The 52,453-nt window shown below is 53.6% G+C and carries 41 protein-coding genes, 1 tRNA gene, 1 other RNA gene, 1 pseudogene and 1 riboswitch; of the genes and pseudogenes, 17 read left to right on the plus strand and 27 right to left on the minus strand.

What is annotated here, in order from left to right; genetic code table 11:
* On the plus strand, positions 1 to 223 hold a 223-nt coding region (locus HRQ63_RS25775; protein ID WP_216674083.1), incomplete at its 5' end, for a hypothetical protein.
* A gap of 222 nt (positions 224 to 445) precedes the next feature.
* On the opposite strand, the gene recR is transcribed toward HRQ63_RS25775, so the two are convergent.
* From recR to HRQ63_RS25450, 13 genes are all read right to left on the minus strand, one after another.
* Positions 446 to 1,042, minus strand: coding sequence for a recombination mediator RecR (gene recR, locus HRQ63_RS25390; protein ID WP_172247902.1), 597 nt, complete (start codon positions 1,040 to 1,042; stop codon positions 446 to 448).
* Between the two features lie 26 nt (positions 1,043 to 1,068).
* Positions 1,069 to 1,383 (minus strand): YbaB/EbfC family nucleoid-associated protein, encoded by a 315-nt coding sequence (locus HRQ63_RS25395; RefSeq protein ID WP_037285869.1) that lies wholly within the window; start codon positions 1,381 to 1,383, stop codon positions 1,069 to 1,071.
* Between the two features lie 68 nt (positions 1,384 to 1,451).
* The gene (gene dnaX / locus HRQ63_RS25400; protein WP_172247903.1) at positions 1,452 to 3,188 is read right to left on the minus strand and encodes a DNA polymerase III subunit gamma/tau; all 1,737 of its coding nucleotides are present in this window, start codon (positions 3,186 to 3,188) and stop codon (positions 1,452 to 1,454) included.
* A 156-nt stretch (positions 3,189 to 3,344) separates the two neighbouring features.
* Positions 3,345 to 3,612, minus strand: an RNA gene (ffs, locus tag HRQ63_RS25405) — signal recognition particle sRNA large type.
* Positions 3,613 to 4,056: 444 nt separating this feature from the next.
* Positions 4,057 to 5,334 carry a radical SAM family protein gene (locus HRQ63_RS25410; RefSeq protein ID WP_172247904.1) on the minus strand — a complete coding sequence of 426 codons (1,278 nt, stop codon included), beginning with the start codon at positions 5,332 to 5,334 and terminating at the stop codon, positions 4,057 to 4,059.
* Positions 5,335 to 5,367: 33 nt separating this feature from the next.
* Positions 5,368 to 6,729: a transcription termination factor Rho gene (gene rho / locus HRQ63_RS25415; RefSeq protein WP_172247905.1), complete on the minus strand. Its 1,362-nt coding sequence runs from the start codon at positions 6,727 to 6,729 to the stop codon at positions 5,368 to 5,370.
* 429 nt (positions 6,730 to 7,158) lie between these two features.
* The gene (locus HRQ63_RS25420; RefSeq protein WP_037285881.1) at positions 7,159 to 8,412 is read right to left on the minus strand and encodes a UDP-N-acetylglucosamine 1-carboxyvinyltransferase; all 1,254 of its coding nucleotides are present in this window, start codon (positions 8,410 to 8,412) and stop codon (positions 7,159 to 7,161) included.
* Between the two features lie 194 nt (positions 8,413 to 8,606).
* Positions 8,607 to 9,461, minus strand: a complete 855-nt coding sequence (fba, locus tag HRQ63_RS25425) for a class II fructose-1,6-bisphosphate aldolase (RefSeq protein WP_172247906.1) — start codon at positions 9,459 to 9,461, stop codon at positions 8,607 to 8,609.
* Between the two features lie 598 nt (positions 9,462 to 10,059).
* Positions 10,060 to 10,428: a response regulator gene (locus HRQ63_RS25430; protein ID WP_037285886.1), complete on the minus strand. Its 369-nt coding sequence runs from the start codon at positions 10,426 to 10,428 to the stop codon at positions 10,060 to 10,062.
* A 251-nt stretch (positions 10,429 to 10,679) separates the two neighbouring features.
* Positions 10,680 to 12,284: a CTP synthase gene (locus tag HRQ63_RS25435; protein ID WP_172247907.1), complete on the minus strand. Its 1,605-nt coding sequence runs from the start codon at positions 12,282 to 12,284 to the stop codon at positions 10,680 to 10,682.
* Between the two features lie 398 nt (positions 12,285 to 12,682).
* Positions 12,683 to 13,282, minus strand: a complete 600-nt coding sequence (gene rpoE, locus HRQ63_RS25440; protein WP_172247908.1) for a DNA-directed RNA polymerase subunit delta — start codon at positions 13,280 to 13,282, stop codon at positions 12,683 to 12,685.
* Between the two features lie 133 nt (positions 13,283 to 13,415).
* Positions 13,416 to 15,095: an arginine--tRNA ligase gene (gene argS, locus HRQ63_RS25445; protein WP_172247909.1), complete on the minus strand. Its 1,680-nt coding sequence runs from the start codon at positions 15,093 to 15,095 to the stop codon at positions 13,416 to 13,418.
* Complete coding sequence (locus HRQ63_RS25450; RefSeq protein WP_172247910.1) at positions 15,085 to 15,516, minus strand: YwiB family protein; 432 nt, start codon at positions 15,514 to 15,516, stop codon at positions 15,085 to 15,087. The genes argS and HRQ63_RS25450 overlap by 11 nt, the downstream gene beginning before the upstream one ends.
* Before the next feature lie 221 nt (positions 15,517 to 15,737).
* Between HRQ63_RS25450 and HRQ63_RS25455 the strand changes: the two genes are divergently transcribed.
* Positions 15,738 to 16,433, plus strand: coding sequence for a DNA-3-methyladenine glycosylase (locus HRQ63_RS25455; protein WP_172247911.1), 696 nt, complete (start codon positions 15,738 to 15,740; stop codon positions 16,431 to 16,433).
* A gap of 100 nt (positions 16,434 to 16,533) precedes the next feature.
* On the opposite strand, the gene HRQ63_RS25460 is transcribed toward HRQ63_RS25455, so the two are convergent.
* Complete coding sequence (locus HRQ63_RS25460) at positions 16,534 to 17,046, minus strand: YwhD family protein (RefSeq protein ID WP_172247912.1); 513 nt, start codon at positions 17,044 to 17,046, stop codon at positions 16,534 to 16,536.
* A gap of 449 nt (positions 17,047 to 17,495) precedes the next feature.
* Positions 17,496 to 17,634: riboswitch (cyclic di-AMP (ydaO/yuaA leader) on the plus strand.
* 7 nt (positions 17,635 to 17,641) lie between these two features.
* On the opposite strand from HRQ63_RS25460, the gene HRQ63_RS25465 reads away from it, so the two are divergent.
* Together HRQ63_RS25465 and HRQ63_RS25470 are read left to right on the plus strand one after the other, a co-directional pair.
* Positions 17,642 to 18,079, plus strand: coding sequence for a C40 family peptidase (locus HRQ63_RS25465; RefSeq protein ID WP_037292606.1), 438 nt, complete (start codon positions 17,642 to 17,644; stop codon positions 18,077 to 18,079).
* A gap of 209 nt (positions 18,080 to 18,288) precedes the next feature.
* Positions 18,289 to 18,774, plus strand: coding sequence for a GNAT family N-acetyltransferase (locus HRQ63_RS25470; protein WP_172247913.1), 486 nt, complete (start codon positions 18,289 to 18,291; stop codon positions 18,772 to 18,774).
* Between the two features lie 21 nt (positions 18,775 to 18,795).
* Here HRQ63_RS25470 and HRQ63_RS25475 read toward each other — a convergent pair whose 3' ends face one another.
* Positions 18,796 to 19,089, minus strand: coding sequence for a hypothetical protein (locus HRQ63_RS25475; RefSeq protein WP_172247914.1), 294 nt, complete (start codon positions 19,087 to 19,089; stop codon positions 18,796 to 18,798).
* A 345-nt stretch (positions 19,090 to 19,434) separates the two neighbouring features.
* Here HRQ63_RS25475 and motA point away from each other — a divergent pair, with 345 nt between their 5' ends.
* The 3 genes and pseudogenes from motA to tadA form a co-directional block, all read left to right on the plus strand.
* Positions 19,435 to 20,235: a flagellar motor stator protein MotA gene (gene motA, locus HRQ63_RS25480; RefSeq protein ID WP_172247915.1), complete on the plus strand. Its 801-nt coding sequence runs from the start codon at positions 19,435 to 19,437 to the stop codon at positions 20,233 to 20,235.
* Entirely contained in the window at positions 20,219 to 21,064 is an 846-nt protein-coding gene (locus tag HRQ63_RS25485) for a flagellar motor protein MotB (protein WP_172247916.1), read from the plus strand. The genes motA and HRQ63_RS25485 overlap by 17 nt, the downstream gene beginning before the upstream one ends.
* 166 nt (positions 21,065 to 21,230) lie before the next feature.
* Positions 21,231 to 21,764: pseudogene (gene tadA / locus HRQ63_RS25490) on the plus strand (tRNA adenosine(34) deaminase TadA); the annotation flags it as partial.
* 224 nt (positions 21,765 to 21,988) lie between these two features.
* Here the strand turns inward: tadA and HRQ63_RS25495 are convergent.
* The 9 genes from HRQ63_RS25495 to guaB form a co-directional block, all read right to left on the minus strand.
* A complete protein-coding gene (locus HRQ63_RS25495) occupies positions 21,989 to 23,083 on the minus strand; it encodes a hypothetical protein (protein WP_172247918.1) in 1,095 nt (364 codons plus the stop codon).
* Between the two features lie 253 nt (positions 23,084 to 23,336).
* The gene (locus HRQ63_RS25500; RefSeq protein WP_037285922.1) at positions 23,337 to 24,245 is read right to left on the minus strand and encodes a YitT family protein; all 909 of its coding nucleotides are present in this window, start codon (positions 24,243 to 24,245) and stop codon (positions 23,337 to 23,339) included.
* A gap of 189 nt (positions 24,246 to 24,434) precedes the next feature.
* Positions 24,435 to 25,172, minus strand: a complete 738-nt coding sequence (locus tag HRQ63_RS25505) for an NERD domain-containing protein (protein WP_172247919.1) — start codon at positions 25,170 to 25,172, stop codon at positions 24,435 to 24,437.
* A 129-nt stretch (positions 25,173 to 25,301) separates the two neighbouring features.
* Positions 25,302 to 25,390: transfer RNA gene (locus HRQ63_RS25510), tRNA-Ser, on the minus strand.
* Between the two features lie 143 nt (positions 25,391 to 25,533).
* Positions 25,534 to 26,817 (minus strand): serine--tRNA ligase, encoded by a 1,284-nt coding sequence (serS, locus tag HRQ63_RS25515; protein ID WP_172247920.1) that lies wholly within the window; start codon positions 26,815 to 26,817, stop codon positions 25,534 to 25,536.
* Positions 26,818 to 26,824: 7 nt separating this feature from the next.
* The gene (pdxT, locus tag HRQ63_RS25520) at positions 26,825 to 27,430 is read right to left on the minus strand and encodes a pyridoxal 5'-phosphate synthase glutaminase subunit PdxT (protein WP_172247921.1); all 606 of its coding nucleotides are present in this window, start codon (positions 27,428 to 27,430) and stop codon (positions 26,825 to 26,827) included.
* A gap of 7 nt (positions 27,431 to 27,437) precedes the next feature.
* Complete coding sequence (pdxS, locus tag HRQ63_RS25525) at positions 27,438 to 28,319, minus strand: pyridoxal 5'-phosphate synthase lyase subunit PdxS (RefSeq protein ID WP_037285930.1); 882 nt, start codon at positions 28,317 to 28,319, stop codon at positions 27,438 to 27,440.
* 93 nt (positions 28,320 to 28,412) lie between these two features.
* Complete coding sequence (locus HRQ63_RS25530; protein ID WP_172247935.1) at positions 28,413 to 29,837, minus strand: D-alanyl-D-alanine carboxypeptidase family protein; 1,425 nt, start codon at positions 29,835 to 29,837, stop codon at positions 28,413 to 28,415.
* Positions 29,838 to 30,284: 447 nt separating this feature from the next.
* Complete coding sequence (gene guaB, locus HRQ63_RS25535; RefSeq protein WP_172247922.1) at positions 30,285 to 31,742, minus strand: IMP dehydrogenase; 1,458 nt, start codon at positions 31,740 to 31,742, stop codon at positions 30,285 to 30,287.
* 482 nt (positions 31,743 to 32,224) lie between these two features.
* On the opposite strand from guaB, the gene HRQ63_RS25540 reads away from it, so the two are divergent.
* From HRQ63_RS25540 to HRQ63_RS25560, 5 genes are read left to right on the plus strand one after another with little or no spacing between them, the layout of a single operon-like run.
* Positions 32,225 to 33,337, plus strand: coding sequence for an amidohydrolase/deacetylase family metallohydrolase (locus tag HRQ63_RS25540; RefSeq protein ID WP_172247923.1), 1,113 nt, complete (start codon positions 32,225 to 32,227; stop codon positions 33,335 to 33,337).
* Positions 33,303 to 34,415, plus strand: a complete 1,113-nt coding sequence (locus HRQ63_RS25545) for a DgaE family pyridoxal phosphate-dependent ammonia lyase (RefSeq protein ID WP_172247924.1) — start codon at positions 33,303 to 33,305, stop codon at positions 34,413 to 34,415. Before HRQ63_RS25540 ends, HRQ63_RS25545 begins: the two co-directional genes overlap by 35 nt.
* 3 nt (positions 34,416 to 34,418) lie before the next feature.
* Positions 34,419 to 35,198 carry a 2-dehydro-3-deoxy-phosphogluconate aldolase gene (gene dagF / locus HRQ63_RS25550; protein ID WP_172247925.1) on the plus strand — a complete coding sequence of 260 codons (780 nt, stop codon included), beginning with the start codon at positions 34,419 to 34,421 and terminating at the stop codon, positions 35,196 to 35,198.
* Complete coding sequence (locus HRQ63_RS25555; RefSeq protein WP_172247926.1) at positions 35,191 to 36,207, plus strand: sugar kinase; 1,017 nt, start codon at positions 35,191 to 35,193, stop codon at positions 36,205 to 36,207. Before dagF ends, HRQ63_RS25555 begins: the two co-directional genes overlap by 8 nt.
* An 8-nt stretch (positions 36,208 to 36,215) precedes the next feature.
* Positions 36,216 to 36,929 (plus strand): GntR family transcriptional regulator, encoded by a 714-nt coding sequence (locus tag HRQ63_RS25560; RefSeq protein WP_172247927.1) that lies wholly within the window; start codon positions 36,216 to 36,218, stop codon positions 36,927 to 36,929.
* Positions 36,930 to 37,628: 699 nt separating this feature from the next.
* Here HRQ63_RS25560 and HRQ63_RS25565 read toward each other — a convergent pair.
* Both HRQ63_RS25565 and HRQ63_RS25570 read right to left on the minus strand, forming a co-directional pair.
* Complete coding sequence (locus HRQ63_RS25565; RefSeq protein ID WP_172247928.1) at positions 37,629 to 38,921, minus strand: glycoside hydrolase family 125 protein; 1,293 nt, start codon at positions 38,919 to 38,921, stop codon at positions 37,629 to 37,631.
* A 198-nt stretch (positions 38,922 to 39,119) separates the two neighbouring features.
* On the minus strand, positions 39,120 to 41,963 hold the full coding sequence (locus tag HRQ63_RS25570) for an alpha-mannosidase (protein ID WP_172247929.1): 2,844 nt from the start codon (positions 41,961 to 41,963) through the stop codon (positions 39,120 to 39,122).
* A 378-nt stretch (positions 41,964 to 42,341) separates the two neighbouring features.
* Between HRQ63_RS25570 and HRQ63_RS25575 the strand changes: the two genes are divergently transcribed.
* The 5 genes from HRQ63_RS25575 to HRQ63_RS25595 all read left to right on the plus strand — a co-directional run bounded on the left by HRQ63_RS25575 (position 42,342) and on the right by HRQ63_RS25595 (position 49,479).
* On the plus strand, positions 42,342 to 43,295 hold the full coding sequence (locus HRQ63_RS25575) for an ABC transporter permease (protein WP_172247930.1): 954 nt from the start codon (positions 42,342 to 42,344) through the stop codon (positions 43,293 to 43,295).
* A gap of 12 nt (positions 43,296 to 43,307) precedes the next feature.
* Positions 43,308 to 44,219, plus strand: coding sequence for a carbohydrate ABC transporter permease (locus HRQ63_RS25580; protein WP_172247931.1), 912 nt, complete (start codon positions 43,308 to 43,310; stop codon positions 44,217 to 44,219).
* 37 nt (positions 44,220 to 44,256) lie between these two features.
* Positions 44,257 to 45,861 (plus strand): extracellular solute-binding protein, encoded by a 1,605-nt coding sequence (locus HRQ63_RS25585; RefSeq protein WP_172247932.1) that lies wholly within the window; start codon positions 44,257 to 44,259, stop codon positions 45,859 to 45,861.
* A 153-nt stretch (positions 45,862 to 46,014) separates the two neighbouring features.
* Positions 46,015 to 48,402 (plus strand): glycoside hydrolase family 3 N-terminal domain-containing protein, encoded by a 2,388-nt coding sequence (locus tag HRQ63_RS25590; protein ID WP_172247933.1) that lies wholly within the window; start codon positions 46,015 to 46,017, stop codon positions 48,400 to 48,402.
* A 51-nt stretch (positions 48,403 to 48,453) separates the two neighbouring features.
* Positions 48,454 to 49,479, plus strand: coding sequence for a glycoside hydrolase family 130 protein (locus HRQ63_RS25595; protein ID WP_172247934.1), 1,026 nt, complete (start codon positions 48,454 to 48,456; stop codon positions 49,477 to 49,479).
* A 36-nt stretch (positions 49,480 to 49,515) separates the two neighbouring features.
* Here the strand turns inward: HRQ63_RS25595 and HRQ63_RS25600 are convergent, their stop codons facing one another.
* Positions 49,516 to 51,834: a helix-turn-helix domain-containing protein gene (locus HRQ63_RS25600; protein ID WP_229714352.1), complete on the minus strand. Its 2,319-nt coding sequence runs from the start codon at positions 51,832 to 51,834 to the stop codon at positions 49,516 to 49,518.
* Positions 51,835 to 52,453 lie beyond the last annotated feature (619 nt).

Consider the following 52,453-nt stretch of genomic DNA (forward strand, 5'->3'; position numbering starts at 1 on the left):
TCTCACGATGATCTTCATCATCGCGACTCACTTACTGTTCAGTTTTCAAGGAGCAAACCGTGTTGATTTGTTTCTTTCGTTCAACGCCGTGTGTCTCAGCGGCGACTTTTATATCCTATCACAGTCCCAAGCAGTTCGTCAAGCACTTTTTTTAAATTCTTTTTCAGTGCTGATGTTGCTGTTTGAATTTGTGAGGCCTTCGTTTGGAAGAGCCGTTTATTAATGTAGCACGCGAGTATATAGCGAGTCAACACTTTGTTTGCAAATAACCTGATATTTATGCACTTTGTATTAGAAATGAGCTTTAATCACGGCTACAATACATGGATTATACATTGAAAGCGCTATTCTGTCAGCTATATTAAGCAAAATCGGTATAAAAAAAGCACCCCCGATATCTAAAATCGTAGGTGCTTTTTCTACAGTCCATTGGTATAGGAACAAATTAAAGCTCTCGACGTCCCTCTAAAGCTTTGGACAACGTTACTTCATCCGCATATTCCAAATCGCCGCCTACCGGAAGACCATGTGCAATTCTCGTCACCTTGATCTCGAACGGACGAACAAGACGCGAAATGTACATCGCTGTCGCTTCGCCCTCGATATTCGGATTGGTTGCCAGGATCAACTCCTGCACCCGTTCGTCGCTAAGCCGATTCAGCAGCTCTTTCAAACGGATATCATCAGGACCGATTCCTTCCATAGGAGAGATCGCGCCATGCAGCACATGATAATAACCGTCGAACTCTTTGGTCCGTTCCATAGCTACCAGATCTTTCGGATCTTGAACGACGCAAATGACGGACGCGTCACGAGTCTTGTCCTGGCAGATTTTGCAGGGATCGGTATCGGTGATATTGCCGCATACGGAACAGTAATGCAGATTGCGTTTGACGCTGACCAACGCTTTGGCAAAGTCGATCACGTCGTCTTCCTTCATACTTAATACATGAAAGGCCAGCCTCGCAGCCGTCTTCGGCCCGATTCCGGGCAGTCTGGAGAACGCTTCTATCAACTTGGCAATCGGCTCCGGATAATACAAGGCCACACTTCCCTTTTACAAATAGTTTAGAACAGACCCGGGATCTTCATACCGTTCGTGAATTTGCCCATATCTTTGTTTGCCAGTTCTTCCGCTTTGGTCAATGCATCGTTAACTGCGGTCAGAATCAGGTCTTGCAGCATTTCAACGTCATCCGGATCTACCGCTTCAGGTTTGATGTTGATCGCGATTACTTTTTTATGACCGTTGACTTCCACATTCACGACGCCGCCGCCGGAAGTGCCTTCTACTTTCTTCGTGCCGAGTTCTTCTTGAGCTTTCATCATTTGCTCTTGCATCTTTTTAACCTGTTTCATCATTTGGTTCATGTTGTTATTCATCGCAATCTCTCCTTAATAGTGGACCTCGGCTTGCCTGCGCGTATCGAATACGGCGAGCCGGGCGGGATTTATTCTTTGATGACAACCAGATTTTCCCCGAATAGGTTTAACGCTTCGTCTACCCAAGGTTCTTTGCTGCCGGCTTCCTCTTCCTGTTCGAGTTCCAGCACTTCCGATTTCGAAGCGCCCGCAGACTCGGTCGATTCGTTCCAATCTTTTTGCATGATCGTGAGCAGCTGCCATTGGCCGCCCAGGAAATCGGACAGAACCTGCTCGACGACTTGGCGATTGGCCTGTTTTTCGATCGTTTCGCGGTGGATGTCATTTTTAAAAGCAACCAGCACGGAGTCATCCAATGCGGATACCGGCTCGCCGTTGGTGAACCAAGCGTGTACGGTGACTTTCTCTTCTTTTACCCGCTGCAAGACTTGATTCCACTTGCCGCGAATATCCTTGAACGAGTCGTCGTCTTTGCGCGCCAGATATTGATCCATATGCGGCGGCAGCTTGGCCATGCGAGAGACGCGCGGCGCACTCTGGCGAGTTGCCGGACGATTTCCGCCCGACTCCGCTCCGCCGGAAGCCGATACGCCACCGCGCATGGCCTGCTCCAGCTTTTTCTCCAGATCGGCAATCCGGCCTTCGAGACGCTTCACGGCCTGAGAATCTGCGGAAGGCGAACTTGCGACAGCACCATCCTGCACCGAAGCTTCGGCACGATCACCCAGACTCACCAGGTTCAGCAGCGCCACTTCGAACAGCATCTGCGGATTAGCCGCATACTTCATCTCATTCTGGTACCGGCTCAACGTATCAATAATACGGAATAACTGCTCTTTGGCAAAACGCTCCGCCACTTCATGAAAAGACGCGGCATCGAGTACTCGCTCAGTCATATGCTCGGCGTTCGGTACCATTTTGATCATCAGCAGGTCGCGGAAGTAGAATAGAAGGTTCTCCATGCACTTGTCCGCGCTTTTGCCTTCCTGCATCCAACTCTCGACCGTTTGCAGTACGCCTCCGGCGTCTTTCGCAGAAAGGGAATCAGCCAAAGCGGAAAATTGCTCGGAAGCGATTCCGCCGGTCATGCCCAGCACTTGCTCGTATGTGACTTTGCCCTCGGTGAATGCGGAAATCTGATCGAGCACGCTCAGCGCATCACGCATTCCGCCGTCGGATAACCGCGCAATGTACTGCAGCGCGCTTTCCTCGGCGTCGATCTGTTCTTCGCGGCAAATCTCGCTTAAACGACCCGTTTGCTCTTCAAGCGACACGCGCCGGAAGTCAAAACGCTGACAGCGCGAAATGATCGTCGCCGGCAGCTTGTGCGGTTCCGTCGTGGCCAAAATAAACATTGCATGCTCCGGCGGTTCTTCCAACGTCTTCAACAGAGCGTTAAACGCTTCCGTCGTGAGCATATGAACTTCGTCGATAATATAAACTTTACGCCGAACTTCGGTCGGAGCATATTTGATCTTGTCGCGCAGGTCCCGAATCTCTTCCACGCCCCGGTTGGAGGCGGCATCGATCTCGAGTACGTCCATCACCGCTCCGGCCGCGATCCGTTTGCACGTCTCGCATTCGTTGCACGGTTCCGGAGAGGGTCCTTTTTCACAGTTAACGGCTTTGGCCAAAATCTTCGCGGCACTCGTCTTGCCCGTTCCCCGCGGTCCGCTGAACAAGTAGGCATGGGATACCCGCTGTTCACGGATGGCATTCTGCAGCGTGCGGATAATATGCTGTTGCCCCACCATGTCCCCGAAGGACTGAGGCCGCCAAGCCCGGTAAAGCGCAATATGTTCCATTAGCGGCTCCTTCTTTTTTGGACTATCGTCTTCCCTTAATTATACTATATTTCCGGCCCGATAAAAACGACGCTCAAGCCTTTTCCCCCGATAAAAAAAGAAAAACACCTCTGCCTGCGGCAAAGATGTCGGTGGTCTGAATGTTAAAAAGTTAAACCGTGCACCTACCTTCGATACGATGCCATCCAAGCGGCACCTCTACACAACAACTCGGGCTAGGCCACCCTCCGGCACAAAAGCTTGTCTGCTTATGGCTGCTTCCTTCCGGACCTGACCAGGTTCACAGGTGCTCATTGCGGAGGACCCAACCGTCAACATTATGTGTAAAGACCAAACCTTACAGGGCAAGACCTCGAGTAGGAATTCAACCTCGCTATAGCGGATTGCGAGTTACAGGGCACCGCTACCTCCCCATCTAGCACGGCATTCCATATTATACGGGATAAAAAGAGAAAACGCAAACAGGCCGGCATAGTCGCTGCCGGCCGCGGCGCAGGTCCGGTTTCGATCGGCGCTTCCCTTGGTTTCCGGCCCGGAGATCCAGTTATCTCCGGGTAAAAGGAAATCCAAAAGTCGCTTCGATTCGAAACCGGACCCGCGCCGCCGTTTCCGGCCCCCTCTTTTTATTGAGGGGGCGGAAACATGGACGAAGAAGGCGCGCGGTTATCTTCCCCGCGGCTTCTTCGTCTTGCTTTGAATGCGCAGCTTCATATAGAGGTTCTCGAATAGGAATCGATTCGACAACCTGCCAGCGGGCTTGATTCTGCACGGGAGCGACTTCGGCTTTGCTTCACCCAACCTTGAGACGGATTTGTCTCAAGGTTGTGAAGCGAAACGAGCGGAGTGACCGGGTAGAATCAAGCGAGCCTTATGCGAGCCCGCCGACCCGGGGCTTCGCCCGACGTTGATCCATCGGAGGCACATGGGTGTAGGAGCCGATCACGACGTTCGGCAGTTCTTCGCGGAAGATCTCCAGCATTTGCTTCATGCCGAGCAATTCGCTGCGGGCTGGCGGGATCAGTTCCATATAGCTTTCCGGGTCGATGTTCAAGTTGCGCATCTGGATCAGCTTCAGATCCGTGCGGCGCGCGAATTCGATCATGGCTTCGATCTCTTCTTCGCGGTCGGTGACCCCCGGGAAGATCAGATAATTGATCGACGTATAGACGCCCTGCTGCGCGGCATAGATCATCGATTTTTCGACGTTTTTGAGATTGTAGGCACGCGGCTTGTAGTACGCGTTATAGTGATCGTCGAGCGCGCTAATGGTACTGACGCGCATCAAATCGAGACCCGCGTCGACAATGCCTCGGATATGGTCGGTCAGACCTGCGTTCGTATTGATGTTGATATACCCCATATCGGTACGCGAACGGACTTCGCGCATCGCTTCGATGATGATCTTGGCTTGGGTGGAAGGTTCGCCTTCGCAGCCTTGGCCGAAGCTGATGATCGATTCCGGCGTCGTCAGGTGCTCCATCATGATCTGCACGATTTCGTCCGTCCGCGGACGGAAGTTCATGCGGGTCTGAGGCGCGACGAAGCCGCTGTCGTCAGGCTGTTCGGAAATACAGCCGAAACAACCCGCGTTGCAAGAATACGATACCGGCACTCCGCCTTCCCAACGTCCGAGGAACGTATTGGAAGACGTCAGGCATTCGTAGCCGAGCGCGCAATTCGACAAATGCTCGTACAGACGGTTGTCCGGATATTTTTCGACGAAGTCATGGACTTTTTTGTTGAGTTCTTTTTTGTCGCAATTGTCCGGATTCCATTTCTCTGGATCATCGCATTGTTCGGCCGTTACATGGAAACCTCCGTCTTTCCAGACGACGGCGGAGTAGCCGAACAGCGGCAATTTATATTCTTTATCCGTCTTCACGTAGCCTGGCAATGCCAAACGAGTAAAGCCCTGCGGAAGCAAAGCGCCGACGGCTTGCATCCCGTCCAGTGCAACCATCTCACCGGTATCAGGGTCAAGAGCGACCGGCTTGGTGCTTGGAAGGCTGACCAAAGTCGCGCCTTCAGGCAGCGGGATCAGTTCATCGTCCATAATTTCTATAATCATATCGGCGCTGCGTGCCAGCGACAGCAGCTCGGGGTGATCGTATACGTTGCCGTTCTCATCGGCGTAAACCAAGTGCATGGGTGAGGTCTCCTTTTAGCGGGCTTGCGATATTTATTTGGTTGTTACGGGAGCGGAAGCGGTCCGCGCCGGGCGTCTTGTCACGCCGGAAGACGAGTTCCCGCTGCTCTTCGACGAGGACGCGGAAGACGACTTCGTGTTACTTTTTTCTTCGGCTGTATCTAACGCTGCGATGAATTCTGCATTGTCTTTCGCATTTTTCATCTTTTTAAGGAAGCCTTCGATAAAGTCGAACGAGTCGTTCATATTTTTACGTACATGCCAAACGGCATCCAGCTCTTCTTTGGTCAGCAGCATTTCTTCGCGGCGCGTACCGGAACGACGAATATCGATCGCCGGGAAGATCCGACGCTCCGCCAATTTCCGGTCCAAATGAAGCTCCATGTTGCCGGTTCCTTTAAATTCTTCATAGATAATATCGTCCATTCTGGACCCCGTGTCAATCAGGGCCGTAGCCAGAATGGTCAAGCTGCCGCCTTCTTCAACGTTGCGGGCAGCACCGAAGAATCGTTTGGGACGATGGAAGGCAGCCGGATCGATACCGCCGCTGAGCGTACGACCGGACGGCGGAATGACCAGGTTGTAGGCACGGGCAAGCCGCGTGATGCTGTCGAGCAAAATGACAACGTCCTTCTTATGTTCAACCATGCGCAGGGCACGTTCCAATACCAGTTCGGCGACCTTGATATGATTCTCCGGCAATTCGTCGAAAGTCGATGCCACCACTTCGCCTTTGACGGAGCGCTGCATATCGGTTACTTCCTCCGGGCGTTCGTCGATCAATAGGACGAACAGCTCGATATCCGGGTTATTGTCGGAAATGCTGTTGGCGATCTCTTTCAGCAGCTGCGTTTTACCCGCTTTCGGCGGCGCTACGATCAATCCGCGCTGGCCCAGACCCACAGGAGCAATCAAATCAACGATTCGAGCAGATAAGCGATTTTGCGTTGTTTCAAGCGGTAATTTCTTCTCGGGATACAATGCGGTAAGCGCAGGGAAATGCAAGCGTTCCGCGGCCGTAGCCGGATCGAGCCCGTTGACGGCATTCACTTGCAGCAAACCGAAGTAACGCTCGTTTTCTTTTGGCGCACGGCATTTTCCGGACACAAGGTCGCCGCTGCGAAGATCAAACTTACGAATTTGGGAAGCCGAGATATAGATGTCTTCCGTACTTGGCAGGTAATTGATCGGGCGAAGGAATCCGTATCCTTCGGGCAGTACTTCCAGTACGCCCTGCATAAACATCAAGCCGCTTTTTTCAGCTTGCGCACGTAAAATGGCGAATACCAATTCTTTTTTCTTCATCTGGCTGTAGTACGTAATCTGATGCTGTTTGGCCAGCTTGTAAAGATCAGTCAATTTCATAACTTCCAAATCGGAAAGTTGCAAATCCATGTAAGATAACCACCTATTCAATTTTATATTGGAAAGCTCCGCGCCACTCTTGTCAGAGTTCTAGCCGGATGCCAAATAGTCAGAAGTCAATGTATAAAGGAAGATACGATCCTGAAATGAACATATCAATTCATTAGTCAAAGAAGCTATCTATAATTGAACGAAGAAATGCATTCTCTCGTTACTTTCATCCGAAAAACACATGGTCTTGGGCTGGTTGGTGAGTTGCGCGAATCGCTTGGATAAACGTTATCAATCGAATTTGGGTTCGGACCGGTTCCGAACGAATGGGAGTAAGATGTCTGGAAATGAGGGAAACGGAGATTAGACTTCCATTTAAGATAAGCATTACCCAATTCGGAAAAAATTGATTCGAAAACGTCCGAAAAAGGTACGGACGCGGCCGTTTGGCCGCGCCTGTATCAAATATCAGGTTGTCTGGCGCCAAACGTCAGCACCCAGACTACGAAGATTCGTCACCAGGTTGTCGTAACCCCGATCAATATACTCGACGCCTTCAATCTCGGTCACGCCATTTTCAACAGTTAATCCGGCAATCACCAGAGCGGCACCGGCACGCAAATCGGCAGCCTGAACTTTGGCTGCATTTAGTTTGCCGCCTTCAATAACCGCAGAGCGGCCTTCAACACGAATTTTTGCACCCATACGAACCAATTCCGGTACATGCTTAAAGCGATTGCTGTAAACAAAGTCGCTAAGTACGCTTGCACCGTTTGCCTGCGTGAGCAGACTGGTCATCGGAGATTGCAGATCGGTCGGAAAACCCGGGTAAACCAAAGCTTTGACATCGACATGCTGATAATCCGGACCTCCGATAATACGGATGCTTTCGTCCATTTCTTCAACCGTGACGCCCATTTCTTGCAGCTTGGCCGTAAGTGCCTCCAGATGCTTCGGAATCACGCTATCAATCAATACATTGCCCCGCGTGGCAGCGGCGGCAATCATATAAGTACCGGCCTGAATACGGTCGGGAATAATCGAATGTCGGCAGCCGTGCAGTTCCTGAACGCCTTCGATACGGATGGTCTCCGTACCCGCGCCTTTGATGCTGGCTCCCATGGAGTTGAGTAATGTCGCTACGTCTATGATTTCAGGCTCTTTCGCCGCGTTTTCGATAATTGTGGAGCCTTTGGCTTTGGCAGCCGCCAGCATGATGTTGATTGTCGCGCCTACGCTTGCGACGTCCAGATAGATTTTTGTGCCGCGAAGACCTTCCGAATGCAGATGGATCGCCCCATGCTCATTAACAGCAGTCGCGCCCAGTGCCTCGAAGCCTTTGATATGCTGGTCAATCGGACGAGGCTCGAAGTTGCAGCCGCCCGGAAGCCCGATTAGCGCTTCGCCAAACTTGCCGAGCAGAGCACCCATCATATAATAGGAAGCTCGCAGTTTTTTAACAGGTCCGTTAGGCATAGGAATCGATTTGACTTTTGACGGATCGATTCGCATCTGGCTGCCTTCCCAGGATACGCGTGCGCCAAGTCCTTCAAGGATCTCGGCATACACCGCTACGTCGCTGAGCAGCGGGAGATTGTCCAATATCACTTCGGAATCTGCAAGCAGCGCTGCTGGAATAAGCGCAATCGCACTGTTTTTCGCACCGCTGATCGTAACCGTTCCTTGGAGCGGACGACCGCCGGTGATCATTAATTTCTCCATAAGTTCAAAGGTCCCCCTACTTGATGTGCAGCCATTCGAAGAAGACTGAAAATTGTGATGACACGGAATTTAAAACAAAATGGAAAGACACCGCTTGAAACGGTGACCTTTCCATAATGAATGAGTGCTTCGGATTTTGCAATAAAAATCGACATTACGCGCAAAAAGTGCGTGATATCGTCCTAAGCGGATGCTTAGGCTTTGTTGCTGGAACCGAATTCTTTGATTTTGCCGATTACCGTAGCTTTGATTGCATCGCGGCCCGGTACGATGAACGAACGCGGGTCGTAAGCGTCAGGCTTAGCAGCCAGAACTTCGCGAACGACTTTAGCGAATGCGATTTGGTTTTCCGTGTTTACGTTGATTTTCGACGTACCCAGGGAGATCGATTTTTGAATGTCGTGAGTCGGGATGCCTGTTCCGCCGTGCAGAACCAGCGGAAGGTTAACCGCGTCGCGGATTTCTTCCATCTCTTTGAAGCCCAGGTTTGGTTCGCCATGGTAAGGACCATGTACGGAACCGAGTGCAGGAGCCAGCGTGTCGATGCCGGTTTCCTTCACGATGCGTACGCATTCGTTCAGGTCCGCATACTGGATGCCGCCGATTACGTCGTCTTCTTGTCCGCCGACCGTGCCAACTTCAGCTTCTACCGAAGCGCCTTTAGCATGTGCGTACTCAACGACTTGTTTCGTCATTTCGATGTTTTCGTCGATCGGGTGGTGCGAACCGTCGATCATAACGGAAGTGAAACCAGCGTCGAGAGCTGCTTTACACTTTTCGAAGCTCGAACCGTGGTCAAGGTGGATCGCAACAGGAACAGTGATGTTCATGTCGATCAGCAGACCTTCAACCATTTTCACGACTGTATTGAAACCGCCCATGTGACGAGCCGCGCCTTCGGATACACCGAGGATTACCGGAGATTTTTCTTCTTCGGCTGCGCCCAGGATGGCTTGTGTCCATTCCAGGTTGTTGATGTTGAACTGACCTACCGCGTATTTTTCCTCGAGAGCTTTGTTCAACATGTCTTTCATCGAAACTAATGGCATGATGGTTCCTCCTAAATTAAATGTTGGATTTCTTTCTAGTGCCGACATCCATACTTGTTCATTATAGCACTCTCGGTTGAAATACTAAACAGGCAGGTTATAAAGTTAAAAGTATTTTGAGTGTCGGGGGAATGTGCGTTGGGGAAGCGGGGGCGCTGCGGGGGAAATTGCCAGCATATGCTTCCGAAGTGCATTTCTTCGAAATGCTTTAGGACGCTGTCTCACCCGGAAAGTGGATTGGATTTAACTAAGGAATCTTTCCGGGTTCAAAGGCCAACACGCATCATGTGTTACCGCAGGCTTTCTTCGAAAACCTGTATTTCACTGAATTTCCCCCTCCGCTTGGTGCTTCGCCAAAGCACCAGATTATATGATAGATAATTTAAAAAAAGAACGCCGGAATTGGCGTTCTTGGAGTGTCGAGCAAGTCCAACGTGGCTGGAAGCGAGAAGACGGAGAGAGAAATTCAGTGAAAGACGCCTTTGAACTTGGAAAACAACCACTTAAATTTAAATCCAGTTTTCCAAGTGAGACAGCGGATTGAACGAATTTCTCTCGGAGTCTTCTCGCTTCCCCCCGCCACCGTGACTTTCCCGAATCACTCGCCGCGCAAATAGCGGCCCACGGCCAAGCGCATTTCGTCGATGTCGAAAGGCTTGGTGAAGTGCATCAGGGCGCCTTGGTCTTTGGCTTCTTTGATCATGTCGAGTTCGCCGTAGGCGGTCATCATGATGACCTTGATATCGGGATCTTGGGCTTTGATATGGCGAAGAATCTCCAGGCCGTCCATGCCCGGGATTTTCATGTCCAGCAGGACAAGGTCGGGGCGGTCGGTTTGGAGCAAGGCCAGCGCTTCTTTGCCGTTGGCGGCTTGGTAGGTTTTGTAGCCTTCGCTCCCGAACACTTCGGTTAGCAGCATGCGGATTCCGTTTTGGTCGTCGACGATTAAAATTTTATGTTCGCTCATTTTGGCTAATCCTCCCCCGGTTTCTTTCTGCGATGGGCCCGATGTTCGGGCGTTAAGCACTCTTTATATGCGCAGGAACTAAAGCTCGCTGTCGTTTTTGGACTTCAAAGAATGAATTCGACTTTTAATGGCGGTTTCCTGCTACTTCCAGCATGAAGACCGAATATTTTCCAATATCGGACGAATACAGTGCGAATAACGCAAAAAGAAAGACCCGGCAGATGCCGAGCCTTTCTTGCAATATGAAGATATTAGTCAATCGTATACGTGATCGCCGCTTTGACGAATTCGCGGAACAGCGGTTGCGGACGGTTCGGTCTCGAAGTGAATTCCGGGTGGAATTGCACGGCCAGGAACCACGGGTGATTCGGCAGTTCGACGATTTCGACCAGACGGCCGTCCGGCGAAGTACCGGAGATCACGAGGCCCGCCGCTTCGATCTGTTCGCGGTAAGCGTTGTTGAACTCGTACCGGTGACGGTGTCTTTCGTAAACCAGCTCGTCGTTGTAGCATTCCATGGCCAGCGAACCTTCAGCGATTTTGCAAGGGTAGAGGCCCAGACGCATCGTTCCGCCCAGATCTTCGATGTCTTTTTGTTCCGGCAGCAGGTCAATTACAGGGAATGCCGTAGTCGGATCGATCTCCGAGCTGTTCGCGCCTTCCATGTTAGCCAAAGCGCGCGCATATTCGATAACCGACACTTGCATGCCGAGGCAAATACCGAAGAACGGTACGTTGTTCTCGCGCGCATAACGGATCGCCGTAATTTTACCTTCGATGCCGCGATCGCCGAAGCCGCCCGGCACGAGGATGCCGCCGAGTCCGCCGAGCATTTCTTCAACGTTCTCGTCCGTGATCTCTTCCGCGTCCACCCAACGGATTTTCACGTCCGCGTTGGCGTCGAAACCGGCGTGCGACAGCGATTCAACCACGCTCAAATAAGCATCGTGCAGCGCGACGTATTTACCGACAATCGCGATTTCAACCGTTTTTTCCAGCTTGCCGATCCGTTCGACCAGCGCTTCCCACTCGGTCATGTCCGGCTGCGGAGTATCCAGCTTCAGATGTTTCACGACGATCTCGTCCAGACCTTCGGCGCGCAGGTTCAGCGGCACTTCGTACAGGGTCGACGCGTCGCGGCATTCCACGACGGCATCTTTGTCCAGGTCGCAGAACAATCCGATCTTCGCCTTCGTGTCTTCGGACAGTTCATGCTCGGTCCGGCAAACGATCACGTTCGGCTGAATTCCGATACTGCGCAGTTCTTTTACGCTGTGCTGGGTCGGTTTTGTTTTGATCTCGCCGGCAGCTTTGATGTAAGGAATCAGCGTCACGTGAATGTACATCACGTTATCGCGGCCCACGTCGCTGCGAAGCTGACGAATCGACTCCAGGAACGGCAAGCTCTCGATGTCGCCTACCGTACCACCGATTTCGGTGATGACGACGTCGGAACCGGACTCGCGTCCGGCACGCATGATGCGTTCTTTGATTTCGTTCGTGATATGCGGGATAACCTGCACCGTTCCGCCCAGGTATTCCCCGCGGCGCTCTTTGCTGATGACCGACGAGTACACTTTACCCGTGGTTACGTTGCTGTTCTTCGACAAGTTGATATCGATGAAACGCTCGTAGTGTCCAAGGTCAAGGTCCGTTTCCGCGCCGTCGTCCGTTACGAATACTTCACCGTGTTGATACGGGCTCATCGTCCCCGGGTCAACGTTAATGTAAGGATCGAACTTCTGGATCGTCACTTTCAGGCCTCTGTTTTTCAAAAGTCTGCCGAGTGATGCCGCCGTGATGCCTTTGCCGAGCGACGACACGACACCGCCCGTTACGAAGATATACTTAGTCACTGTAAAAAACCCCCTGTACGATGATTATGGATGAATCTTTAAACGTTCCGACGCTCATTTTACCGATCGGGATGGCATTACTGCCTCGTCAACGCTAAAGGTATGTTGATGTTTGCCTGAATCACACCTAAAACGCGCATGTTTCAGGCGAAAATCAACCCCTGATTAAGAGTCGACAAGGCATTACGTATGGAAATACCCCTATAAAAAACAAAAAAAGTGACACCCGTGTCCACGGGGCACTTTTTATCGTCTTTCCAATATAAATCCGTACTTAAATCAAAAGCCCAAGCAATAGTTTACCTTCTCGCTCGGGGGCTGTCAAGCAGGGAAAGCAGGCATTTTCAGCTTGTTTTCCCGCTTGATCGAAAGCCGAACGGGAAGAGAAAAAGAACGCCTTAGCGCTCGTTTTCTTCCCCGCCCTCGAACTCTTCTTCCTCTTCTTCTTCCTCGTCGAGATCTTCGTCATCCATCTCTTCGCCTTCGATCTCTTCTTCTTCGTCTTCGATCTCGTCATCCACGATGACGTCTTCGTCCGAATCGTCTTCGTCGGCATCGAACAGATCGTCGTCTTCGTCGTTCGCTTCGTCATCCGGTTCGGAGTTGAAAGAAGTATCTTCTTCCAGATCGTCGTCGTCCTCATCGTTGATAATACGCGGACGCTTCGCGCTGACGACCGGATCTTCGGATTTCTCCAGCGGGTACCACCGTTTCAAGCCCCACAGGTTCGTGCCTACGCAAGCAAAACGGCCATCAATGTTGATCTCCGTATACAATTGAGCGATCATGTTTTGCGCTTCTTCGTCAGTCATGCCGCGTTGGCGGCCGACTTCCTTCATCAGATCCGGATAGTAGTAAGGTTCGTTGGCTTTTTTCAAAATCAAAAAGGCCAGATCGACCATAGGCATTTCGCGGATTTTTTCATCGTCAAGTGATAGTTCAATCGGTGCAGGTGTCAATTGGACACGTCCTCTCAAAACGTATTGCAATTCGGTCATACAGAAAAAGTCAACCTAAGTAAAACGCATCCGCGCGCAAATTGCAAGAAGCGGAGACGATTTTCCGGCATAATTCCAATCTTCCGAATGCTCTGAAGCGGCGACCCGCTCCAAAAGCTTTCGGGTCTTGCTCTTACATCCGCTCCGGCGCGGAAACGCCGATCAGACGAAGCACGTTGGCAATAACGGTACGAACCGCGCCGAGCAGAGCAAGACGGGCTTGCGTGACTGCGGCATCTTCGGTGATGAAACGTTCCGCTTTATAGTAACTATGCAGCATCGCCGACACTTCGTATACATAACGAGTCAAACGGTGCGGCGCATAGCCTTCGGCAGCGATCCGGATTTCTTCCGGCAGTTCGCCCAATTTACGAAGCAGATCGTATTCGTGGTTAGCGGTCAGCTTGCTCAAATCGACCTGGTCGAGCGGCAGCACGGTCACGTTTTGCTCGTCGGCTTGGCGGAAAATGCTGCAAATGCGCGCATGCGCATATTGAACGTAGAACGCAGGGTTCTCGTTCGACGTCGAAACGGCAAGATCCATATCGAAGTCCAGATGCGAGTCCATGCTGCGCATCGTGAAGAAGTAACGCATCGGATCGACGCCTACTTCATCCATCAAGTCTTCCATCGTCACGGCTTTGCCGGTACGCTTGGACATTTTGACCTTCTCGCCGCCTTGGAACAGACTGACCATCTGCGCGATCAACACGATCAACTTCTCGGGATCGTTGCCCAACGCTTGCATGGCGGCCTTCATCCGCGGAATGTAACCGTGGTGGTCGGCGCCCCAGATGTTCATGACTTTGTCGAACCCGCGCGCATACTTGTCGCGGTGATACGCGATGTCCGGCGTCAGATACGTGTACGTACCGTCGTTTTTGATCAGCACGCGGTCTTTGTCGTCGCCGTACTTGGTCGTTTTCAGCCAAGTCGCGCCGCCTTCTTCGAACACTTCGCCCCGCGAACGCAGCTCGTCGAGCGCGTCCAGCACTTGTCCGTTTTCATAGAGCGACGTTTCGCTGAAGAAGACGTCGAAATGCACGCGGAAACGATCCAGGTCGCGGCGGATTTTCTGCATTTCTTTTTCCAGTCCGTACGTGCGCAGATACTCCATCAACTCGCCCTGACTCAAGGACAGCAGGCGCTCGCCTTCGCGCTCGACCAATTCTTTCGCGAAGCCTTTGATGTCTTCGCCGAAATAACCGTCTTCCGGCATCTCGGCTCCCTGTCCCAATTCCTGCTTGTAACGCGCTGCGAGCGACAGGCACAGATTCGTCACCTGGTTGCCGGCATCGTTGATGTAGTATTCGCGCGTTACTTCGTAACCGGCGAAATCAAGCAGATTGCACAGCGCATCGCCGACGGCCGCGCCGCGGGCATGGCCCAGGTGCAAGCTTCCGGTCGGGTTGGCGCTGACGAATTCCATTTGCACGCGTTTGCCTTTTCCGTCTTCGATGCGTCCGTAGTTCTCGCCCTGCGCGTGAACCGTGCCGACGACCGGGTACAGATAGCTTTTGTTCAACGTGAAGTTGATGAAGCCGGGGCCCGCGATCTCGGCTTGCACGATACCTGCGGCTTCGCGGTCCAGGTTTTCCAGGATGGCTTCCGCAATCATACGCGGGTTTTTCTTCGCAATCCGCGTAAGCTGCATCGCGGCATTAGTGGACAGGTCGCCGTGCGTCTTGTCCTTCGGCACTTCCAGTCCGATCTCCGGAATATCGGTTTCGGCTACGAGGCCGGCTTTGGCGATCGCCTGGGCGACAGCCGTTTTTACAGTGTTCTCAAGCTGTTCAAGCGGGTTAATCGTCATGTGGGTTGACTTCCTCCTGTATGGTTAAGCTGACGGCAAAATGACCCGAGAGGACGTCGTGGACTTCCAACTCGTACTCCCAGTGAATTTCTCCCGTGGGGCCCTGCATGCGCACGCTCAGTTCCCGGGTATGGGTAACCATGTCGAAACGCGTGTAAGGCGAACGGTAAAAACCGGGCAGACTGTCCCCTTTGCGGAAGGACTGCTCCGATTCCACCTCGCCGTGGCGGGTAACTTTCAATTCGTCTTGCGTGACCTTGACCAGCGTACGCACGCTGTCCGCGCCGCTTGCTCCAGGCTCTTCGTAACGGATGTACAGCGACTTGTCTTTTTGAAAAACCTGTCCGGCGAGCGTCTGCTCGACCTTCTCTTCGTCCTGCCGACTGTTGATCGTAATGAGGACGCGGCTCATGCCTTGCATAGCGCTTCCGCTCCAATCCGTTTTGATGAAGATTTCTTCTATAATACTATAGCATATTCCGGGATTCGGACCTAGGGCGTATTAGGAAGTAATCCGGCGCATAAGCTGATGTTTTCAGGGAAGTTATGCAGGACAAGCGCTTGGTGCGATTTGCGGCAGGATTGCCGGAAGCGGGTATGATACCATAGACAGAAATCATGTATCAAACAGGAGGTCTTGCGATGCCGAGCGAATCACGTTCTCCATCACAGTCATCACTCGCCCCACACTCCGGTTTCCGACCGCTTCCGGCATCTTTGTTTGCTGCCAAAGCTCTTGATGCTTCTCCGAGACTGTTGGGTCAAACGTTGGTGCGCCGAAGCGAGATCGGCGTAATCCGCAGCCGGATTATCGAAACGGAGAGCTACGGCGGAATCGAGGACAAAGGCAGCCACGCTTACGGAGGGCGACGCACCAATCGTACGGAGATCATGTTCGGCGCGGGAGGAACGGCCTACGTTTATCTGATCTATGGCATGTATCATTGCCTGAACGTCGTGACGGGCGAACCGGACGACCCGCAAGCCGTGCTGATCCGCGCCGTCGAGCCTTTGACCGAAGAAGACGAACGCCGGATGCGGATGCTTCGGAAAATCAAATCGAAAAAGCCGGCAGATCTGTCGGGCGGACCGGGCAAGCTGTGCCGGGCGCTCGATATCGACAAGTCGTTTAACGGCTGCCGCTTAAACGTGCCGACATCGTCGCTGTACCTGGAGGCAGGCGATGACGTTGACGGGCTGGATATCGTCTGCGGGCCGCGGATCAATATCGACTACGCCGAGGAGTACGCGGCCAAGCCGTGGCGTTTTTTCCTCAAGGATCATCCTTGCGTCTCCGTCAACGACAAAGCCAATCCGCCGCAGCCTTTTTATAGGTAAACCGGCAAGCAAGAACGTTGCGAACGGCCAAAAAAAGCGCCGGCTTCCAGCAAGGAAGCGGCGCTTTTTTGTGTTGACTCGTCATTTAACGACAGAACGGTTAACCGCCGAGTTCGTTCTTCAATTCTTCCGGCGAACGTTCCCACCATTCCGCGTTGTGAGTCGTCAGCAGCTTTTTCAACGCCGCCTTCGCCTCTTCGTCCATCTCGTTTAGGATGATTTTGCGCTTGATCGCATAGTCCAGCTTGTTCACGTGGTCAGCCAGAATCTTGAACCCGCGCTTGGTCTCGCTGTTAATCCACATCTCGCAAGCAGTCGCTCCCGCATAGCTGCCGCCTTCTTCGGTCTTGTCCACGGCCACCCAGACCAACCAAACCAGACGTCCGCCTTCCGCGTCCTGGCGTTCCGCCGTAAAGCGAATGCCGCGCTCCACTTTACTTTTGGCATGCATCGCTCCGACGTCGATTCGGGCCTCGCCCTCATCGATGATGATCGGAGATACGTTATTCAAATTAATGGCTCCTGTGCCGAAACCTTTGTGTTTGCTGCTTTTTTGGCTGCTGCTGATAATGTTCAGACCGAGCTGTTTTTTACCTGTCTGTTTTTCTTCCATAACGGGAATTTACGCCCCTTTCGGCCAATGAGTGCAATCCAAATTCTTGCAAAAAGTTAACCTTTTTTCAGTAAACTCTTCATCTTTCTCTATTCTATCCGATAAAAAGACGAAAGCAAAACAAAAAACCTGGAGTTTATCCGGTTTTCTTGTCGAAAACCGCCTACTCACTTGCTTGATCCATAAGAATATATTCGTAAATTTATGTGAACGTCACCTTTTTTAACTTCCATAAAACCTTGTAACGGCGCGGCTTTGAGAGCCTTGGTGGAAGGTCCGTGTTAAACACGCATCAAGAAAGCGCTAAATAAAGGTTTGCCAACGGCTAAGTCCTTTGCTACAATGTGTTTTGTGAGTAGTAACAACTTTGTAAACTTTGATTGAAGCCATATAGATCAAGACGCAAACAAGACAACGACGACACGACAAACGAAGCTTTTCGGTGCAAACCAAGATCTAAGCCGAATTCCGGCACCGGGAAGCGGGGGAACCAGTTATGGGTGAATTGACTTCGCAACGAAGGAGTCATAGGGGGACCTTCTCAACCGAATCCTTAAGCTAACCTCGCAGGCAAAACGGAAGGGGTACAATGTCTTTGAAGAAGAAGCTGACAGCCGCAGTAATGGGTCTCGCCATCGCGTTCAGCGTGGTGACTACAGGAAACGCTCATGCAGACTCCAAATTGGACAACGTAATCGACTCTGCACTCGGAACACCATACCGCACTGCGGGAACTACGCTCAACGGATTTGATTGCTCGGGCTTTACAAGCTATGTGTTCGACAAACTCGGAATCGACCTGCCTCGTCAATCTTCCGCTCAATACGGAGCCGGAAGCAAAGTGGACAAGAGCGATCTGCGTGCAGGAGACTTGGTATTCTTTAATACAAATGGCCGCGGCATCTCGCATGTGGGCATTTACGTAGGAAACAACAAATTCGCCCACTCATCGTCTTCGAACGGAGTTCGTTACGACAGCCTGGGCTCAAGTTACTATGCGGAACGTTATGTAGGCGCGGCTCGCGTAATGTAAGCAGCTGTACTTATAACGCGTTTGCAGGAGTTAATCTTTTTCTACCTGATCATAAACTGTTTTTCATAGAGCCGCATTCGGATGAACTTTCATCTTAATGCGGTTTTTTCATGAATTTTTTCAACCTAGTATTGATTACCCGCCTGAAAATCGGTCAAACGTATTTTTCCCATTTTAATGGTTTTATTTGAAAAGGAGTCGAAACCGCGATGCAAACTGATTCATTCCAGATCCGGACCATGACAGAAGAAGAAGCCGAACTCGTCTGCGGTTGGCGCTATGAGGCGCCTTACGATGTGTACGGTTGGATGCCGTGGGACGAAATGAAAAAGCTCGGGATCGAATTCGGCGATCCCGAGCTGCGCGAACAACAATACGTGACGGTCTATCGGAACAATGTGCTGCATGGGTTCGCTCAACTTTTTCCGCTCGGCGGAACGACCCGGCTCGGAATCGGCATGCACCCTGACTTATGCGGAAAAGGGATGGGCACGGAATTTGTCCAAGCGGTAGCGGAAGAAGCCCTGAAGCGCATCCCCGGTCAAGAGATTGACTTGGAGGTGTTGACGTGGAATCAACGGGCAATCAAGGCTTATCGGAAAGCCGGCTTCACGATAACAGACCTATACGAACGCATGACGCCCGAAGGAATGAAGCCTTTTTACTGCATGGTCTACCAAACACCGGCAGAATAGAGACGACGGACATCCGCTTCCTCAGATCAGTGCCACGAAGGTCATTTGTTGATCCCCGATCAGGACGTTGATCCGATGCAGCGTACTGTCATGAATCACCACTGCACTGCCGACATCAATGGACGGTTGCGTGCCCAGCGCATAAAATAGATCTTCGGCCAAGGCCTCATGTACCTCCAACCGATCTTCAGGCCCCAGACGCTCCCAGTCTTCCGAATCCATTTCGAAAAACAGATAACTATCCGAAATCAATGAGACCGCTTTCGTTAAATCCTGCAAAATTTCCCCGTAATCTCGACCATGTTTGACTCCCATTTGCGCTGCTCCTTTTTTGTCCATTATTTTAAACCTGCTGTCTTATTTTCATTATAGCGCAATTTGTCTCTTAAAAAAAAAGCTCCCCCTGTCGATAAAAAACATAGGAGTCGTAGGGTGTTTTTAAAAGAAAAGGCCAGCAAAAACTCGTTTCGTCGATTTGCGCGCTTGTGCTCCTGTTTGCTTGCACGAATCGGGTACAACCTGTATCCGGATATGCACAAGCCCGCGCTTGGGAAAGGTTGCACGTAGTAGCAAGTAGGCTCGTTTTCTGTAGTTCGCACAGGCCAGGGATGGCCCACTGTGCTTATGCAAGTTTTATATTCTCATGGATGAGGTGCTTACATGGAATTATCGTCTCTTATCGGTCTGGTCCTAGCTCTGGTTTCCATCTTTGTCGGCATGATTTTAAAAGGAGCTCCGCTCGGTTCCCTGATGGTGCCCGCGGCGTATCTTATCATTATCGGAGGTACTGCCTCAACGATCTTCGTCGGATTCCCGATGAGCGACTTGAAGAACTTTCCGAAGCTGATCAAAATCTTTTTGTTTAAGCCGAAATCGATCGATAAGGCTGAGCTGGTCGGCATGTTCATGGAATGGGCATCGATCACCCGCCGCGAAGGTCTGCTTGCATTGGAATCGAAAGTCGACGAAATCGACGACGACTTCCTGCGTAACGGCATGCGGATGATTATCGACGGCAACGACCAGGAATTCGTCAGCGATGTATTAATGGAAGATATACATGCCATGGAAGAACGCCACCGGGTCGGAGCGCAGATCTTCTCCCAGGCAGGCATGTACGCGCCGACGCTCGGCGTACTGGGCGCCGTGGTCGGCCTGATTGCCGCGCTCGGCGAGCTTGAGGACATGAACAAACTGGCGCATGCCATCGCGGCTGCGTTTATCGCCACGCTGCTCGGTATCTTTGTCGGTTACGTGCTGGCTCACCCGATCTCCAACAAACTCAAACGCGTGTCGAAAAAAGAAGTGGAAGTGCGCATGATGATGGTCGAAGGTCTGCTCTCGATTCAATCGGGCGTATCGACCATCGCGATCAATCAAAAGCTGGCTGTATTCCTGACTCCTACGGAACGCAAGAAGTTAGAAGAAAAGGGAGGCGGTTCGAGTGGCCAAGAAGGCTAGACCGGAACACCACGAAGAACATGCCGACGAAAGCTGGTTGCTTCCCTATTCCGACTTAATGACTCTTTTGCTCGCTCTGTTCATCGTATTGTATGCCATGAGTTCGGCCAACGTCAGCAAGTTTGAGGCGATGGCCGAGGCTTTCGATTCCGTGTTCAACGGCGGAAAAAGTATCATGGACCACACGTCCGCGACCGATGAAAGCAAAACGCAGGACGGATCAAAGTCCGAAGAGACCCAATCCGTCGAACAAATGGTTCAACAGGCCAAGGATTCCAAAAAAGATACGGCTGACGAAACGTTGGCCAAGCTGAAAAAGAAAGAACAAGAAGACCTGACCAAGCTCAAAAAGCAGCTGGATAGTTACATCGCAAGCAACGGGCTGAGCAATCAGCTGGAAACGAACCTTAACCAGTCTCAGCTCCAAATCACGATCAGCGATAAGGCGCTATTCGCTTCCGGCGAAGCGACGGTCAAGCCGACATCGCGTAAGCTGGGCGCGTCGATCGCGAACATCCTGAAGAATTTCCCGGGCTACAACATTCAGGTTATCGGTCATACCGACAACGTTCCGATCTTTAATAACAACTTCAAATCCAACTGGGATCTCAGCTCCGGTCGGGCGAATAACTTCCTTCAGGTTTTATTGCAAAATAAAAATCTGGACCCGCAGCGATTTACGGCTATCGCCGCAGGCGAGTACCAACCCATTGCTTCGAACGCAACGGCTTCGGGCCGCGCTCAAAACCGTCGGGTAGAAGTATCTATTATCCGGAATTATCAGGACTCCGCGAACACCATCAGTACAAGCAATACGACTTCGCCGTAAGTGTAGATATTGGATGCCCCCGTTCCTCGGAATGGGGGTTTTATTTATCCACAGGCAATTCACAAATCCACAATTGTAATGTAGAATATGTGCATAACACTGTGGACTACTCGCTAGTTATCCACAATTTTGTACACACCATGTTAACAACACGAATGTTTGTTCGATGGATATCCTCTTTAGCGAACGAAAGGAGCTTTATCGTTTGGAAGCCTTTGACACGGAAAAAGATCATGAATTTTGGATGCGATTAGCCATAGAAGAAGCACGAAAAGCCGAAGCCATCGGAGAGGTTCCGATCGGTGCTGTCATCGTTCGTCACGGTGAAGTGATCGGCCGGGGTTATAACTTGCGCGAAACCACGCACGACGCGACGGCTCATGCTGAAATGATTGCGATTCGTGAAGCCAGCGAGAGAATCGGTGCCTGGAGGCTGCTCGATTGTACATTATATGTCACGCTGGAGCCTTGTCCGATGTGTGCGGGCGCCATTGTGCAAGGCCGGGTACCGCTGGTCGTGTACGGAACTCCCGATCCCAAAGCCGGTTGCGCGGGAACATTGATGAATTTACTGCAAGAGCCTCGTTTCAACCATCGCACGGAGTTGATCGAGGGCGTGCTGCAAAACGAATGTGCCGAACTGCTCTCCGACTTTTTCCGGGGCCTGCGCGTTCGGATGAAGGAGCGTAAAGCGCTGCGTCAAGCCGAGCAAGCGAAAACCGAAGATGCCGCGGCTTTATCTTCGGCCGGCAGCACTTCCAATCCCGGAAAAGATCCCGACCTTTCCGATCAATAAGCCGTTTTCGCTATTGAACGAGTATCATTCCTTTTTGAGGATCGAATGAACGCCATATGCTTATCTTTATGCAATAAAAAAAGGCGACCCGCCATGGGCCGCCTTTTTGCTTTTTCGAAACATGCCGATTAGTAGTTCATGTTCTCCAGCTCGTCGAGCGTAATCGTATCTGTCGGGATGCCGACTTCAAACGTTTGCGCTTCGTTGACTTTGCTGTAAGTCGACGAACCCGTCAGGGACACTTTACCCGATGTTTCGGATTCCGGATCTTGGAAGTTGACGTCTACCGTCATTTTTTGGTGAACCGGGAATTTATCTTTGTTCAGCGCTGTGTCCAGTTGGAACGTGTTGACCGTCAGATAGTTTTTCAGTTCGTCCAGATCTTGGCTCATTTGCTCATTGTCCGTCGTGCTCAGCTCGGATTTCGCGTCTTGCAGGTCCTGTTCAGTCAGGCCGAGCATTTCGCGGTATTCCGGCGTATCCAGCGTTTCGATTACTTTAGGAAGCGCTACGTTAACCAGCGTCGTGATTGCGTCTTTCACGTTGTCGTTCGTTACTTCGAAACGTACAACGTCTTCAGCCGTCACGCCTTCAGGCAGACCCGCGTCGCCTGCGGCTACTTTTTTGAAGTATGTGCCTTCGTCGAAGCTGTCCAGTACCGCCGCACTCAGATCCGCGCTGAGTTTTTGCGAGTTTTTCGGATCAAGCATCGCGTCATTGAATTCCGCTCCTTGCTCGGCAGCCAGTTCTTGCAGGTCGAATTCGATGAATTTGCCTACGATGTTTTCCGGAAGCGGCAGCAATGCGATGTTCGGTACTTTGATGTACATTTTTTCTTTGGTCATGACCATCGGAAGCTTGATCGTCATTTCCATGTCGCCTTTCAGCTTCACTTCAAGGTTCATTTCCGTTTGCATCGGATCGCCTTGGTATACGGTCTTCACGTTGAATTCCGCGCCCTTCAACATGCTCACCACTTGGTTCACGCTTGTCGTATCCATGCTTGTCGGAGGAACGGTAATCGTCAGCTCGTTGATCGTGAAGTTGCTGTCCATCGAGTACGAAGTCGCGCCCATTGCGCTGTTAACCGATTCTTTCAGCAGGGCTTTAGGCGATTGTTCTACCGCGGCAGCCGGACTTGCCGCGTTGTTGCCGCAACCGGACAGTACAAGCGCGCCGGTCATGACCAAAGCGCCGAAGCTTCCGAATAATTTTTTGTTCATGTTTTTGTTCTCCCCTATTCATTCTGTATAATTTTTTTAAAAATTCCTAATACCCACTTACCCGTTCAACCAATCGATGAAACTTCGTCAGATCGACACATCAAACGTTTCGGACATGCCTAAGTATACGTGAACATTTTTCGAAAAGTTTCAAAATTCTAAAATTGGACACTCCGGCTCACAAAAAATACAGGACCTAAGAACTAAAACATTTCCCAGGTCCTGTATAAATTATCTGTTATTCCGTTATGGGTTAGTGAATATCTTTTTTCTTGAATCGACCGCCTTTGACGTCATGAATGTTGCCGATCGCCAGAAAAGCGTTATCGTCAAACTGATTCACGATCTCTTTGAGTTTGGCTTCTTCAAGGCGCGTAATGACGCAAAAGATCACTTTTTTCGGATCTCCGGTAAATCCGCCCTCGCCTGCCAAGTAAGTCACGCCGCGTCCGAGACGATCCAGAATCGCATTGCCGATATCGTCGATCTGATCGCTGATAATCCACACCGACTTCGATTCGTTCATGCCTTCGATCGTCATGTCGATCATCTTGTAAGCGATGTAGTAGGCAAGAATCGAAAATAACGCTCGGTCCCAACCAAAGACGAAACCTGCGCCCGACAAAATGAACAGATTGACGAACATGACGATCTCGCCGACCGAGAAAGGCGTTTTGCGCGAAACCAAAATTGCGATAATCTCCGTGCCGTCAAGCGAACCGCCGTTGCGGATGACGATACCCGTGCCGACACCGAGAAAAATACCGCCGAATACGAAGGCCAGCAATGTATCCGTGACAAAAGCCTGAACCGGATGCAGCAGTACGGTTCCGATCGAGAGCACGGTAATGCCGAGAAGCGTGGATAACGCAAAAGTCTTGCCGATTTGTTTGTAGCCGATAATCAGGAAAGGGAGGTTTAAAACAAACAGGAAAATACCTAGCTTCCAACCGGTGAGGAAAGAGGCCATAACCGATATGCCGGTGATGCCGCCATCGGTAATTTTATTGGGGACAAGGAACAATTCCAAAGCCACGGCAACGAGGATTGCGCCGAGGATAATAAAGATTGTTCGGATTATAATTTGCCTAACCGTCTTCTTCCCGTGCGCTCTGGGCGCAGAAGGTTTACGGGCAGGGGACGGGACTACGGATTCAGTCATTATTCACGTTCCTTCCGAATGATTTGGTTCTTGCTATAGGGTCCTCTCCTTTGCCGATAAGCTGCACAGTATACGACTGCATACATTTACGTATATTCTAATTATGCCATACTCTTGAGCAAATATGTATAATCTTATAGGCATTTTGCATAAACAAAAAACCGCCCTTCCTTATATAAGGAAAGGCGGTTATGCTTTCGTGTAACGGCATTTCGGAAAACTGCTGCACCCTATAAAAGGCCCGTTCTTGCCTTGCCGCTCGACCAGTTTGCTTTTGCATCTCGGACATATTCCTGCATTTACAAGAGATTCTTTCTCCTCTAGGTTCCGTTTGATGTCGGATACATGCTTTTTGCGTTCTTTAAAGGTATGAATTTTGGGGGACGACAAGGCTTTTTGAACTTGCCGTACCTGTTCATCGGATAATACGGCATCTTTGTACTTCCGAATCGTTGCGGCCAAGTCGGTTGCGTAAACCACGTCCGTCGTCATTTCCTTAAGCTTTAATTCGGCCCTTGCCGTGAACGCGATGATCGAAACGAACGGAATTGTGCCGTCTTGCAAATGTTCTTCAAGCGCCTTGATATGTCCGTAATTCTGTCGAATCGGGCTGTAAAGCCTTTCTTTGCGCCGATAAAGGACTTGCGTCCAATACTCCGACTTCTCGCTGCCCATAATCCAGCCCTTATAGTTCTTTGTCTCGATAACGAATACCCCGTATCTTGAGATTACCACGTGATCAATCTGCGATGTCCTGCCGTTTGCCCGCCGGATCATCAGATCATGCAGCACTTTATATTCTTCGGAATCGAGTTTGCGCAGCTTGCGACGAACGTCGGACTCCCCGATCTTCCCTTTCATTTTGGGAGACTTCAAGACCCGAATCGAAATCAAAATCAGTATAAATGCAACCAGTAAATAGATCATCGCTCAAAAAAACCTCTTTTCCCATATAAATACAATCATTCTCAAAAAAAACGCACCGTACCGTTATAAACGATAAGTGCGTTTCGGTTAAACTCGCCGCAAACACATGCAGCAAGGAAGTTTTAAAACTGGCGGAGAGGATGGGATTCGAACCCATGTGGAGTTGCCCCCTAACGGTTTTCAAGACCGCCCCGTTATGACCGCTTCGGTACCTCTCCAGAGGTATGATACATCTTAAAAGTGCAACATGTATTATTCTACTTCATTATTCGGCTTCATGCAAGACAGAAGTCCGCTCTGCGCGCTTTGAGGCGTCGAGAACGGACTTTATCTTTTTCTTTCTATAATGAAGATATGACGATTACGCTTGCGGCGCGATCACTTTCACTCCGCGCATGTACGGTTGAAGCACTTCGGGAATCACGACGCTGCCGTCTTCCTGTTGGTAGTTTTCCAGAATCGCGGCTACGGTGCGGCCTACGGCCAGACCCGAACCGTTCAGGGTGTGAACGAATTCCGGTTTGCCTTTCGTCTCGCGACGGAAACGGATACCTGCGCGGCGTGCTTGGAAATCTTCGACGTTGGAACACGAGGAGATTTCGCGGTACATGCCGCTCTCCGGCAGCCAGACTTCGAGATCGTATGTTTTCGCCGCGGTGAAGCCCATATCGGCGGTGCACAGCACGATGACGCGGTAAGGCAGGCCGAGCAGTTCCAGCACGCGCTCCGCGTTCGCCGTCATTTGCTCCAGCTCGTCGTAGGAATGATCCGGATGCACGATCTTGATCATTTCGACTTTGTTGAATTGGTGCTGACGGATCAGGCCGCGCGTATCGCGCCCTGCCGAACCCGCTTCGGAACGGAAACAAGCGCTGTACGCGATGTATTTTTTCGGCAAAACGTCGGCTTCGAGAATCTCGTCGCGATGATAGTTCGTAACCGGAACCTCGGCGGTCGGGATCAGATAATACTCCGTATCCTTCAGTTTGAACAGGTCTTCTTCGAACTTCGGCAGTTGACCCGTTCCGTACAAACTATCCTGATTGACGATATACGGAGGCAGCATTTCCTCGTAACCGTGCTCTTCGCTGTGCAGGTCCATCATAAAGTTGATCAAAGCGCGTTCCAGACGGGCTCCGAGTCCTTTATAGAAGGTAAAGCGCGAACCCGTTACTTTGGCAGCCGCTTCAAAATCGAGAATGCCGAGGTTCTGCGCCGTTTCCCAATGGGCTTTCGGCGTAAAATCGAATTCTCGAGGCTCGCCCACGCGGCGAATTTCCACGTTATCGTCTTCCGATGCGCCGACCGGCACTTCGTCATTCGGAATATTCGGAATCGCCATCGTGATCGCGTCGATTTCCGTTTCCAAGCCGCGCACCTCTTCGTCCAATTCCTTGATGCGATCGGATACTTGACGCATTTCGGCGATCAGGTCATCGGCGTTCTCGCGGTTCTTTTTCAACTTTGCGACTTCGCCGGACACGGTGTTCCGACGGTTTTTGAGAATTTCAACTTCCTGAAGCTTCTCGCGGCGTGCGCCGTCGAGGCTCGGGAAATTAGCGATCAGATCTTCGGATTTACCACGGTTCGCAAGCGCCTGCTTGACCCGATCGTAGTCGTTTCTAAGTATTTTCACATCCAGCACGGGAGCTTCATCCTTTCGATTCTCCGGTCTTGGACTGACGCACCATCTGTGTGAAATATTCGTGCAGTCGGTAGTCGTCGGTCAATTCCGGATGAAATGACGACACGAGAAGATGCCCTTCCCGAGCCGTTACCATTTCTCCATTATAAACCGCCAGCACTTCGACGTCTGCACCGATTTCGCGAATTAACGGCGCACGTATAAAAACAGCTCGAACCGGCTGCTCGATTCCGGTGATCGGCAGGTCGATTTCGAAACTTTCACGTTGGCGTCCGAACGCGTTGCGAGCCACCGTCATGTCCATCAGGCCCAGATGCGGCTCTTCCTGTCCTTCGATGTTTTTCGCAAGCACGATCAGTCCGGCGCATGTGCCGAAGATCGGCTTGCCCGCATCCGAAAATTCCCGAACACGTTCGATAAAGCCGTATTTTCGCATTAACTTGCCGATCGTCGTGCTTTCGCCGCCGGGAATCACCAGACCGTCCAATTCGTCGAGCTGCTCCGTTTTTTTCACCGCAACCGCTTCGGCACCCGCCTGTTCCAAACTACGAATATGTTCGGAAACGGCGCCCTGGAGAGCCAGGACGCCGATTTTGAGAGATTGAGTTGTCATATTCCGTTTACCAGCCGCGATCCTGCATGCGTTCCGACGGAGCGAGCTGCTTGATATCGATGCCTTTCATCGGCGCGCCCAGATCTTTCGACACTTCGGCAATCAGGCGATAGTCGTCGTAATGCGTCGTCGCTTCCACGATGGCACGCGCAAACTTTTCCGGATTATCCGATTTGAAAATGCCCGAGCCGACAAACACGCCGTCCGCGCCGAGGTGCATCATCAGTGCCGCGTCGGCCGGAGTCGCTACGCCGCCCGCCGCGAAGTTCACGACCGGAAGTTTGCCTGTCTCATGGATGCCCAGCAGGATTTCGTAAGAAACGCCCAGGTTTTTCGCTTCGGCGTACAGTTCGTCTTTCGACAGATTGCGCACTTTGCGAATTTGTCCGTTGATCAGACGCATATGACGAACGGCTTCGACGATATTTCCGGTTCCCGGCTCGCCTTTGGTCCGAAGCATGGAAGCTCCTTCGCCGATCCGGCGCAGCGCTTCTCCCAGATCTTTGGCTCCGCAGACAAAAGGAATGGTGAATTCATGCTTGTCGATATGATACACTTCGTCGGCCGGCGTCAGCACTTCGCTCTCATCGATATAATCCACGCCGAGCGACTCCAGCACTTTGGCTTCCACGTAATGCCCGATCCGCGCTTTGGCCATGACCGGAATCGAAACGACTTTCATGACTTCTTCGACGATCGTCGGATCGGCCATGCGGGCCACGCCGCCTGCTGCCCGAATATCGGACGGAACGCGCTCAAGCGCCATCACGGCCGTCGCGCCCGCCGCTTCGGCGATTTTGGCCTGTTCAGCGTTCATGACGTCCATAATGACGCCGCCTTTTTGCATTTCCGCCATTCCTCTTTTGACGCGCGATGTTCCTGCTTCCATGGTCATAGCCCCCTGTGTTCTCCGAATTTTCGGAACTTCTTAAGGCCTGATTCTATAGAAGCAGGTACCGTTTTACAATGGATTTACCGTAACTTAGAACAGGTTTTTGATGCCTTCGAACAGGTCGGAGAAGAATCCGCCGATCGCTCTCATCAATTGCTTGAACCAACCTGCTTTTTCGACATCCGCGGAAGCAATCAAATCGACCGTTTTCGTCTGTGCTTCAGCCATGCCTGCGGCTTGGTAGGTATACGTGGCCGTACCGACTTTATCTCCTTTGGCAATCGGAGCTTCCAGTCCGGCTTCGAGGCTGCTTTGCATTTTCAGACCGCTCGCATCCGCGCCTTTAGGCACGACGAAGCTGATCGCTCCCGCCGTCTCGTAAGCTACGGACTCTTCTTTGCCTTTGGCTACCGCTACGGGCTCTTCGCCTTCGACGGCTTTATTGGCTGCGACCATTTCTTTGATCTCGAAGTTGTTGAAGCCGTAATCCAGCACTTTTCGGGTCTCGACGAAGCGCGAACCTTGGTCGTTGACGTCCGTGCCCATCACGACGCTGATCAGGCGCATGCCGTCGCGAACGGCCGTACCGGTAAAGTTGTTGCCCGCCGCGTTGGTGTGACCCGTTTTCAAACCGTCCAGTCCTTCATAAGCGTAGGCTTTGAAGTTCGGCACCGATGCGTTGGCCTCGAGCATCCAGTCGAGATTTTCGATTCTGCCGCTGTCGCCCGGACGGAACTGATACGATTGCAGCGTGGTGAACTCGTTGAAATCCGGATGATCCGTCACGATGTATTTCGCCAGAATCGCGGCGTCCATGGCGGACATCACGGTTTCTTTGCCGTCGGCAGGTTGAGTACCTTGCGGCATATCGGCAATATCCAGACCTGTCGAGTTGGCAAAATGAGCGGTGGTCATGCCCATGCGCTTCGCCTCGCTGTTCATCATCTTGACGAATTCCATCTCGGTCGGCGCGACGGTTTCGGCCAAAGCGACGGTCGCGTCGTTGGCGGAGCCGATCGCCATCGCGATATACAGATCCTTAACGGTATGTTGGTCGCCTTGGGCCAAGAATACGCGCGAGCCCACTTGGGCAGCGGCATTCGCGCTGGTCGTGACGACGTCGTCCCAATTCAGTTTCCCTTGCTTGACCTGCTCGGCGACGATATATTCGGTCATCATCTTGGTCATGCTCGCCGGAGGCAATGCCGTCTCGGCATCCAGGGACAGAATGACCTCGCCCGTGGTCGGCTCAAGCAGTACAGCCGACTTTACGGCGAGATTGAGGCTTTCGACGGTCGGAATGGCTTTTGGAGCGGTTGCGGCCGGAGTCGCGGCGTCTTTGGTTTCGGTCGTTGTCGTTTGAGTGGTTGGTTCTGCTGCCGCGCTGGCCAGGTTGGCCGGAACGACGGACAGGCAGAGCATATGGATAAGCAGAACGGAAGCGGCGCTTCGTTTCAGGAATTTCGGCTGAGCGAACCGGTTCTTTTCGACTTTGCTTTTATAAGTAGAGGTCATGCGTTTCAATGGATAAGTACTCCCCTCGTGCTGAGTTTCTGGCATACTCCCTTAGTCTACCACAGGGTGATGTGGCGTGTCTTCCTGTGCGGCGGCTGAACTGTTACTTGTATTCGATGGTGAGGCGGCTGCGGGGGAAATTCGTTTCGGTCGCGTGTTGCATTTGGGAAGCTGGATTGGATTTCTATAAGGGCGCTTCCCAAATGCAAAGGCGAACGCTAACGCTCCTACACTGAATTTCCCCCTCCGCCTAGGCTCGACGCTCGGGAGAGCTTTTTGGGAAAAGGGCGGCGCGGCTATTTGGCCGGGTCGCTGAGCTGGATTCATCTCGTTCAAGGTTCAAGAACCAAAAAAACGCGGGAGCGGAGAGTTTCCGCGCGCCGCGTTCGAATTGCATTAAAAAGATGAATATCCCTGCATAAATCCCGAGAGCGAGAAAGTAAAAGCTTACACCGAATAGTTCGGGGCTTCTTTGGTGATTTGGACGTCGTGGGGGTGGCTTTCGCGCAAGCCTGCGCCGGTGATGCGGACGAATTGGGTATCGTTGCGCAGCACGTCGAGGTCCGAAGCTCCGCAGTAGCCCATGCCCGAGCGGAGACCGCCGACGAGTTGGTTGATGGTGTCGGACAAAGCGCCTTTGTAAGCGACGCGGCCTTCGATGCCTTCCGGTACCAGCTTTTTGTCGTCGTCCTGGAAGTAACGGTCTTTGCTGCCCTGCTTCATGGCCGCGATCGAGCCCATGCCGCGGTAGACTTTGAAACGGCGGCCTTGGTAGATCTCCGATTCGCCCGGGCTTTCTTCGGTTCCCGCGAACATGCTGCCCAGCATGACGGCGTGCGCGCCGGCCGCGATCGCTTTGGTGATTTCGCCGGAATATTTGATGCCGCCGTCGGCGATGATCGGAATGCCGTATTCGCGAGCGACGGTTGCGCAATCGTAGATTGCCGTGATTTGCGGCACGCCGATACCGGCGATAACGCGGGTGGTACAGATGGAGCCCGGACCGATGCCGACTTTAACGACCGAAGCGCCGGCTTCGATCAGGTCGCGGGTCGCTTCGCCTGTCGCGACGTTGCCCGCGATGATGGTCAGTTCCGGATAACGGGCGCGGATGTTGCGAACCGCGTCGATGATGTTGATATGGTGACCGTGCGCCGAGTCGACTACGATGACGTCAACGCCCGCAGTCACCAGCGCATCGATACGCTCGATCGCATCGCTGGATACGCCGACGGCCGCGCCGACGAGCAAACGCCCTTGCGAATCTTTCGCCGCGTTCGGGAATTGGATCGCTTTTTCGATGTCTTTAATGGTAATCAGACCTTTGAGAACGTTGTTCTCGTCGACCAACGGCAGCTTCTCGATCTTGTGCTGCTGCAGGAGGCCTTCCGCTTCGCGCAGCGTCGTGCCGACAGGAGCCGTCACGAGACTTTCCTGCGTCATGACTTCTTTGATCGCGATGCTGTAATCATGAACGAAACGCAGGTCGCGGTTCGTCAGGATGCCGACCAGCTTCTCGTCTTCGTCGACGATCGGAACGCCGGATATCCGATACTTGCCCATAAGGACCTCTGCATCGGAGACAAGATGATCGGGGCTCAAGAAGAACGGATTGGTAATAACGCCGTTTTCGGAACGCTTTACGCGGTTGACTTCGTCCGCCTGCTTCTCGACCGACATATTTTTATGAATGATACCGATGCCGCCTTCGCGCGCGATGGCGATCGCCAATACCGCTTCGGTTACCGTATCCATGCCGGCACTGATCAACGGAATGTTCAACTGTACCTTTTCGCTCAATTTCGTGGACACGCTGACTTCCTTTGGCAGAACTTCCGACTTTCTCGGAACCAGCAGCACGTCGTCGAACGTCAGACCTTCTTTTTCAAACTTGCTATTCCACACCCGATTTTGCCTCCTTTTTTATCTTGTCCTAACCGCCGTTTTTTCCTTATATGGAAAGCTGAAAGGGCTTTTCTGAAAATATATTATTGCAATCTTAGCAAAGGGGGTATGGGCTGTCAAGGTGAAAAAACAGGCGTTCTTCCGCGATTTCCAACCGGATGGAAGAGCAGGAACACTGTCCGCTCAGCATGGACAATCGATCCTGTTTTGAAACGTTCTCTTCATTAATAAGCATACGCGAATTGATCCGAGCGCACCCTTATTCAGAAACACGGCTAGTACTTTGTCAAAGCTAAAAGTAAGGGTACTACCGTCATTGATTAAGGCTTAACGCGAAGGATCTTTTTTCAAAAAGTAATCACTGCCCGAAATCCCCGCAAATTTTCATCCTCTACACTATTAAACATTATAACGTTATATTGTTTTTTCGAAAAAGCGATGGTATCTTGAAATGGAGACTCCTACCAGAAAGCAGGTGCGCCATGAAGCAAGATTTTGTGCTGCGGCATGTTCGGTTCCCGGACGATCGGATCGCAGACCTGAGGATTCAGAACGGCCGGATTGCGAGTCTGCATGATCCGGGCACGGCAAGCGGCGGAGACGCCCTCGATTGCGAAGGCTTGTACGTATCCAGCGGTTGGATCGACATGCATGTGCATGCGTTCCCCGAGTTTGAGCCGTACGGCGATTCCGTCGACGCGATCGGCGTGGATTGCGGCTGCACGACCATCGTCGACGCGGGAAGCTGCGGTGCGGATCGGATCGGCGAACTTGCAGCAAGTCGCGCGAACAGCCTCACCCGATTATTCGCTTTCCTTAATGTATCGCGTATCGGCCTCCAACGAACCGACGAGCTGTCACGGCTGGAATGGATACATCGGGAAGCGCTGCTTCGAGCCGTCCGCGAGCATTCCGACTTTATCGTAGGGTTAAAAGCAAGAATCAGCAGCAGCGTCGTAGGGGGCAACGGCATAGAGCCTTTACGGCTTGCCGTAGATTTGAGCGAGGAAACCGGACTGCCCATCATGACGCATATCGGTTCCGCTCCGCCTGCCATCGAAGACGTGATCGCCCTGCTGCGAAAAGGCGATATCGTCACGCATTACCTGAACGGCAAAGCCAACAACCTGTTCGATCATGAAGGTTCTCCCCTGCCTGTGCTGACGGACGCGATCAAGCGCGGAGTTAAGCTGGACGTCGGCCACGGCACCGCCAGTTTTGCTTTTCGAACAGCCGATCAAGCGCAGGGCGCGGGAATCGCGTTCGACACCATCAGCACCGATATTTATCGCGGCAACCGTCTGAACGGGCCCGTTTACGGGATGGCGAACGTATTGACCAAATTCCTTACGCTCGGCTACCCGCTGTCAGAGGTCATCGACGCGGTTACCTCCCGCCCTGCCGCTTGGCTGAAGCGCCCCGAACTCGGTCGGATTCAGGCGGGCGATCCCGCCAACTTAACTTTGTTTTCCATTAAAAATACGCCGTCTGTCCTCACCGATTCGCAAGGCTTCACCCGCACATCGACACAAACTATCCAAGCTGAAGGAGTGGTTATCCATGGCAAGTACCTTGCATGCCAAATACGGGCTTAAACGCGTTATCAACGCCAGCGGAAGAATGAGTATTCTCGGCGTGTCCGCACCAAGCGATACCGTGATGGACGCAATGCGCATCGGCGGTCAAAGCTATGTCGAGATCGCGGATCTTGTCGGCAAAGCAGGCGATCGGATCGCAAACCAAATCGGCTTCGAATCGGCGCTTGTCGTCAACTCGGCATCCAGCGGCATCGCTCTCTCCGTCGCGGGCATCGTGACGGAAGGCGATCGCGGCCGCAGCGTGCGCCTTCACCAATCCCCTATTCTCAAAAACGAGATCGTAATACTCAAAGGACATAATGTTCAATACGGCGCTCCGGTCGAAACGATGGTCTATCTCGGCGGCGGCCGGATCGTCGAAGCCGGTTACGCCAACGAAGGCACCGTCCGCCAGATCGAAGAAGCCGTTACCGAGCGCACCGCCGCCCTTTTATACGTCAAATCCCATCACGCCGTGCAAAAAAACATGGCTTCCGTCGAAGAAACGTGGGCGCTGGCGCAAAAACTACTTCTTCCCCTAATCGTCGACGCGGCGGCCGAGGAGGATTTGCAGCGGTATGCGTCGTGCTCCGACCTTGTCATTTTCAGCGGCTCGAAAGCGATCGAAGGCCCGACCTCCGGTATCGTAGCGGGCAAACGAACACTTATCGAGCAGGTCAAAGTCCAACTGCACGGCATCGGGCGCAGCATGAAGGTCGGCAAAGAAACAACATTCGGTCTGCTGCAAGCGTTGGATGAATATCTGGATAAAAAAGACACCAGCGAGCAGGAACGCGAAGCGCTGAACGCACTGCTGCCGCTCGGCGAACTGGACGGCGTAACGGTGAGCATCGTGCAGGACGAAGCCGGACGCGCCATTTACCGGGCTCGCATCAAGATCGATCCGATGCTCGCCGGAACCGACGCGGTGCAAACGGTAGACGGTCTGCAAAACGGCGAAATCGCCGTATACACGCGGGACTACGGGGCGCGGCAAGGCTATTTCGATATCGATCCGAGACCGCTGCTGGGCGACGATATGCAGGTGATCGAACGCAGACTGCGCGAACTTTTGCTTTTAAAAGGAGGAAATTAAACCATGACCACTCATATCCAAACTACCGAAGCTCCGATCCTTAAACGCCTCTATAACGGCCGCGCGGCGCTCAATGTATTGGCGGGCAGCGTGCAAAACGCAAAAGACGTATTCGAAGCGGCCGAAGGCCATGTGCTGGTCGGCGTACTGTCCAAAGCGTACGACACGGTACCCGAAGCGGTCGACGCGATGCGCGAATACGGACGCGGAATCGAAGACGCCGTATCGATCGGGCTCGGCGCGGGCGACAACCGTCAAGCGCAGGTGGTGGCCGAGATCGCGCGTCACTACGCAGGCAGCCATATCAATCAGGTGTTTCCGTCGGTCGGCGCGACCTCTGCGAATCTGGAAGGAACGCCGGGCTGGATCAACGCGCTCGTCTCTCCTTCCGGCAAGCCGGGCTACGTGAACCTGTCCACCGGACCGTTCAGCGCGGCGGCATCGGATCATGCGGTCGTTCCCGTCAAAGCCGCGATCGCGCTCGTTCGGGACATGGGCGGCAGCGCGCTGAAATATTTCCCGATGAAAGGACTGTCGCTCGAAGCCGAGTATCGTGCGGTTGCGGAAGCGTGCGGCGAAGAAAACTTCGCGCTCGAACCGACCGGCGGCATCGACAAAAAAAACTTCGGTCCGATCCTGCAAATCGCGCTCGAAGCCGGCGTGCCGCAGGTCATCCCCCACGTCTACTCCTCGATCATCGATTCGGCAAGCGGCGATACGATCGTGACCGACGTGAGCGAACTGCTGGAGGTCATGAAAAAGCTGGTCGATCGCCATGCCTAAAACGGTAGCGGCGTTCGGCGAGGTGATGATGCGGCTGGAGGCTCCCGGTCTTCGGCTGTTGTCGCAAACGGATACGCTGCAAGTCTCGTATTCCGGCAGCGGCGTCAACGTGCTGTCGGCGCTGTCTCGGTTCGGCCACCGGGTACTGCCCGTGACGACGCTGCCGGACAACCCGATCGGCGACGCGGCGGAAGCCAATCTGCGCAAGCTGGGGCTGCTGCCCGATTTCGTTCGCAGGGACGGCTTGCATCTGGGCATGTATTTTCTCGAAGCGGGGTTCGGGGCGCGTCCCAGCCGGGTCACTTACTCCAACCGTCCGCAAAGCAGCTTCAATACCGCCGCCGAAGGCATCTATCCGTTTGCCGATATCGCAAGTTCGGTCGACGCCGTACATTTTTGCGGCATCTCGCTTGCCATGAACGACACGGTGCGGCGCAATGCGCTGGCTTTCGCGGAAGCGGTGAAGGCAGCGGGAAAAACCGTCATCTTCGATTGCAACTACCGTCCTGCGCTCTGGGGCGAAGACGGATATGCGATTGCGCGTCCGTGGTATGAAAAAATGCTGCATTTGGCCGATATCGTGTGCATGAACGAAAACGACGCCATTCATGTTCTCGGACTGCCGGCTTCTTCGACGGAGCGGCTGCATCAGCTTCAAGAGTTGATTCCTTCCGTGGCCAAGACGTATAATATCGCGACAATCGCCGGAACCCATCGTCACATCGAAGCGGACGGTCGGCACTCTCTGCTGGGCTATCTGCATACCGGAGACGCGTTTTATTTTTCCGATCCGTTGACGTTTCCCGTATACGACCGAATCGGCGCGGGCGACGCGTATGCGAGCGGGATTATCCACGGGCAGCTATCGGAGTTCGCTCCGGAGCAGACGGTCCGGTTCGCGTCCGCCGCTTCCATGCTGGCGCATACGATCGCGGGCGATACGCCGTTTTCGTCGGAGGCGCAAATTTTCCGGGCCATGATGGAAGGAATCGGCGATATAGAAAGGTAGGAAACCTTATGGCGACAAGCCGCACCAAACAACCGCTGTACCTCAAAATTCACGGCATTCTCAAAGATCGCATTTTACACGGCCAATATCCGCTCGACTCGTATTTGCCGCCGGAGCCGAAGTTGGAAGAAGAATTCGCGGTCAGCAAGATTACGGTTCGCAATGCGGTCAAGTTGCTCGTTCAGGAAGGGTATTTGGAGACGAGCAGCGGAAAAGGCACGCGCGTCGTCCGCAATACCTCAACCTCCAAACTCTCTACCTGGAAACGATTCACGGAGATTCTGGTCGAGGAAGGCCATCGGATCGGCAAACAGCTGCTGCATGCGGAAATCATTCGTACCGGCGCGGAAGGCCGGCTGCGGGAGTTGTTCGGCGAATCGTGTTTGCGAATCGAACGGCTTTATACGCTGGACGACGTGCCGTATATCCATTACACGCATTATTTGCCTGCACGCGCGGAGGACCCGACGGAGTCGGGGCTTCAAGGACAATCGCTGTACGGCTGGCTGGAGGAGCAGGGAATCGCGATCGCGCGGATGCGCGACGAATTTTCGGTCGGATCGCCGGACGTCGGGATCGCCGATTCGCTCGGGATTCCGCCGGGGACGCCTCTGCTTAAAAGGTTGCGATTTGCTTACGATGAGCAGGGTCGGGCCGCGGAGTGCAGCGAAGGGTATTATCGGGCGGGGATGCATCCGTATGTCGTGAATTATGAAGTGTGAGGGTGGAGCGCATGGGAGACGCCGCGAGCCGGTTTCGACCTGCGCTTCGTTGTCCTTTCAAGGGCAAAGGCGCTTCGGTTCGAAACCGGCTCGCGGCTGGGCCATGCGCGGGGAGGTAGGTAAGGGAAAAGAGAAAAAAGCAAAGCAAAAGAGAAAGGACTAAGGTTTGTTGGAGTTGGTTTAAGGGATTAGAGCGGGCTGGGATTTGGCAGGTGTGGAGATTGCTTTTTTGTCAATGTAGCTTCGGGATTAGGGTGTCGGAAGGTTGTAGGTTGCTTTTTAGGACATGTAAGGTGTGGATGTTCGATGTATAGTTGCAGATTATACAAGATTTTCGGTTCAAAAAGGCTCGTAAGCTTGTTGGAGTTGTAGAGAATGCAACATTATGGGGTACTATTGTGCTTTTGAAACGATAAATGGAGTGGAATGTTGTAGATTTTGCAATTTGGACGGGTAAGATTGGCTTTTTGGAGCAGTAATCTTGCAAAAAGTACAACTTGGCGGCTCGACTGCGTGAAGCGAGGTAGCTATTTTTCGAAAACGATGCTTGATGGAGTCCGTCGTGCGTCTTTTTGGATCGAACTCGGCGAATTAAAGGGGCTGCTCCACGCAGAGATTGTCGATCAGGCCGCATATCTCGGAAAAAGAAAACCACGACTTCCCTTGATGCGGGAAGCGTGGTTTTTTAGTTTGCTCGAATCAGACCAAGCCTTTCTCCATCGCTTTCACGACCAACGTCGCGAACAGGCTGTTGGACCAGGCGAACCATTCGCGGGAGAAGTCGCTCGGGTCGTCGGGGTGGAAGCCTTCGTGCATGTAGCCCGTTCCGGCGTCGGTGGCGAGCAGGGTTTCGATCAGGTCTTTGATTTCCTGGTCGTCTTCGGATGTCAGGCCCTGCATGGACAGCGCCATATGCCAGACGTAGCCGCCCGGGGTATGCGGGCTGCCGATGCCTTTGGCATGCTTGCCTTCGAAATAGAACGGGTTATCGAAGCTCAGCGCGAAACGGCGGGTGTTTTGGTAGATTGGATCGTCGGTGCCGACGTAGCCGATGTACGGAATCGACAGCAAACCCGGCGTTCCGGCGTCGTCCATCAGCGAGAAGTTGCCGTAGCCGTCGGTTTCGAACGCATAGATTTTGCCGTGCTTCGGATGGTCGACGATGCCGTAGCGCTGGATGCCGAAGTTGATTTCTTTGATCAGTTTCGCGGCGCGTCCGGCCAGCTCCACATCTTGGTAGATGTCGGATGCGATCCGTTCGATATGGCCGAGGATCACGACCGCGAACATGTTGGCCGGGATGTTGTAGCCGAATTCGCATGCGTCGTCGCTGGAGCGGAAGCCGGACCAACTCATGCCGGTGTAGTTGGTCGGCATGCCACGTCCGTCATTGTACAGCGTCTCGGTGTCCTGTTTCGTATCGCGGCGGAAGAAATACGGCGATTTCTCGTCATGCCGCTGCTCGGTGGCGATCACGCGCACGACGCTGCTGAGCGCCCGGTAACAATCGTCGTCGAACATGGAGGTACGGCCCGTTTCCTGCCAGTATTGCGCCAGCAGCTGTACCGGGAAGCACAACGAATCCAGCTCATACTTGCGTTCCCACATCCAAGGACTTAATTCGCAATCGTCGGAATCGCGGTAATGCCGTCCGTTTGCCGTTTCGTTGAACGCGTTCGTGTACGGATCGATATTGATGTAAAAAAGCTGCCGCGCGATCAGTCCTTCGATGATGCGCTGCAAGTCGGCATCATCTTTGGCTAGCGGGATATAATGGCGTACCTGCTCGACCGAGTCTCTCAGCCACATGGCCGGAATATCGCCGGTATAGACGAAGGTCGTGCCGTCATCCAGCAGTTTGGTCGTCGTTTCCAGCGTATTCGGGAAACAGTTGCGGAAAACTTGCTGAAGCTTGGGATGATGCGCGAGTCTCTTGTCGGTTTCTTCGAGGTAACGCTCGACCGCGGCAGGTAGAGTTTTTGTCGTGTTCATGGATAACGCCTCCTGTTGGAACGTAGTAAAAAATATCGGATCGCTTGCGTACGGTCCGCTCGCCCACTCTTCTTTCGATCGACATGAAACGAATGAACAAAAGCGAGTTGGACGAACGTTCGCGTTGAACATGCTTTTTATAGAAAGAAAATTCAGTAGTGATCGAAAGCGATCAAGCAGACGATTGCGATTCGCTTTTTAAGCGTTCGGCGTTGTGTCCGGCTGAACCGCCAGCGCGAACGTCACGATTTTGGCCGGGCTGACGGGTACCCGTATAGCTTGCTGTTCTTGTCGCCGGATAGTTTCCGTTACCGCACCGCGCCGTTCCAAAATATCGCTCTCGTATACGGCATCCGCCGCAAACTTCGGCTCGAACGCAAGCTGCGCGTCTTCTCCAGACAGATTATACCAACGCACGATCACGTCGCCTTTTTCTTCCGATTGCTTAAACGCGGACAGTGCCAGCTTTTCGCCGCTCCATGTCAACGCTCGGTATTCCGCGGGAAGCGTGCCGGACTGCATCTTGAGCGGTTGGCTGAACCACGGCGTCTGATACTGATAAGCTTGAGCGAACGCGCCGGAATCGATCGCATTGCCGGCATGCGGATACACGGCGTATTCCAGCGTATGCTCGCCGATGCACTGCGCTTCCGGCGTCGGGAATACGCCCCAGTCGCCCATCTCCGATACGCTGCGCAGCAGCGTGACCGCGATCGTGCCGCAGCCGTCTTGCAGCACCTCGTATTCGTTCAAGCCTTTGTTGGCGACGGTCAGCCCATGCGTACCGTCGGACAGACTGACGAAAGCCTGCTGATGCTGGGCGTTGCTCGGGTTGATCCATTCCGGTGCCGGAACGATATTGCGCTCGGCGGCTTCGAAGATCGAATCGGCCAGCACGGTCTGCGTCTGCAAGCCGGTCGGCAGCAGCACCCGCAGCCGATGATCGCGCGCTTGGTTGTTGAGCGTCACGGACACTTGAACGCCTTTTCCCGATGCTTCCAGCGAAACGCGGGTGGTCAGCTTCAGCGTCACCGTATCCGTCGAACGGCCGGATCGGCGTTTAAGGAACGGCACGAGACGCCGCTTTTCGTCTTCGAACAAATCTTCGGCCGATGCCGGGATCTCCCACTCGTGCACGATCTCGTAGGTGACCCGGTACGGTTGGTCTTCGACAAGCGTAATGGCAGCGCTCAGCCCGCGCGTCGTCAGCATTTCGTCGCCCTCAGGCTGGCGGAATACGTACTCGTTGCCGATATCCCCGCAGTCGTCATACACGCCGAGCCCTTCGAAGGTACGCCCTGTTGTTTTGTCCGTGAGGGAGTAGGAACCGTCGTCCGCGAAGCGGACGGCGAGAACTTGATTTTCCATGCCATAAGGCGTGGAGACGACTTCTTCGATCGAAGACGATTTTTCAAGTTGATCCGCCTGTTCTTGAAGCGCTTTTTCGCCGTTTCGAGAAACAGCCGCTTCATAATCCGTTCCTCTTCCTTCTTCCTCCGGCACCCACGCATACAGCTTGTATCCCAACGCCGGCACGTTTTGCGCTTCGAACGTCAGTCGGAACGTCCGCGCCATATACGGCACGCGGAAACCGTCGTCCGGCAGATCGTAGCCGAACTGCGCGCCCAGGTCCTCGATCTTGGCCGGAATCTGTCGCCCTTCCGTATCGATCACCCGGCCCGGACCGATCTTCAGCGCATCCAGCTTGTCCGCGATGCCTTGCGGCGACGGCCCTTCTTTGAAGTTGATCCGTACCGCCTGCACGTCGACAGTTACGACGCCGCCGCGATCCCAACCCGTCGTATTGAAAAAGGCTGCGGGACGCGCGTTTTCCGGCCATGCCGCGATATCGTCCGTGCCGATCCGCGAACCGATCGCCGACAAGCTTTCCGCGATCAGCGCTTCGGCCATATGGCGGCTTTTATCGAACCGTCCGATCATCTCGCGATGGATCTCGTCGACGCCGCATCCGCAGATGCTGTCGTGCGGATGGTTTTGCATCAGCGTTTTCCAAGCGTAGGCCAGAGGTTCGTGCGGATACTTGTGCCCGGCCGTCAGGTTCGCGATCGCGGCCAACGGCTCGGCTCCTTTTTCCAGCAGCGTCTGTCCGACCTGGTTCATCTGCTTCAGGTAAACCCGCGCCGATGCCGTATTGACCAGCGTCCCCCAACCGTCCGTCCGCGTGCTGCGCAGTTCGCCGTGCACGGTCACCCAATCGTCCGACGGATGTTTCCCGAGCGCTGCCAGGTAACTGTCGAACGTCGCATGCACGAAGTCCACGTCCGGGTACAGCGTCTTCGCCGTCTCGATCGCGTCGCCCAGATCTTTTTGAATCGGCTGATGGTCGCATCCGTTCATGTACAGCAGCTCCGGGGTCGACGCGTACTTTTCCGCATCGGCCAGCTTTTTGTCCCAATACCTTTTCGCTTCCTCCGGGTCGACCGGAATTTCGTTGCCGTTGCTGTACCAGTTGGCGAACAGCACCCCGACCACGCTCGATCCGTCCGGCGATTCCCAGACCATCTCCGAATACGGGGATTCGTATTCGCCCGGCGCGTCGACGACCACGTTGTCGAAGCCGGTCGGCTTGACGCCGCGTCCGAACACCGCCGCTTCGATGCCCGCCTGCTTCAGCATCTGCGGCGCCTGCCCCATATTGCCGAAAGAGTCCGGGAAATAGCCCAGCTTCGATACCGGACCCCAACGCGCGGCTTCTTGATGACCGATCAGCAGGTTGCGCACGTTCGCTTCCGAGCTGGTCAAAAATTCGTCCTGCAGCACGTACCACGGACCGACGATGATTTTGCCCTGCTCGATCAGTCTCGCCAATCGTTCTTTTCCGTCCGGATAAACTTGCAGATAGTCGTCGATCATGATCGTCTGCCCGTCGAGGTGAAAATATCGGTAACGCTCGTCCTGTTCCAGCGTATCCATCAGTTCGTTCATCAAGCTCGTCAGACGCAAATGATGCGATTCGTAAGGCAGATACCATTCCCGGTCCCAGTGGGTGTGGGAGATGATATGCGCGGTTTTCCGTTTCATGCCCAATGTCCTCCTTCGCCTTGCTCAGGTTCGGAATCATGTTGGCATACCTGCGGCGTAAGCGCAATATGTGGAATTTCCGCCGTTTTTTCAAGCACATATTCCACATAGTTCCGGCAAAAGAAAAGCTGACATACCGATTGTCTTTGCTTGCTGCAAACCGCTCTGCTGCGCCATTTGTCAGGTTTTTAAGAATGACAATGCGCAATCGACATATTTACGGCGTCAGTCAGGCTTCGTTAAGATTCGAATTGTAAGCGCTGCGCATTTTGGATAAACAAGTCGAGCGCGACGCGTGTGTTTACACTTGAGGCTCTCCGGCAAAACGGCAGAAAAGCCTTACGTTTAAACACGCGCCTATAGAAGGGAGGAAACGAAATGAAGGCGTCCAAGTCATCCGCAACCGCCGAGCTGCCGCTCCTGAAAAAAAGCTCGAAGCGGGCGAAAATTTTAGCGAACTGGGAACTGTACCTCTTTATGCTCCCGGCGCTCCTGTACTTTTTGATCTTTCATTATTTCCCGATGTACGGCATTCAGATCGCTTTCAAAAACTTCGTTCCGTCCATGGGCGTTACCGGAAGTCCCTGGGTCGGATTCGACCATTTCGAACGTTTCTTCAATTCTTATTACTTCTGGGATCTGCTGTGGAACACGTTCAGCATCAGTTTCTACGAGCTGGCGATCGGCTTCCCGCTTCCGATTATTTTAGCTCTCGCGTTTAACGAAATTCGAAGCGGCAAGTTCAAAAAGACGGTGCAGACGGTCACCTACGCGCCGCACTTTATCTCCGTCGTCGTCATGGCCGGCATGATCATCACCTTCCTGTCGCCGAGCAACGGCATGATCGTCATGCTGATCGAGGCGCTGGGCTTCAACGCTCCGCAATTCCTGACCGATCCGGCCTGGTTCAAAACGATGTACGTCCTGTCCGGCGTGTGGCAAAGTACCGGCTGGGGCACGATCATCTACCTCGCCGCGCTGTCGGGCGTCGATCCGCAGCTGCACGAAGCCGCGATCGTCGACGGAGCAAGCCGCTTCAAGCGCGTGCTGCATATCAATCTGCCGACCATTTTGCCGACGATCACGATCATGCTCATCTTGAACATGGGCAATATCCTGACCGTCGGGTACGAAAAAATCCTGCTGCTGCAAAACTCGCTCAACCTGGAAGCGTCCGACGTCATCTCCACCTACGTCTACCGCGCCGGTCTGGTCGATGCCCAGTACAGCTTCTCGACCGCGGTCGGTTTGTTCAACTCGGTCATCAACGTCATCCTGCTGGTTCTGGTCAATTGGATTGCCAGACGTACCAGCTCAAACAGTCTGTGGTAAGGAGGGGTTGTCATGGTTAAATCGATGCAAGAATCGAAAGGCGACAAAATGTTCCTGCTCGGCACGTACGTTTACCTGTGCATGGCCCTGGTCGTCGTGCTGTATCCGCTCATCTATATCCTCAGCGCGTCGATCAGCAGTCCGCAGGCGGTCAACTCCGGGCAGATGTGGCTGTTCCCGAAAGACATCACCTGGGCCGGGTACGAGCTGGTGTTCAACAATCCGAAGATCTGGAACGGTTATCTGAACACGATCATCTACACGGTGGTCGGCACTCTGCTCAACCTGGCCGTCACGCTGCCCGCCGCGTATGCGCTCAGCCGTTCCGACTTCGTCGGCCGCAACTGGTTCATGGGCTTTATCCTGCTGACGATGTTTTTCAGCGGCGGCCTCGTTCCGACGTATCTGGTGGTCAAAAACCTCGGCCTGATCGATACGATGGGCGCGCTGATCCTTCCGGTCGCCGCTTCCGTCTGGAATATCGTGGTGGCGCGTACCTTTTTCCAATCGACGATTCCGAAAGAACTTCAGGAAGCCGCGCATATCGACGGCTGCACGAATATCAAGCTGTTCTGGAAAATCGTGCTGCCGCTGTCGGCGCCGATCATCGCGGTCATGGCTTTGTTTTACGGCGTCGGGCATTGGAACAGTTATTTCTCCTCGCTGATCTACCTGAACAGCGAATCCAAATATCCGCTGCAAATGGTGCTGCGTCAAATTCTCGTGCTTCAGGAAATGTCGGCGGAAATGAACGGAGCGGGCGTCAGCGGAGAAGTCGCCCAGGCAATGAACTCCAAAGCCGAAACGGCTTCCCTGATCAAATACGGCGTCATCGTCGTCTCCACGCTTCCGATCATCGCCGTGTATCCGTTCCTGCAGCGTTATTTCGTACAGGGGGTGATGATCGGTTCGGTCAAAGGGTAAGCTTACGGTACTTACTTAAAACAGAGGGGGATTTACCATGAATATTCGAAGCAAAGCCTGGAAGCTGCTGATGGTGGGAGGGCTCGGCGCATCGCTGCTCGCAGGCTGCGGCGGCGGAGAAGAAGCATCGAACAGCGCGGAAAGCGTAACGGTAAGCAAAGAAGGTTTCCCGATTGTCGAACAACCGATCACCCTGACGATGATGGCGCCGGACGTCGGCATTCAGAACTGGGAGGACATGGTCGTTCTTCAGGAAATGGAGAAGATGTCCAACATCAAGTTCGAATACAAAAACGCGCCGAAAGACAGCTTCGAAACGAAAAAGAACCTGGTCTTCGCCAGCGAAGATTACCCGGACGTGTTCTATGCGGCCGGCCTGACGGCTTCCGAGCAGCTCAAGTACGGCGAGCAGGGCGTTCTGGTTCCGCTGGAAGACATGATCGACGAGTACGCGCCGAACTTCAAAGCGCTGCTCGACGAATACCCGGACGTCCGCAAGTCGATCACGGCGCCGGACGGCCATATCTACTCGCTGCCGGTCGTGGAGTTCAGCCAGCACTGGTACCGCAACCCGATGTGGTATAACGGCGAGTTCTTGGAAAAGCTCGGCGTCGACAAGCTGCCGGAAACGACCGAAGAGTTGTACGATTACCTGAAACGCGTCAAAGAAGAAGATCCGAACGGCAACGGCGAAGCCGACGAGATTCCGATCTCTTCCGTAACCACGCCCGCGGCGAATATCCGCGATATCCGCACCTGGCTGCTGGGCGCGTTCGGCGCTTACGAAGAAGAAATCTACGTGGACGACAGCGACGTCGTGCATTACACCCCGATGGACGAGAGTTTCAAGCACTATCTGGAATACATGAACCGCCTATGGGCCGACGGCCTGCTTGACCCGGAAAGCTTCTCGCAAACGGCCGAGCAGAAAAAAGCCAAAGGCCAAAACAACCAGCTCGCCCTGTTCTCGGACTGGAACGCCTACATGACCAAAGGCGGCGAGCCTTCGACCGAAGATCCGATGTTCCTGCCCGTGCGCAGCGAGTACGTCGAAAAAGCGGCGATCGCGAAAAACCGCGGCATCACGACGGGCGCTTTCGCGATCACGAAAACGAACCCGCATCCGGAAGCTTCGCTGCGTTGGGTCGACTACCTGTATTCGTACGAAGGCGCCCTGCTGTTCAACAAAGGACCGGAAGGCACGCTGTGGGAATACGAGAACGAAGCGGACCGCACCAAAAAGTACCTGCCGGTACCGGACGGCCAAGACCGCGAAGATTACCGCGCGACGCTGACGCCGAACTACGGCATCCCGGCTCCGACCGTAACGACGGACGATATCGGCAAAGGGCTGACGACGGATTTCGATACCTGGGTATCCGAAGAAACGCAAACCAAGCTGCTGGATAACGGCGCGCGCATTCCGTTCCCTGCCCTGTTCCTGACGGTCGAAGAGCAATCGGAGATCAACAGCCTGAACTCCGACCTCAGCACTTACGTGAAGCAGATGGAAGCGAAGTTCATCACGGGCGCGGAGCCGATGAGCGGTTGGGACAACTATGTGGCGACGCTGAAAAAGATGGGGGCCGAGCGCGTAGCGGAGATCAATCAAGCCGCTTATGACCGTTGGAAATCGAACTAATCCCGAGCGAGCGAACGAATGTTTGAAGCGAAATAGCGCAATTAGGGCGGGGGGAACGGCGAAAAGGAAACCGTGACGGGGAAACCCGAAGTATCTCCTTTTCCCGAACCGACCCGCCTGCTTATTTTAGACCCGGAAAGGCGTGAGCCGAACATGAAGCACAAGCAACCGTCCCGCTCCGCAGTCGTCGAAGAACGCATCGGCAAGCTGTTGAAGGACATGTCGCTGGAGGAAAAAGTCGGTCAGCTCGCCCAGCCGTTCGGCTGGACCTGCTACGAAAGAAAAGCGGACGGCTCCGTCGAACTGACGGAATCCTTCAAACGCCGCGCGGCCGAAGGCGGCGTCGGTTCGTTATACGGCACGCTGCGCGCCGACCCTTGGACCGGCGTCACGCTCGAAACCGGCTTATCGCCGGAAGACGGCGCGAAGCTGGTCAACGAGATGCAGGCGCACGCGCTGGAGCACGGACGTCACGGCATTCCGATCCTGTTCGGCGAAGAATGTTCGCACGGCCACATGGCGATCGGCGCTACGGTATTCCCGGTTCCGATCTCGGTCGGCAGTACGTGGAATCCGGAGCTGTACGAAGAGATGTGCCGGGCCGTAGCGTTGGAGACGCGCAGCCAAGGCGGCGCAGCAACCTATTCGCCCGTGCTCGACGTCGTGCGCGATCCGCGTTGGGGGCGGACCGAAGAATGTTACGGGGAAGATCCGCATCTGACCTCGGTGCTGGGTCGGGCAGCCGTGCAAGGTCTTCAAGGCAAAAGCGGCGACCTGTCCGCGGACGACGCCATCCTCGCGACGCTCAAGCATTTTGCCGCTTACGGAAGCTCGGAAGGCGGACGCAACTCCGCTCCGGTCCACATGGGTCCGCGCGAACTGCACGAGATCGACCTGCTGCCGTTCCGCCATGCGGTGGACGCCGGAGCCAGATCGGTCATGACCGCCTATAACGAGATCGACGGCATCCCCTGCACGACCAACCGCCATCTGCTGCAGGATATTTTGCGCGACGAATGGGGCTTCGACGGGTTCGTCATTACCGACTGCGGCGCGCTCGGCCTGCTGACTTCCGGACAAAACACGGCGGAAGACGGCACGGATTCGTCGGCGCAGGCCGTTTTGGCCGGCGTGGATATGGAAATGTCCGGCGAGATGTTCGATCGGCATCTGTTGGCGGCCGTGCATGAAGGGCTGTTAAGCGAAGCCGACGTGGATCGGTCCGTACGCCGCGTGCTGGAAATGAAGTTTGATCTGGGGCTGTTCGACCGTCCGTTCGTCGATCCGAAGCGGGCCTCGGAAGTGATCGGCAGCGAGGAGCATCGGAAGTTGGCGCGTAAAGTCGCTTCCGAAAGCATCGTGCTGTTGAAAAACGAAGGCGATATTCTGCCGTTGCAACGCTCGGACTTTCTCGGCGCAGGCGTTACGCATGATGCTTCGCGTGCCGGCAAAAAGATCGCCGTGATCGGTCCCAACGCGGACGCTCCCTACAACCAGCTCGGCGATTACACCTCTCCGCAGCCTGCCGGAGCGATCGCGACGGTATTGGACGGCGTGCGCGCCGCTCTGGGCGAGCAGCCGGGCAGCGACACCGCGGACAGCCGAGTGCTGTACGCGCCGGGCTGCCGGATTCGCGGCGAATCGCGCGAAGGCTTCCCGGCCGCGCTGCACAAAGCCGAACAAGCCGATACCATCATCCTCGTGCTCGGCGGTTCCAGCGCACGCGACTTCGGCGAAGGCACGATCGACCTGCAAACGGGCGCTTCCGTCGTGACCGAAAATTCGTGGAACGATATGGAATGCGGCGAAGGCATCGACCGTTCGACGCTCAACCTGGCCGGGGTACAGCTTGAACTGGCGCAGGAGATTTTCAAGTTGGGCAAGCCCGTGATCGTCGTCTACATCAACGGCCGCCCGATCTCCGAACCTTGGATCGTCGAAAATGCCCATGCGATCCTCGAAGCGTGGTATCCGGGCCAGGAAGGCGGACATGCGATCGCGGACATTCTGTTCGGCGACGCGAACCCTTCCGGCAGACTGACCCTCGGCATCCCGAAGCACGTCGGCCAACTTCCGGTGTACCATTACAAACGCAGAACCCGCGGCAAACGCTACCTGGAAGACGACTTCGAAGCGCAGTACCCGTTCGGCTTCGGCTTAAGCTACACGGAGTTCCGCTACGACAATATACGGCTCGACGCCGATACGATACATGCCGACGGACAAACGACCCTTTCGATCGACGTGACCAACGCGGGCAGCCGAACCGGCCAAGAAGTCGTGCAGCTTTACGTATCCGACCTGGCCGCTTCCGTCGTGCGTCCGGAGAAAATGTTGAAAGACTTCCGTAAAATCTCGCTGTCCCCGGGCGAAAAGAAAACCGTGACGTTCACCGTCGGCCGCGAACATTTGGAGTTTGTCGGACCTGATCTGAAGTGGTGCGTGGAACCGGGTCTGTTCCGCCTTACGGCAGGCCCGAGCTCGATCGAAGGCTTGACCGCCGAACTTCGGGTGAACGCAAGCGCACTTGCCGCGCGTTAGCGCGGCCGGTTAAAATTTTTGACTATTTTTAAGCAGGAGGCATCCCATACCATGAAAATTACCCGACATCCCGAAAATCCGATCGTTGTACCGGGTCTCTACGACTGGCGCAAAGCGACCGTCTTCAATCCCGCCGTCATTATCGACAACGGCAAATTCTACATGATCGAACGCACCGCCGGATCGCTGACGCCGTGCAAAAACTTCCTCGGCCTGCTCGAAAGCGAAGACGGCGTTCATTTTACACATGTCAAAGACGAGCCGGTCCTAACCCCCGACGAACTCGGCTTCCCTTACGGCAGCGTGCAAGACCCTCGGGTGGTCAAGATCGACGGAACCTTTTACATGAACTACGCTCTGCGTCCTTGCGCCATGAGCTACTACCCGACCAACACCGGCATCCCAGAACGTTCGATTCCCGAGTATCCGGACGGCTGGGGCGAAGAAGAAGGCCATTGGCTGACCCGTTCCTCGATCGCGAAGTCCGACAATCTGATCGATTGGGAGTTCGTGGCCGATACGACGCCGCTGGACATCAATGACCGCGACAACATTTTGTTCCCGGAAAAAATAAACGGCCGTTACGCACTGCTGCGTCGGCCGGAAGAATATGTGGGCGAAGCTTACGGAACGGAAAAAGCCGCGATGTGGATTACCTACTCCGACGACCTCATCCATTGGGACGAACCGAAGCTGCTTGCCAAAGCGGAAAACCTGTCCTGGGAGGGCCGCAAAATCGGAGGCTCTACCCCGCCCGTTCGTACGGATAAAGGCTGGTTGGTGCTGTACCACGGCGTGGATGAGAATATCGTCTACCGGGTCGGCGCGCTGCTGCTTGATCTCGACAACCCGGAAAACGTGCTCGCCCGTACCTGGGAACCGATCATGGAGCCGGAAACGTATTACGAGAAGTTCGGTTACCAGATCCCTAACGTCGTGTTTCCGACCGGCAACGTGATCAAAGACGATCTGCTCTATATTTATTACGGCGTAACCGATACCGCGATCGCTTTGGCGACGATACCGGTGGACGAGCTGGTGGAGCATGTGCTGACTTCCGCGAAAATTCAGGCGTAAGCCTGAAAATTTTTAAGAATTTCCGGCTTTTTCGGACTATGCGCGTTTAGACGCTTTCAGCTTGCGATACTGTCCCGGCGTGAAGCCCATTTCTTTTTTAAAACGGCGAATAAAGTTGGGCGCGTCCAGATAACCGACCTGCTCGATGATTTCTTTCAGCGGCGCGCTGGTCGTTTCCAACTGCCGGATCACTTCGTCCACGCGGCGGCGCCAAATGTACTGCGAAAAATTCAATCCCGTTTTTTCTTTGAAGCTGCGGCTCAAGTAAGACGTGGACACCGAATACTTCAGCGCGAGATGCTCCAGGCTCAGCGTATAATCGGAGAATCGGTCGTCCACGTCTTTTACGATTTCGTCGATCAACGTATCCCTCTTCTCTTCCGTGCTGCGCTCGACCTGCTGACAGATCTCCGAAGCCAGCGATACCAACCGGCTTTCCAAGTCTTCCAATGTTTCGAACGAAGCCAGCACCGAAATATCCGCGAACACTTCTTTCATCCCGAGCTCGGAAGCGGTGCGAAGCAGGGAGTTCAGCACGTCGAAACAGATGCAGCGCAGCAAATGCACGGACAGCGGTTCTTTTTTTAGCGTGTCCATGATGTCCGAAATAATCCGTACCGCCACCAGCGTACTTCCTTGCTTCAGACTCTGATCCAGCTTCAAAATCATTTTGCGAGGAATCCAGAAACTGCCTTCCTCCGTGCTTTCCGAATCGGATAGCTGCTCGAAATAGATGACGCGCTCGCGTCCGTTCATTTTGCGATACTCCAACGCGGCCGCCGCTTCCACAAACGACTGATTCAGCGAATCAACATCCTCGTAAGCCGAGCCCACCCCGATATGCGGAGAAGACGGCAGCGCTTTTTCCGCGATATGACGCACAGCCTCGATCGTCCGCTCAATACGGGCCGGCAATGTCTCGCCCGTTTTTTGCTCGTCGAGCGTGATAACCAAAGCCAACTGATCGTCCGCGGAAAACTCGACCCCGAACACTCTTGCGCCCGCTTCCCCAACCTCCAGGCAACCAAGAGCTTCGCCGATATCATTCCCCTCTTCGGGCACGAATCGGTTATCCGCAGGATCGCTCCAAGATAGAATTGCCGTTAAATAAATGCCTTTTCCCTTGGTGAATCCCAGTCCGATCTCATCGATCGTCTTCATCATTTCCCGATCGTTCGGACGGCCGTGCTTGAGCAGCAGTAACAGGCATTGGTTTCGTACAAAAGGCTGCTGCATATCGATTCTGGCATTGTAATCGCGAATCGTCTGCCGGATCGAGTCCCATTCATTGGAGGCCTTCATGGCCGCTCCGCTTTGAATGCCGACGAACTCCATCAGATCCTTGACCGGGTGATACTGCCGTTTGGCGAGGATCATGGCCGCCGCACTGCCTGTCAGAACGACAAGGGCAAACACGATCATAATCAACGTCTGTACATGAGCCACGCGTCCGAAAAACTGATGGCTCGGCATCGTCATGACGTACGTCCAATTGTTCTCGTCCGATTTGACCGATACGACCGATTGCATCTCCCCGGCCAACTCCATGCTATGAATGCCCGGTTCCAACTGCGCCAGCGTATTCCATTCCCCGTTGGGCATTTCCGCTCCGCGACTGTTGGTCGTCAGTACTTCTCCATTCTCGTTGAAAATGTAATTGCTGCCATTGACGTCATTGAGGATGGAATCCATCACTCCGGTCAATTTGGATTCCTTCATTAAATAAACGACGGCTCCGTACGGGTACGGGTCGTTCGTTTTGATCGGTACGATGTAGGTCAGCAGCGGCTCCTGCCGCGAATACATATTCACCATCTCCGCTGCGCGAACCAAGGGTTGATCGATCTCGTTCAGATTGCTTCGCACCTGTTCCGACGACCAATTTTCGAAACGGTACTCTCTGTTAAACACCACGTTTAGATCCGCAAGGCCCCGGTACGAATAAATTTTCTCATCGCCGTGCATATATAAAAGCAGATCCTCCACAATGCTGTTGCTTGCTTTGTAATTAGCTAACGTGCGGATTGCTTCTTGCGCGGATAACGGATTAGTAAGCATATAAGGCGTCAAATGCTCATCGTAAGAAATCCGGCTGGCCAGCGCATGCAGCTCGCTCATCCGGTCGTCGATCGTCAGCTTCACTTGACTGAGTTGATTAACTTTGGACTGCTCAATTTCCGAACGCAGGTTCTTGACAGCGCTATCATACACAAATACGGTAAGTGCCGTTAAAGGAATCAGGAACGCCAGAATATAAGACAGCGCGTACCGAAACAAAAGCCTGGACTTCACAAAGTTCCATCTCTCTTTAAAAACCGCCCGGGACCCGTACAAAGCTTGCATTCGCCGTTTCATGGTTCGCCCCCTTTTGCCGATGATGTTTTAAACATTATAACGTTATATTCATTTTCTCGCTAGGGGGAGCGAGTCTTTTTCAAGCTTCGCTTCGTTGTCCTTTGCCCTTCTATTGAATAAAATATTAGAGGTGAGGGGAAAGGCGCTCCGGTTCGAAAAAGACTCGCTCTGGGCGTAGGTAGGGAAGGCCTCTCAAGCCTCTTGGCGCTTGAGAGATCGAGAACTAAAGATCTGATGCGGCTCCCGATCAGCCGCAGTAAAGAGGTAGCGGCGTTGCCGACTACATACAAAAGAACAAAAATGAAAGCAATAATCAGAAAGAAAACGGAAATAAAGAAGAAAGCAAAGAGCTTAAAGAGTAGCGAATGTAATAAGCGAAGCGAATTAATTTTTAAGTTCTCCGCTCCTACAGAGCGTAGGGAGAACCCTTGGCGCGACTTTGGGCTTGCCGTCTGGCAAACCAGGGAAGCGACAAGGTTTCTCCCTCAGCTACCTCCCTCGTGTGTGTCGATTCCGAATATAAGAAAAAAAGCCTTCTCCGCTAAGAGAAGACTTCTTCATTGGCTTGGCAGCTTCCTACTCTCCCGGGACCCTGCGGTCCAAGTACCATCGGCGTTAG

The sequence above is a fragment of the Saccharibacillus endophyticus genome, from assembly GCF_013185185.1.
GTDB classification, from domain to species: Bacteria; Bacillota; Bacilli; order Paenibacillales; family Paenibacillaceae; genus Saccharibacillus; species Saccharibacillus endophyticus.

Bases quoted from the DNA above. Each gene is read 5' to 3' on its own strand.
- pdxS (WP_037285930.1), bottom strand. From the start codon at position 28,319: ATGGAAGCAGGAACATCGCGCGTCAAAAGAGGAATGGCGGAAATGCAA.
- rho (WP_172247905.1), bottom strand. From the start codon at position 6,729: ATGGATTTGCAACTTTCCGATTTGGAAGTTATGAAATTGACTGATCTT.
- motA (WP_172247915.1), top strand. From the start codon at position 19,435: ATGGAATTATCGTCTCTTATCGGTCTGGTCCTAGCTCTGGTTTCCATC.
- dagF (WP_172247925.1), top strand. From the start codon at position 34,419: ATGACCACTCATATCCAAACTACCGAAGCTCCGATCCTTAAACGCCTC.
- HRQ63_RS25570 (WP_172247929.1), bottom strand. From the start codon at position 41,963: ATGAAACGGAAAACCGCGCATATCATCTCCCACACCCACTGGGACCGG.
- HRQ63_RS25450 (WP_172247910.1), bottom strand. From the start codon at position 15,516: ATGCAAGGCATGAGCCGCGTCCTCATTACGATCAACAGTCGGCAGGAC.
- HRQ63_RS25460 (WP_172247912.1), bottom strand. From the start codon at position 17,046: ATGGAAGAAAAACAGACAGGTAAAAAACAGCTCGGTCTGAACATTATC.
- HRQ63_RS25530 (WP_172247935.1), bottom strand. From the start codon at position 29,837: ATGACCTCTACTTATAAAAGCAAAGTCGAAAAGAACCGGTTCGCTCAG.
- HRQ63_RS25590 (WP_172247933.1), top strand. From the start codon at position 46,015: ATGAAGCACAAGCAACCGTCCCGCTCCGCAGTCGTCGAAGAACGCATC.
- HRQ63_RS25600 (WP_229714352.1), bottom strand. From the start codon at position 51,834: ATGAAACGGCGAATGCAAGCTTTGTACGGGTCCCGGGCGGTTTTTAAA.
- HRQ63_RS25545 (WP_172247924.1), top strand. From the start codon at position 33,303: ATGGCAAGTACCTTGCATGCCAAATACGGGCTTAAACGCGTTATCAAC.
- HRQ63_RS25420 (WP_037285881.1), bottom strand. From the start codon at position 8,412: ATGGAGAAATTAATGATCACCGGCGGTCGTCCGCTCCAAGGAACGGTT.
- HRQ63_RS25540 (WP_172247923.1), top strand. From the start codon at position 32,225: ATGAAGCAAGATTTTGTGCTGCGGCATGTTCGGTTCCCGGACGATCGG.
- fba (WP_172247906.1), bottom strand. From the start codon at position 9,461: ATGCCATTAGTTTCGATGAAAGACATGTTGAACAAAGCTCTCGAGGAA.
- HRQ63_RS25410 (WP_172247904.1), bottom strand. From the start codon at position 5,334: ATGCACTTGGTTTACGCCGATGAGAACGGCAACGTATACGATCACCCC.
- pdxT (WP_172247921.1), bottom strand. From the start codon at position 27,430: ATGACAACTCAATCTCTCAAAATCGGCGTCCTGGCTCTCCAGGGCGCC.
- HRQ63_RS25470 (WP_172247913.1), top strand. From the start codon at position 18,289: ATGCAAACTGATTCATTCCAGATCCGGACCATGACAGAAGAAGAAGCC.
- HRQ63_RS25430 (WP_037285886.1), bottom strand. From the start codon at position 10,428: ATGAGCGAACATAAAATTTTAATCGTCGACGACCAAAACGGAATCCGC.
- HRQ63_RS25475 (WP_172247914.1), bottom strand. From the start codon at position 19,089: ATGGGAGTCAAACATGGTCGAGATTACGGGGAAATTTTGCAGGATTTA.
- HRQ63_RS25560 (WP_172247927.1), top strand. From the start codon at position 36,216: ATGGCGACAAGCCGCACCAAACAACCGCTGTACCTCAAAATTCACGGC.
- HRQ63_RS25555 (WP_172247926.1), top strand. From the start codon at position 35,191: ATGCCTAAAACGGTAGCGGCGTTCGGCGAGGTGATGATGCGGCTGGAG.
- rpoE (WP_172247908.1), bottom strand. From the start codon at position 13,282: ATGACCGAATTGCAATACGTTTTGAGAGGACGTGTCCAATTGACACCT.
- HRQ63_RS25395 (WP_037285869.1), bottom strand. From the start codon at position 1,383: ATGAATAACAACATGAACCAAATGATGAAACAGGTTAAAAAGATGCAA.
- argS (WP_172247909.1), bottom strand. From the start codon at position 15,095: ATGACGATTAACCCGCTTGAACAGCTTGAGAACACTGTAAAAACGGCT.
- HRQ63_RS25585 (WP_172247932.1), top strand. From the start codon at position 44,257: ATGAATATTCGAAGCAAAGCCTGGAAGCTGCTGATGGTGGGAGGGCTC.
- HRQ63_RS25505 (WP_172247919.1), bottom strand. From the start codon at position 25,172: ATGATCTATTTACTGGTTGCATTTATACTGATTTTGATTTCGATTCGG.
- dnaX (WP_172247903.1), bottom strand. From the start codon at position 3,188: ATGGAACATATTGCGCTTTACCGGGCTTGGCGGCCTCAGTCCTTCGGG.
- HRQ63_RS25575 (WP_172247930.1), top strand. From the start codon at position 42,342: ATGAAGGCGTCCAAGTCATCCGCAACCGCCGAGCTGCCGCTCCTGAAA.
- HRQ63_RS25495 (WP_172247918.1), bottom strand. From the start codon at position 23,083: ATGAACAAAAAATTATTCGGAAGCTTCGGCGCTTTGGTCATGACCGGC.
- HRQ63_RS25565 (WP_172247928.1), bottom strand. From the start codon at position 38,921: ATGAACACGACAAAAACTCTACCTGCCGCGGTCGAGCGTTACCTCGAA.
- HRQ63_RS25500 (WP_037285922.1), bottom strand. From the start codon at position 24,245: ATGACTGAATCCGTAGTCCCGTCCCCTGCCCGTAAACCTTCTGCGCCC.
- HRQ63_RS25455 (WP_172247911.1), top strand. From the start codon at position 15,738: ATGCCGAGCGAATCACGTTCTCCATCACAGTCATCACTCGCCCCACAC.
- HRQ63_RS25580 (WP_172247931.1), top strand. From the start codon at position 43,308: ATGGTTAAATCGATGCAAGAATCGAAAGGCGACAAAATGTTCCTGCTC.
- HRQ63_RS25595 (WP_172247934.1), top strand. From the start codon at position 48,454: ATGAAAATTACCCGACATCCCGAAAATCCGATCGTTGTACCGGGTCTC.